General features: G+C 65.6%; 55 protein-coding genes, 1 pseudogene and 1 riboswitch (2 of these 57 cut by a window edge). Of the genes and pseudogenes, 25 read left to right on the top strand and 31 right to left on the bottom strand.

What is annotated here, in order from left to right; genetic code table 11:
* On the top strand, positions 1-201 hold the 3' end of the coding sequence (locus tag BM075_RS10045) for a hydroxyacid dehydrogenase (protein ID WP_093360542.1). It extends 831 nt beyond the left edge of the window; only the last 201 of its 1,032 coding nucleotides appear in the window; its start codon lies off the left edge, out of view; the stop codon is at positions 199-201.
* A 69-nt stretch (positions 202-270) separates the two neighbouring features.
* Here BM075_RS10045 and BM075_RS10040 read toward each other — a convergent pair whose 3' ends face one another.
* The 5 genes from BM075_RS10040 to BM075_RS10020 all read right to left on the bottom strand — a co-directional run bounded on the left by BM075_RS10040 (position 271) and on the right by BM075_RS10020 (position 4,904).
* Positions 271-1,311, bottom strand: coding sequence for an L-idonate 5-dehydrogenase (locus BM075_RS10040; RefSeq protein WP_093360541.1), 1,041 nt, complete (start codon positions 1,309-1,311; stop codon positions 271-273).
* Positions 1,312-1,320: 9 nt separating this feature from the next.
* On the bottom strand, positions 1,321-2,598 hold the full coding sequence (locus BM075_RS10035; protein ID WP_093360540.1) for a TRAP transporter large permease: 1,278 nt from the start codon (positions 2,596-2,598) through the stop codon (positions 1,321-1,323).
* Positions 2,599-2,602: 4 nt separating this feature from the next.
* Positions 2,603-3,109, bottom strand: coding sequence for a TRAP transporter small permease (locus BM075_RS10030; protein ID WP_177208310.1), 507 nt, complete (start codon positions 3,107-3,109; stop codon positions 2,603-2,605).
* 69 nt (positions 3,110-3,178) lie between these two features.
* On the bottom strand, positions 3,179-4,156 hold the full coding sequence (locus BM075_RS10025; RefSeq protein ID WP_093360539.1) for a TRAP transporter substrate-binding protein: 978 nt from the start codon (positions 4,154-4,156) through the stop codon (positions 3,179-3,181).
* 37 nt (positions 4,157-4,193) lie between these two features.
* Entirely contained in the window at positions 4,194-4,904 is a 711-nt protein-coding gene (locus BM075_RS10020) for a GntR family transcriptional regulator (RefSeq protein WP_093360538.1), read from the bottom strand.
* A gap of 113 nt (positions 4,905-5,017) precedes the next feature.
* Between BM075_RS10020 and uxuA the strand changes: the two genes are divergently transcribed.
* Complete coding sequence (gene uxuA, locus BM075_RS10015; RefSeq protein ID WP_093360537.1) at positions 5,018-6,223, top strand: mannonate dehydratase; 1,206 nt, start codon at positions 5,018-5,020, stop codon at positions 6,221-6,223.
* Between the two features lie 44 nt (positions 6,224-6,267).
* Positions 6,268-7,404, top strand: a complete 1,137-nt coding sequence (locus BM075_RS10010; protein WP_093360536.1) for an alpha-hydroxy acid oxidase — start codon at positions 6,268-6,270, stop codon at positions 7,402-7,404.
* Positions 7,405-7,482: 78 nt separating this feature from the next.
* Here BM075_RS10010 and BM075_RS10005 read toward each other — a convergent pair whose 3' ends face one another.
* The 8 genes from BM075_RS10005 to BM075_RS09975 all read right to left on the bottom strand — a co-directional run bounded on the left by BM075_RS10005 (position 7,483) and on the right by BM075_RS09975 (position 13,791).
* Positions 7,483-8,124, bottom strand: coding sequence for a LysE family translocator (locus BM075_RS10005; RefSeq protein ID WP_093360535.1), 642 nt, complete (start codon positions 8,122-8,124; stop codon positions 7,483-7,485).
* Positions 8,125-8,260: 136 nt separating this feature from the next.
* A complete protein-coding gene (locus tag BM075_RS24150; protein ID WP_143089855.1) occupies positions 8,261-8,422 on the bottom strand; it encodes a peptidase M23 in 162 nt (53 codons plus the stop codon).
* Positions 8,419-8,862 (bottom strand): hypothetical protein, encoded by a 444-nt coding sequence (locus BM075_RS10000; protein ID WP_093360534.1) that lies wholly within the window; start codon positions 8,860-8,862, stop codon positions 8,419-8,421. The genes BM075_RS24150 and BM075_RS10000 overlap by 4 nt, the downstream gene beginning before the upstream one ends.
* Positions 8,852-10,108: an agmatinase family protein gene (locus tag BM075_RS09995; RefSeq protein ID WP_093360533.1), complete on the bottom strand. Its 1,257-nt coding sequence runs from the start codon at positions 10,106-10,108 to the stop codon at positions 8,852-8,854. The genes BM075_RS10000 and BM075_RS09995 overlap by 11 nt, the downstream gene beginning before the upstream one ends.
* Positions 10,089-10,856 (bottom strand): ATP-binding cassette domain-containing protein, encoded by a 768-nt coding sequence (locus BM075_RS09990; RefSeq protein WP_093360532.1) that lies wholly within the window; start codon positions 10,854-10,856, stop codon positions 10,089-10,091. The genes BM075_RS09995 and BM075_RS09990 overlap by 20 nt, the downstream gene beginning before the upstream one ends.
* Positions 10,857-11,142: 286 nt before the next feature.
* Entirely contained in the window at positions 11,143-11,955 is an 813-nt protein-coding gene (locus tag BM075_RS09985) for an ABC transporter permease (RefSeq protein WP_093360531.1), read from the bottom strand.
* Positions 11,956-12,001: 46 nt separating this feature from the next.
* Positions 12,002-13,069, bottom strand: coding sequence for a putative urea ABC transporter substrate-binding protein (locus tag BM075_RS09980; RefSeq protein ID WP_093360530.1), 1,068 nt, complete (start codon positions 13,067-13,069; stop codon positions 12,002-12,004).
* A gap of 91 nt (positions 13,070-13,160) precedes the next feature.
* A riboswitch (guanidine-I (ykkC/yxkD leader) is annotated at positions 13,161-13,273 on the bottom strand.
* A gap of 140 nt (positions 13,274-13,413) precedes the next feature.
* Positions 13,414-13,791, bottom strand: coding sequence for a hypothetical protein (locus BM075_RS09975; protein WP_245758808.1), 378 nt, complete (start codon positions 13,789-13,791; stop codon positions 13,414-13,416).
* 396 nt (positions 13,792-14,187) lie between these two features.
* Between BM075_RS09975 and BM075_RS24145 the strand changes: the two genes are divergently transcribed.
* Positions 14,188-14,403: a DUF1127 domain-containing protein gene (locus tag BM075_RS24145; protein WP_143089854.1), complete on the top strand. Its 216-nt coding sequence runs from the start codon at positions 14,188-14,190 to the stop codon at positions 14,401-14,403.
* 154 nt (positions 14,404-14,557) lie between these two features.
* Here BM075_RS24145 and BM075_RS09965 read toward each other — a convergent pair whose 3' ends face one another.
* Positions 14,558-16,336, bottom strand: coding sequence for an SLC13 family permease (locus BM075_RS09965; RefSeq protein ID WP_093360528.1), 1,779 nt, complete (start codon positions 16,334-16,336; stop codon positions 14,558-14,560).
* Positions 16,337-16,588: 252 nt separating this feature from the next.
* Between BM075_RS09965 and BM075_RS09960 the strand changes: the two genes are divergently transcribed.
* Entirely contained in the window at positions 16,589-17,128 is a 540-nt protein-coding gene (locus tag BM075_RS09960) for an adenine phosphoribosyltransferase (protein ID WP_093360527.1), read from the top strand.
* Positions 17,129-17,495: 367 nt separating this feature from the next.
* Positions 17,496-19,736, top strand: coding sequence for a calcium-binding protein (locus tag BM075_RS09955; RefSeq protein WP_177208309.1), 2,241 nt, complete (start codon positions 17,496-17,498; stop codon positions 19,734-19,736).
* Between the two features lie 287 nt (positions 19,737-20,023).
* On the opposite strand, the gene BM075_RS09950 is transcribed toward BM075_RS09955, so the two are convergent.
* Positions 20,024-21,118 carry an aldo/keto reductase gene (locus BM075_RS09950; RefSeq protein ID WP_093360525.1) on the bottom strand — a complete coding sequence of 365 codons (1,095 nt, stop codon included), beginning with the start codon at positions 21,116-21,118 and terminating at the stop codon, positions 20,024-20,026.
* Between the two features lie 91 nt (positions 21,119-21,209).
* Between BM075_RS09950 and BM075_RS09945 the strand changes: the two genes are divergently transcribed.
* Positions 21,210-22,097 carry a LysR family transcriptional regulator gene (locus BM075_RS09945; protein ID WP_093360524.1) on the top strand — a complete coding sequence of 296 codons (888 nt, stop codon included), beginning with the start codon at positions 21,210-21,212 and terminating at the stop codon, positions 22,095-22,097.
* Between the two features lie 205 nt (positions 22,098-22,302).
* Here the strand turns inward: BM075_RS09945 and BM075_RS25165 are convergent.
* Positions 22,303-22,386: pseudogene (locus BM075_RS25165) on the bottom strand (integrase); the annotation flags it as partial.
* Positions 22,387-22,662: 276 nt separating this feature from the next.
* On the opposite strand from BM075_RS25165, the gene BM075_RS09935 reads away from it, so the two are divergent.
* Positions 22,663-23,049: a VOC family protein gene (locus BM075_RS09935; protein WP_093360523.1), complete on the top strand. Its 387-nt coding sequence runs from the start codon at positions 22,663-22,665 to the stop codon at positions 23,047-23,049.
* A gap of 291 nt (positions 23,050-23,340) precedes the next feature.
* Here BM075_RS09935 and BM075_RS09930 read toward each other — a convergent pair whose 3' ends face one another.
* From BM075_RS09930 to coxB, 13 genes are all read right to left on the bottom strand, one after another.
* Entirely contained in the window at positions 23,341-23,865 is a 525-nt protein-coding gene (locus tag BM075_RS09930; protein WP_093360522.1) for a hypothetical protein, read from the bottom strand.
* 598 nt (positions 23,866-24,463) lie between these two features.
* Complete coding sequence (locus BM075_RS09925; protein ID WP_143089853.1) at positions 24,464-24,964, bottom strand: ClbS/DfsB family four-helix bundle protein; 501 nt, start codon at positions 24,962-24,964, stop codon at positions 24,464-24,466.
* A gap of 566 nt (positions 24,965-25,530) precedes the next feature.
* Complete coding sequence (locus tag BM075_RS09915; protein ID WP_093360519.1) at positions 25,531-26,946, bottom strand: FAD-binding oxidoreductase; 1,416 nt, start codon at positions 26,944-26,946, stop codon at positions 25,531-25,533.
* Positions 26,947-27,008: 62 nt separating this feature from the next.
* Positions 27,009-27,848: an MBL fold metallo-hydrolase gene (locus tag BM075_RS09910; RefSeq protein WP_093360518.1), complete on the bottom strand. Its 840-nt coding sequence runs from the start codon at positions 27,846-27,848 to the stop codon at positions 27,009-27,011.
* A 169-nt stretch (positions 27,849-28,017) separates the two neighbouring features.
* Complete coding sequence (locus BM075_RS09905; RefSeq protein WP_093360517.1) at positions 28,018-28,602, bottom strand: GNAT family N-acetyltransferase; 585 nt, start codon at positions 28,600-28,602, stop codon at positions 28,018-28,020.
* Positions 28,602-29,864, bottom strand: a complete 1,263-nt coding sequence (locus tag BM075_RS09900) for a M16 family metallopeptidase (protein ID WP_093360516.1) — start codon at positions 29,862-29,864, stop codon at positions 28,602-28,604. Before BM075_RS09900 ends, BM075_RS09905 begins: the two co-directional genes overlap by 1 nt.
* Complete coding sequence (gene thrC / locus BM075_RS09895; RefSeq protein WP_093360515.1) at positions 29,861-31,249, bottom strand: threonine synthase; 1,389 nt, start codon at positions 31,247-31,249, stop codon at positions 29,861-29,863. The genes BM075_RS09900 and thrC overlap by 4 nt, the downstream gene beginning before the upstream one ends.
* A 125-nt stretch (positions 31,250-31,374) precedes the next feature.
* The gene (locus BM075_RS09890; protein WP_093360514.1) at positions 31,375-32,049 is read right to left on the bottom strand and encodes an SURF1 family protein; all 675 of its coding nucleotides are present in this window, start codon (positions 32,047-32,049) and stop codon (positions 31,375-31,377) included.
* Positions 32,050-32,147: 98 nt separating this feature from the next.
* Positions 32,148-32,954, bottom strand: a complete 807-nt coding sequence (locus BM075_RS09885) for a cytochrome c oxidase subunit 3 (protein ID WP_093360513.1) — start codon at positions 32,952-32,954, stop codon at positions 32,148-32,150.
* A gap of 18 nt (positions 32,955-32,972) precedes the next feature.
* Entirely contained in the window at positions 32,973-33,542 is a 570-nt protein-coding gene (locus BM075_RS09880) for a cytochrome c oxidase assembly protein (RefSeq protein WP_093360512.1), read from the bottom strand.
* Complete coding sequence (locus tag BM075_RS24415) at positions 33,542-33,712, bottom strand: hypothetical protein (protein ID WP_177208308.1); 171 nt, start codon at positions 33,710-33,712, stop codon at positions 33,542-33,544. Before BM075_RS24415 ends, BM075_RS09880 begins: the two co-directional genes overlap by 1 nt.
* On the bottom strand, positions 33,709-34,653 hold the full coding sequence (gene cyoE, locus BM075_RS09875) for a heme o synthase (RefSeq protein WP_093360511.1): 945 nt from the start codon (positions 34,651-34,653) through the stop codon (positions 33,709-33,711). Before cyoE ends, BM075_RS24415 begins: the two co-directional genes overlap by 4 nt.
* 29 nt (positions 34,654-34,682) lie before the next feature.
* Complete coding sequence (coxB, locus tag BM075_RS09870; RefSeq protein WP_093360510.1) at positions 34,683-35,579, bottom strand: cytochrome c oxidase subunit II; 897 nt, start codon at positions 35,577-35,579, stop codon at positions 34,683-34,685.
* 163 nt (positions 35,580-35,742) lie between these two features.
* Here coxB and tldD point away from each other — a divergent pair, with 163 nt between their 5' ends.
* From tldD to topA, 3 genes are all read left to right on the top strand, one after another.
* Complete coding sequence (gene tldD, locus BM075_RS09865) at positions 35,743-37,200, top strand: metalloprotease TldD (RefSeq protein ID WP_093360509.1); 1,458 nt, start codon at positions 35,743-35,745, stop codon at positions 37,198-37,200.
* A 160-nt stretch (positions 37,201-37,360) separates the two neighbouring features.
* Entirely contained in the window at positions 37,361-38,542 is a 1,182-nt protein-coding gene (gene dprA, locus BM075_RS09860) for a DNA-processing protein DprA (RefSeq protein WP_093360508.1), read from the top strand.
* A gap of 124 nt (positions 38,543-38,666) precedes the next feature.
* Positions 38,667-41,435: a type I DNA topoisomerase gene (gene topA, locus BM075_RS09855; RefSeq protein WP_093360507.1), complete on the top strand. Its 2,769-nt coding sequence runs from the start codon at positions 38,667-38,669 to the stop codon at positions 41,433-41,435.
* 45 nt (positions 41,436-41,480) lie between these two features.
* Here the strand turns inward: topA and BM075_RS09850 are convergent, their stop codons facing one another.
* Positions 41,481-41,714, bottom strand: coding sequence for a DUF1127 domain-containing protein (locus BM075_RS09850; protein ID WP_093360506.1), 234 nt, complete (start codon positions 41,712-41,714; stop codon positions 41,481-41,483).
* Between the two features lie 88 nt (positions 41,715-41,802).
* Between BM075_RS09850 and BM075_RS09845 the strand changes: the two genes are divergently transcribed.
* The 6 genes from BM075_RS09845 to BM075_RS09820 all read left to right on the top strand — a co-directional run bounded on the left by BM075_RS09845 (position 41,803) and on the right by BM075_RS09820 (position 47,880).
* Positions 41,803-43,200, top strand: coding sequence for an aminotransferase-like domain-containing protein (locus BM075_RS09845; protein ID WP_281244931.1), 1,398 nt, complete (start codon positions 41,803-41,805; stop codon positions 43,198-43,200).
* 96 nt (positions 43,201-43,296) lie between these two features.
* Positions 43,297-44,001, top strand: a complete 705-nt coding sequence (locus BM075_RS09840; RefSeq protein WP_093360505.1) for a CoA transferase subunit A — start codon at positions 43,297-43,299, stop codon at positions 43,999-44,001.
* Positions 44,001-44,627, top strand: coding sequence for a CoA transferase subunit B (locus tag BM075_RS09835; protein WP_093360504.1), 627 nt, complete (start codon positions 44,001-44,003; stop codon positions 44,625-44,627). The genes BM075_RS09840 and BM075_RS09835 overlap by 1 nt, the downstream gene beginning before the upstream one ends.
* Before the next feature lie 205 nt (positions 44,628-44,832).
* On the top strand, positions 44,833-45,846 hold the full coding sequence (locus BM075_RS09830) for a lysylphosphatidylglycerol synthase transmembrane domain-containing protein (protein WP_093360503.1): 1,014 nt from the start codon (positions 44,833-44,835) through the stop codon (positions 45,844-45,846).
* On the top strand, positions 45,827-47,134 hold the full coding sequence (locus BM075_RS09825; protein ID WP_093360502.1) for an FAD-binding oxidoreductase: 1,308 nt from the start codon (positions 45,827-45,829) through the stop codon (positions 47,132-47,134). The genes BM075_RS09830 and BM075_RS09825 overlap by 20 nt, the downstream gene beginning before the upstream one ends.
* A complete protein-coding gene (locus BM075_RS09820; RefSeq protein ID WP_093360501.1) occupies positions 47,131-47,880 on the top strand; it encodes an SDR family NAD(P)-dependent oxidoreductase in 750 nt (249 codons plus the stop codon). Before BM075_RS09825 ends, BM075_RS09820 begins: the two co-directional genes overlap by 4 nt.
* A gap of 38 nt (positions 47,881-47,918) precedes the next feature.
* Here the strand turns inward: BM075_RS09820 and BM075_RS09815 are convergent, their stop codons facing one another.
* On the bottom strand, positions 47,919-48,833 hold the full coding sequence (locus BM075_RS09815) for a lytic transglycosylase domain-containing protein (RefSeq protein WP_093360500.1): 915 nt from the start codon (positions 48,831-48,833) through the stop codon (positions 47,919-47,921).
* A gap of 334 nt (positions 48,834-49,167) precedes the next feature.
* Between BM075_RS09815 and BM075_RS09810 the strand changes: the two genes are divergently transcribed.
* The 8 genes from BM075_RS09810 to BM075_RS09775 form a co-directional block, all read left to right on the top strand.
* Positions 49,168-49,362 (top strand): Flp family type IVb pilin, encoded by a 195-nt coding sequence (locus tag BM075_RS09810; protein WP_093360499.1) that lies wholly within the window; start codon positions 49,168-49,170, stop codon positions 49,360-49,362.
* A gap of 235 nt (positions 49,363-49,597) precedes the next feature.
* On the top strand, positions 49,598-49,780 hold the full coding sequence (locus BM075_RS09805; protein ID WP_093360498.1) for a hypothetical protein: 183 nt from the start codon (positions 49,598-49,600) through the stop codon (positions 49,778-49,780).
* A gap of 192 nt (positions 49,781-49,972) precedes the next feature.
* Complete coding sequence (gene cpaB, locus BM075_RS09800) at positions 49,973-50,857, top strand: Flp pilus assembly protein CpaB (RefSeq protein ID WP_093360497.1); 885 nt, start codon at positions 49,973-49,975, stop codon at positions 50,855-50,857.
* A gap of 204 nt (positions 50,858-51,061) precedes the next feature.
* Positions 51,062-52,465 (top strand): type II and III secretion system protein family protein, encoded by a 1,404-nt coding sequence (locus BM075_RS09795; RefSeq protein ID WP_093360496.1) that lies wholly within the window; start codon positions 51,062-51,064, stop codon positions 52,463-52,465.
* A gap of 5 nt (positions 52,466-52,470) precedes the next feature.
* Positions 52,471-52,785: a hypothetical protein gene (locus tag BM075_RS09790; RefSeq protein WP_093360495.1), complete on the top strand. Its 315-nt coding sequence runs from the start codon at positions 52,471-52,473 to the stop codon at positions 52,783-52,785.
* A 310-nt stretch (positions 52,786-53,095) separates the two neighbouring features.
* The gene (locus BM075_RS09785; protein ID WP_093360494.1) at positions 53,096-54,343 is read left to right on the top strand and encodes a CpaE/TadZ family protein; all 1,248 of its coding nucleotides are present in this window, start codon (positions 53,096-53,098) and stop codon (positions 54,341-54,343) included.
* A gap of 30 nt (positions 54,344-54,373) precedes the next feature.
* Entirely contained in the window at positions 54,374-55,825 is a 1,452-nt protein-coding gene (locus BM075_RS09780) for a TadA family conjugal transfer-associated ATPase (protein ID WP_093360493.1), read from the top strand.
* Positions 55,826-55,831: 6 nt separating this feature from the next.
* Positions 55,832-56,006, top strand: partial view of a type II secretion system F family protein gene (locus BM075_RS09775; RefSeq protein WP_093360492.1) — the start only. 794 nt of this gene lie beyond the right edge of the window; only the first 175 of its 969 coding nucleotides appear in the window; it begins with the start codon at positions 55,832-55,834; the stop codon falls past the right edge of the window.

Raw genomic sequence — 56,006 nt, 5'->3', positions numbered from 1 at the left:
GATCACCGGGTGCGCAGGCTCGACGGCTTCATCCGTTCCGCCCATCGCGCGGGTGCGATGGACGTGGCGTTCAAGCAGATGGGCGACATGGTTCTGGAAGACATGGACCTGATGGACCGTGGCCTGCCGCCTATGCGGTGCAAGCGCGCGGAGCGGGAGACGGCCAGCCGGATGCGCTCCCGGCCCGTGACCACCAACTGATCCCCCCGCGACCGGGGGCGGGGTGGCACGCCCCGCCCTGCCCCCGCGAGCGAGGATGTGCGGCGCGGGTCAGGCGAAGGAGAGCTGCACCTTGACGGCGGCCGACCGGTCGCCCGCGATGCCGAACGCCGCCTGCGCATCCGCCATATCGAAGCTCTGGGTCACGATCGGGCGGACATCGATGGACCGGCGGTTGATCTTGTCGACCGCCATGGCGAATTCCTCGTGGAAGCGGTGGGTGCCGCGCAGGGTGATCTCCTTGGCGACCAGCATGTTGATGGAGACGGGCACCTCGCCGGCCACGCCCACCTGAACGAGCGTGCCCTGCGGGCGGAGGCATTCGATGGCCGACCGGATCGCGGGGGCGGCGGCAGTGCATTCCAGACAGACGTCGAAATGGCCCTTGTCTGCGGCGAAGCGGTCCAGCGCGGCCGGATCGGTCGCGACATTGATGGTCTCGGTCGCGCCCATCTTGGCGGCCACGGAAAGCGGGAAGTCCTGCAGGTCGGTCACGACGATCTCCGCCGCGCCGGCCTCCGCCGCCAGCGCCGCGCAGAGCGCGCCGATGGGCCCCGCGCCGGTCACCAGCACGGCGCGCCCCGCCAGATCGCCGGCGCGCGATACCGCGTGGACGCAGACGGCCAGCGGCTCCGAACAGGCGGCCTCGGCCAGCGTCACATCAGGGGCGACCTTCACGCATTGGCTGGCGAGGTACGGCAGGCGGTCCCGGAACAGGCCCTGTTCGTGGGGCATCCGCATGGCGGAGCCTTTGAACCGCATGTTCAGGCAGTGAACGAACAGGCCCTCCTTGCAGTATTTGCACGTGCCGCAGGGGTGGCTCGGGTTCAGCGCCACCTTGTCGCCCACGGCCAGGCCCTCGAGGCCCTCGCCCAGCTCCAGAACCGTTCCCGCCGCCTCGTGGCCCAGGATGATCGGCTCCCGCACGCGGATAGTGCCGATGCCGCCGTCCTGAAAATAGTGGATGTCCGACCCGCAGATGCCGCCGGCGCCGACGCCGATCACCACCTCGCCCGGCCCCGGGGCGGCGAGCGGGATGGTTTCGATGTGGATGTCTCCTTGGCTGTGGAGGCGGCAGACACGGGTTTCCATGGCAGGGTCCTATGGCATGAGGATCGACGGCAGCCAGGTGGCCAGCGGCGACCAGAAGGAGACCGCGAGCAGCACGAGGATGTTCGTCAGAAGGAAGGGGAAGATGGCGCGCACCACCGGCGTCAGCGGCAGCTTCGCGATGCCCGCGCAGACGAAGAGGCACACGCCCACGGGCGGCGTGGTCAGTCCGATCATCAGGTTCAGCACGGCGAAGGTGGCGAAGTGGAGCGGCTCGATCCCGACGGCCTGCGCCAGCGACAGCAGTGGCACGAACAGGATGATGAGCGCGGCGATGGTCTCCATGAACATGCCGACGAAGAGGAGCAGCAGGTTGATGATGAGGATCACCATGATCCGGTTGTCGGTGAGCGCCAGCACCGCGTTGGCGATGGCCTGCGGGATGCGCTCGGACACGAGGATCCAGCCAAAGACGTTCGCGAAGCCGACGAGCGACAGGATCGCGGCGGAGGAGATGGCGCTCTCCACCAACACCCGCGGCACCTCCCGCACGGGAAGTTCGCGATAGACGAAGGCCCCGACGATGAACGCATAGACGGAGGCGACGACGGCCGTTTCCGTCGGCGTCGCCAGCCCGCTCAGCAGGCCGTAGATGATCAGCCCCGTCATCGCCAGCGCCCAGAAGGCGTCGCCAAGCGCGCGGAGAACTTCGCCGAAGCCCTGCCAGCTCTGGCGGGGGAAATTCTTGCGCACGGAGATGACGTAGCACGTCACCATCATCGCCAGCCCCATCAGGATGCCCGGCACCGCGCCGGCCATGAACATCTTGCCGACCGAGATCCCCGACAGGGCGCCGACGATGATCATCGGCACGGAGGGCGGGATGATGGGGCCGACGGTGGAGGACGCGGCCGTAACAGCGGCCGAGAAATCAGTGGGATAGCCGGCTTTCTTCATGCCCGGGATCATCACGCCGCCAATGGAGGCCGCATCGGCCACCGCGGTTCCCGTGATCCCGCCGAAGAGCATGGAGGCGGCGATGTTGGTCAGCCCCAGCCCGCCGCGAATCCATCCCACCAGCGCATTGGCGAAGCGGATGATGCGGTTGGTGATCCCGCCCCGGTTCATCAGGTTGCCGGCAAGGATGAAGCCGGGGATCGACAGCAGGACGAAGACGTCCATCCCGGCATAGATCTTTTGCGGCATGACGACGAGCGGGATGCCGGAGAGCAGCAGGTAGACCAGCGAGGACAGCGCCAGCGTCACCGCAACCGGAACCCCGATGATGAGCCCGCCGATGAAGACGGCGAAGAGGACGAAGACTTCCATCGCGTCACGCTTCCTCTTGAGATTTGAGCGGCAGCCCGTCCGACCGGCCGGAAAGCATGTTGACCACCCGCAGCGCCGCGAAGACGAACAGCAGCGCCAGCAGCAGCGTGACCGTGAAATGGACCGCGTCCATCCTGAGGCCCAATGCCGGGGAGGTCTGCATCTTGCCGATGGAGGTGAATTTCCACGCGTGGGGGATGAGCACCAGCGCCACGGCGGCGGTCAGGAGAGCGGAGATCAGGCGGAGCACCCAAGGCGCGCGCCCTGGCAGGCTCTCGCAGATGACGTCCACGTTGACGAGGTCCCCGCTGCGAAAGGACAGCCCGACGCCGAAGGCGGCGAGGTAGAGCAGCGAAAAGCGCGTCAGTTCTTCCGTCCAGACGGGCGAGGAGCCGGCGGTGCGGCCGACAACCTGTATCAGGACGACGACGATGAGGATCGCGAAGGACAGGCCGACACCGACCTTGCAGATCGCCGAAATGATATTGGTCAGCCGTTCCAGCGTTTTCATGGGGGAGTCTCCGGGGGGTGGCCGGCGCCGCACCATGGCGCCGCCGGCCTGTTTCAGGAGTGGTGGTGGTTATTCGCTGAACAGGTTCTCGACGTAGGGCTTGATCTCGTCGCTGACGTTGGCGAGCACCGCGTCCTTCGCCTGGGCGGCAAAGGCGGGGCCGTCGACCTCGACGAAGGTCATGCCGTTCTCTTCCAGATAGGCACGGTCCGCTGCCAGGCTTTCCTCGAACAGCCCGCGCTCGTAGTCCTGCGCGGTCGCGGCCGCTTCCATGACTGCCGCCTGATCCTCTTCCGAGAGCTTGTTCCAGGTCTGCTCGGCGATGGTCAGGTAGATCCAGGAGCGGACGTGCTCGGTCATGTTCACGTGGCTCTGCACCTCGTTGAAGTTGGCCGAGCGGATGAGGGCAAGCGGGTTCTCCTGCGCGTCGATGGTGCCGTTCTGCAGCGAGGTGAAGACCTCGGAGAAGGCCATGGGCGTCGGCTGGGCGCCGAGCGCCTTCCAGACATCGACGAAGAGCGGCACGTTCGGCACGCGCATCTTCAGGCCGTCGAGATCGTCCGGGCTCTCGATCGGGCGGTTCGAGGTCAGGTCGCGCGGCCCGCGGGCGAAATAGGCGATGGGCCGGATCTGGACCTTTTCGATGATCTGCGCCTCGATCTCGTCGCCGATCTCGCCGCTGGCGGTCTCGTCCATGTGCTCCAGCGACTTGTAGGCATAGGGAACCGCCAGAAGCGCGGCCATGGGCGCCCAGTTCTGCAGGCTCTCGCCGGTGATCGTCATGTCCACGGTGCCAAGCTGCATGCCGTTGATCAGGTCGATCTCCTTGCCGAGCGACTCGTTGGGATAGACCTCGACCTCGATCCGTCCGTCGGTGAGCCGGGAGAGTTCCTCCCCGAACTTGACCGAGGCGAGATGCCAGGGGTTTTCCTCGTTGGCGAGGTGGCCGAGCTTCAACGTCATGTCGGCGGCGAAGGCCGCGCTCGACAGGGCCGTGGTGGCTAGGCCGGCCGCGACCAGCGCGGCAAAGGTTTTCTTGAGTGTCATCTGGTCCTCCTCTGTGATGACTGGTGTCAGCGTAACATCAATCCGGCGGCGGCGTGGTGAATGCATCCGGATGGGCGCGCATGATGTCGGGCAGGTCGCTCAGGACCTCCCGCAAGTGACGCCGGATCGCCTGTTCGGCGGCGGCGGTGTCGCCGGCCTCGATGGCATCGACGATTTTGGCGTGTTGTTCGATCAGCCTGTCGTGCGGAAACATCTCGAAGCTGAGGTAACGGACCCGATCCATCTGGGACTTCAGCCCGCTGATGAGATACCAGACGGACTTCTTCCCTGCCCCGTCGGCCAGCGCTTCGTGGAACGCCTCGTCGGCGGCGATGAACTGGCTCGGACTGCGCACCGCGATTGCCCGCTGGTAGCCGATGAGTTCCCGGAGCCGCGCGACCAGGCCCGTATCGGGCGCGGTGGCGAGCAGGCGGACGATATCGGCCTCGATCGCCTCCCGCACGAAACGGATGTCCAGCACGGCGGCACAGTCGATCTTGCGCACCACGGTGCTGCGCTGCGGGCGGATCTCGATCAGGCGTTCTTCGGCAAGCTTGATGAAGGCTTCGCGCACCGGCTGGCGGCTGATTGCGTAGGACTTCGCCACCTCGGCCTCGGAGATGTGGGCGCCGGGCTTCAGGTCGTTCCGGACGATGCGGGCGCGCAGGATTCCGTGCAACTGCGGGCCGATCGGCGCGGACTGATCCAGTTGCATGTCGCCCCACCCTGCTGCGCTCTTCCCCTGCATCGATCTATCCACCATACTTCCATACTAGTCAAGCATTTGCCCCGGTGCTATGACACGAAGAACCACGGTGCGGGCGTGCCTGCGCCGGGATTCGCTTCAAGGGGGGATGCAAGATGCGGCAGACGTGGCGGTGGTTCGGACCCAAGGACCTGGTATCGATCGACGATGTCCGTCAGGCAGGGGCCGAGGGGATCGTTTCCGCGCTCCACCACATTCCCACCGGCGCCATCTGGTCCCCAGAGGAGATCGAGGCCCGCAAGGCGCAGATCGGGACCCTGTCCAGCGGCGCGCCCTCCACCCTGACGTGGGACGTGGTCGAAAGCCTCCCCGTCTCCGAGGACATCAAGAAGCAGACGAACGACTGGCGGGAGCATCTCGACAACTACCGCACCAGCATGCGCAACCTTGCCGCCGCCGGCGTCGAGGTGATCTGCTACAACTTCATGCCGGTGCTGGACTGGACGCGGACGGACCTCGCCTACCGGCTGCCCACGGGCGCGACCTGCATGCGGTTCGATCTGGCGGACTTCGCGGCCTTCGACCTGCACGTGCTGGAGCGCAAGGGCGCGGAGGACGACTTCCCGGAGGACGTCCGCGCCGAGGCCGCCGAGCGGTTCGCCCGGATGGACGACGACCAGCGCGCCGCGCTTGCCCGCAACGTCGTGTTCGGCCTGCCGGGGGCGGCGGAGTCCTTCACGCTGGAGGATGTGCGCCACCACCTGCACGAATACAGCGTCATCGGCGAGGACCGTCTGCGCAGCCATCTTGTCGATTTTCTCTCGGAAGTGGCACCGCTGGCGCAGGAGCTTGGGCTGCGTCTCTGCTGCCACCCCGACGACCCGCCGTTCCCGCTGCTCGGCCTGCCCCGGATCATGTCCACCGAGGCGGATTACACATGGCTGGTGGAGTCGGTGGACCTGCCCGCCAACGGCATCACGCTCTGCTCCGGCTCCCTCGGCGCCCGCCCGGACAACGATCTGCCGGGGATGATGGAACGGCTGGGCGACCGGGTGCACTTCCTGCACCTGCGCAACGTCACCCGCGAAACCGACGGCATCCCCTGCTCCTTCCACGAGGCGGAGCACCTTGGCGGCGGCACCGACATGGTCGCGCTGGTCAAGGCCGCGCTGGCCGAAGAGGCGCGCCGCAAGGCCGCGGGCCGGGCCGACTCGTCCATCCCCTTCCGCCCAGACCACGGGCAGGACATTCTTGACGACCAGAAGCGGCAGGCACAGCCGGGCTATCCTGCCATTGGGCGGCTCAAGGGCCTCGCGGAACTCCGCGGGATCGTTGCCGCCGTCTCCCACACCGCCGCCTGACGACGGCCGGCCCCGCCTGAGCCGGGGCCGGAGCGAGGTGCGCCATGTCGCTCGAAGACCGTTACCCCTCGATCCCCTACCTCGCCGCGAAGGCGCGCCAGCGGGCACCGTTCTTTGCGTGGGAGTATTTGGCGAGCGGCACCGGGCACGAGACGCTGGTCCAGCGAAACCGTGACGCGCTGAATGCCGTCGAGCTGGTCCCGCGCGTCCTGCGCGGCCGCTTCACGCCCGACCTGACCACCGAGATCTTCGGGCGGACCTATTCCGTCCCCTTCGGCGCGGGGCCGGTGGGCCTCTCCGGCCTGATGTGGCCGAAGACGGAGATTTTCCTGGCCGAGACCGCGGCGCGCAAGGCCATGCCCTACGCGCTGAGCACCACCGCCAACGAGGCGCCCGAGGTCATCGGCCCGCTGGCCGGCGGCAACGGCTGGTTCCAGCTTTATACGCCGATCGACCCCGAGATCCGCGCCGACATGCTGAAACGTGCCGCCGACAGCGGGTTTTCCGTGCTGGTCGTCACGGTGGACGTCCCCGTCGGCAGCCGCCGGGAGCGGCAGCTCGTGGCTGGCGTCTCCGTGCCGCCGAAGTTCACGCCCAAAACCCTCTTTCGCGCCGCCATCCGCCCGGCTTGGTCCATCGCAACGCTCCGCCACGGCATTCCGAAGTTCCGCACACTGGAGAAGTACTTCGACAGCACGTCCTTCTCAGGCGCCGCCCGGCTCGTGGGCAAGGTCGTGGACGGGCGGCCGGACTGGGAAATGGTGCGCCAGATGCGGGACGCCTGGGACGGTCCGTTCGTCATTAAAGGGATTCTTTCGCCCGAGGATGCCCGCCGCGCGGTGGAGGTCGGCGCCGACGGCATCGTCGTTTCCAACCACGGCGGCCGGCAGTTCGACGCCGCCCCACCGACGATCCGAGTCCTGCCGGAGATCGCCGCAGCCGTCAGGGGCGAGACAAAGATCCTCTTCGACAGCGGCATCGAAAGCGGCGTCGACATCCTGCGCGCGCTCAGCCTCGGCGCCGATTTCTGCCTGCTGGGGCGGGCGTTCCTCTATGGCACGGCCGCGCTCGGGGCGCGGGGCGGCGATCATGTCTACGACATTCTGCGCGCCGACGTGGAAACAAACATGATCCAGCTCGGCGCCCGCTCCATCGGCGAGCTAGCCCCGACCGCCGATTGAAACCGGCCTAAGGCGTTAGCTGGAGGCCGAAGCTGCCGGTTCTGTCCTGAAAGCGGAGGCCCGGAACGAGCGCCCGCCTCAGGTTCTCCGCGTCATTGCGCGCGCGGCTTCTCCGAGGATGACAACCCCGGCGGCCCCGATGAACCCAGCGGCCCACATGTTGAGGCGGCGGAGGGAGGTGGAGCGCCCAAGGACCGCACGTGCACGGTCCGCCAGGATCGCATAGGGGATCAGGGTCGCGCCGAGCACCGCGACCGTCACGAGGCAGAGGACAGCCCATTGGCTGACGCCAATCGTCTTCAGGTCAACAACCGTTGGCACCAACGCCAGGTAGAAGATGATCGTCTTGGGATTGCTCATGGTGATCGTGTATCCGGCAACCGTCGCGGCCAGCCCGGACGTGCCGTCGGATTTGGTGATGGTCGTAGCCGCCGCGTCGCTCGTCCATATCCGGTAGGCGAGGTAGACGAGATACGCCCCTCCGGCGATCTTGAGCAGGATGAACGCCCCGGCGAAGGTTTGCGCGACAACGGCGAGCCCCGCCACGGCAAAGGTCAGATAGGTCAGATCGCCGAGCGCGAGCCCGATCAGAAAGAAGACCGACGCGCGCATCCCTCCGGCGAGGGATTGCCCGACGAGGGCCGCGACTCCGGGTCCGGGGATAATCGCCGCGATGGCCAGGGCGGCGGCGTAGGCGAGCAAGGGGGCAGTAAATTCCATTGGGAGTATCCTGGGGCAACATCGCCCGCACGGCTGACGCGCAGGCCCGGCACAGCGAACAGCCGGGCGGCATCCACCGCCCGGTCAGAGTCTCTAAGTTTCCGTCGAAACGGGCAGAACGACGTGAGGGCTGCCCTCAGCGGCGCCAGAGATACGTCGCGATCGCTCCCCCCACGAGCGCGGCCGAGAGCACCAGCATGGCCGTTTCGGAGCCGTGCGGGTGCAGGTGCGCGCCCTCATGAGCGGCGGCCGGAAGGGCGGCAAGCAGGGCGGGAACGGCAAAAGCAAGTTTCTTCATTGGTCGATCTCCTTTTTTCGCAACGAGAGGAAGTCGCGGATGTCCAGCACGGACTTCTCGTCCATCGAGACATAGACCAGCGACATGTTTGTGCGCTCCCGGACCATTTCGCCCGGGAACGGCAGGTAACTGAGTTCGCGCGAGCCAAAGCTCGGGCTGGCGGTGCCGACCTGCCAGTCGGTCTTCAGCTCCACGTCCACCAGCTTCAGCGCCTTCGCCCCGCCCTTGCCGGGCCGCTCGAAGGGCACGCCGGCCAGCCGCAGGTAGCTCGCCTTGTCGGCGGCCTGCACGAAGCCGTCGATGAACTGCGCCGTCAGCACCTGAAGGTCGGCGGCTGCGTCGGCGTCGTGGAGGTGGCTGTGCAGGTGGTCGGCGTCGGCATGGTTGTGCCCCATGCCGTGCGCGTGATGATGGTGCCCGTGGGCGTGATCATGTGGCATTGGACCACCTCTTGCCTTCGAACTCTCCGTGCGGGATCGTCACCGGCTTGTCAATGTGGGCACGGTGCTTGCCGAGGGTGCCGTTTGCCACCATCGCCCCCAGCACGTCGACGATCACGCGGGTGCCCATGAGCGCGGTGATCTCCGACGTGTCATAGGGCGGCGCGACCTCGACCAGTTCCATGCCGCATATACCCTCCGCAGCGACCTTGGAGGCCAACGCCAGCGCCTCCCGCGGCAGGAAGCCACCGGGCTCGGGCCAGCCGGTGCCGGGAACGAAGCCGCAGTCGATGCTGTCGATGTCGAAGGACATGTAGACCATATCCACGCCGTCCCACGCCATCTCCAGCGCCATTTCGGCGGTCTTGTCGACGCCCATCCGCTCCATATCCGACATGGTGATGATGTTGGTCTCGCGCTCCCGCGCCACCTTCACCGCCTCCCGCGGGACCTGCCAGCCGCCGATGCCCACCTGCACCAGGTTCTTCGCCGGCACGTTGGGCATGTTGGTGGCGTGGAACCACGGCGTGGTGTGCATGCGCTCGTCGAGGTCCTTCTCCTGGATGTCGGCGTGGCGGTCGAAGTGGACGATGCCGATCTTCTTCGACGTGCATTCGGCGATCCCGCGCACGCAGGGGAAGCCAATGGAGTGATCGCCGCCGATCATGATCGGGAGCGACCCGCTGGAGAATACGTGCGAGACCGCGCGGCTGATCTGGTCGAAGCTCTTTTCCAGGTTGGCAGGGATCGTGAACACGTCGCCCGCGTCGCAGAGCGTCATCTGCTCCCGCAGGTCCACCCCGATCTCGTAGTTGTAGGGCGTGTAGAGCGCGGAGATCTTGCGCACCCCCTGCGGCCCGAACCGCGTGCCCGCGCGATAGGTGGTGCCGCCGTCGAACGGGATGCCCAGCACCGTGGCGTCGTAGTGCTGCACCTCCAGCACGTCCTCCGCATAGGGCGCCTTGAGGAAGGTGTTGATCCCGGCGTAGTGCGGCAGCTCCCCGCGCGCAAAGGTGGGGATGGACTTGTCCTCGATGGACTCCGCCCCCGTCAGCCCCATGCGCAGCGCCCAGCGGCGCTCCTCGTCCCAGCGGCTGCCGGGCAGGTCGGCCTCCTTCTGCATCGCCTTCCAGCCCTGAAGCTGGCTGAGGTCGGGATGGTGGGCGCGTCTCTGCCGCGCCGTATGCGCCGCGCGGGCGTCCGACGGGTGATGCGACCGTGTACGCTCAGGCCGATACCGGAACATGCGTCTTCTCCTTGATAGTCTGAAAGGGGATGCCCTCGTCCCGGGCATCGAAATCATAGGTGATGGTGGCGCCGTAGGCGCCGGGGTCGTGCGGGTCCCACCGGGGCTTGTCGAAGACCAGCACCCGGTCCCCAAGCTTGAAGCCCTCCGTCAGGTCATGGGTGACCATGAACACGGTCATCTTCGTGCGCGCCCGCAGTTCGGTGAGGAAATCGTGCATCGCCAGCCGCGTGCCGGGGTCCAGCGCGCCGAACGGCTCGTCCAGAAGCAGGATGCGCGGCTGGGCGGTGAGCGCCTGCCCAATGGCGAGGCGCTGCTGCATCCCGCCCGAGAGCGTGGCGGGGTAATTGTCCGCCACGTGGCTGAGGCCGATCCGGGCGAGAGTCTCGTCCGCCCGCTCCCGCGCCCCGCGCAGCCGTTTCCCGAAGAACCAGCCGGAGCGGGTGCCGAAGCTCTCCGCGGCGACGATGTTGTCGCGCACGGTCATGTGCGGAAAGACCGAGTAGCGCTGGAACACGACGCCGCGCTCCTGGTTCGGCTCCATGGCCCGGTGCCCCTGCTCGATCCGGATCGCTCCGCGCGACGGCAATTCGTCGGCCAGCAGCAGCCGCAGGAAGGTGGACTTGCCGCAGCCCGAGGCCCCGACGATGGAGATGAACTCCCCCTCCTCCACGTCGACATTCACCCGCTCCAGGATCGGGCGGCCGTCATAGCTCTTCCAGACGTCGCGAACGGTGACGAAGCTCATGGGCGTCCTCCGGAATTGGCGGTCGGGCAGTGAAATATCATGCTCGGTGGGGCACCCACGCCCGGGACCGGAACCTGATGTGCCATCGCAGAGCGGAGTGCCGCGACCGACCCTGGGAGGGCGCTGGACCACGCTTGTGGCAGGCGCTTTATTCCAATGCCCCGGACGAGGGCTGTTCGGCATGCGACATCGCCAGTGCGCCCTCCCGAGGGGAGGGTCGGGCGCGGCCCGGATTGGTCACCCGGGCCAGACATCCGGCCAGCGCGCTCTGAAACCCCGCCCCCCGTCACAGCCCCGCCCCCATCCACGGAAACGCCTTGCCGGACAGCCGTTTCAGCGCCCAGTCGATGACGAAGGCCAGAAAGGTGATCCAGAGCACGTAGGTCAGGATCACGTCCATCGCGAGGTAGCGCCGCACCAGGAAGATCCGGTAGCCGAGCCCCACGTCCGCCGCCACCGCCTCCGCCGCGATGAGGAACAGCCAGGCCGAGCCCAGCGCCAGCCGGATGGCCGAGATGAGCCGGGGCAGGATTTGCGGCAACACGACGCGGAGCGCGATCACCAGCGTCGAGGCCCCCAGCGTCTGCGCCTTCACGATCTCCTCGTGCGGGATGTCGAGCACCCGCTGCGACAGGTCCCGCGTCAGGAACGGCGTGATGCCGATCACGATGAGCACCACCTTGGAGACCTCCCCCAGCCCGAAGACGATGAAGAGGATCGGCAGCAGCGCCAGCGGCGGCACCATGGAAATCACCGCGACGAAGCCCGAGAGCAAGCGCCGGGCATAGGGCAAAAGGCCGATCAGCACCCCGAGCGACAGCGAAATCGCCGCCGCGATCCCCACCCCGAGCGCCAGCCGACGCAGGCTGGCGCCGGTGTCGGCCCAGAGCAGGATCCTGCCGGACCGCTTGTCGGGCTCGGTGAAGAGCCGCACGGCCGTGTCCCAGATGGTCGACGGGGCGGGCAGCAGCTTGTCCTGCGGGTTGGCGGCCAGCCGCAGGTCCGAACCGATCATGTAAGCGATCACGATCAGCACGAATGGCAGGGCCGCAAGCAGCACGGCCACCGGCCGCGACGGGCGTCGGTTGATGAGGCGCATCTCGGCTCCTTTCGAGCCGCCCGGCAGCGAGGCCGGGCAGTCGGGGTCAGAGGCTGCCGTCCGCGGCCATCTTCATGTAGGTGGTGTCGTAGCGGAACTGCACGTTGGCCTCGTCGCCGCTGGTCGAACCGTCCGGATAGGCGACGCCGACGAAATCGGCACTCGGCGCGTTGACGCCCAGAATGCCCTTGTCGAACAGGAACTCCGCAACATTGGTCATCGTGGCGGGCAGGTCCGCGCTCTCCGCCTGCGCCACGGCCTCGGCGGGGTCATAGAACATCGCGGTCTTGTCGAGCTGCGCCTTGTAGCCTTCCAGGTCGGTCCCCGCCGCCGAGGCCATGGCGCCCAGCGCCTCCGCGTCGCCCGCCGCCATCAGGCCCATGACCTCGTACCACGCGCCCACCATCGCCTTGCCGAAGTCGGGATTGTCGGCCAGCGTCTGGGTGTTGACGACCATCAGGTCCAGGATCTCGCCGGGGATCTTCGAGCTGTCGAATACGCTCGTCGCATCCGGGTTGGACGACAGGATCTCCGACACCAGTGGGTTCCAGGTGACCACCGCCTCGACCTCTGGCGCTGCGAAGGCCGCGATCATGTCCGCGTCGGAGGTGTTGACCACGCCGCCCAGATCCGCCTCGGCCAGGCCCACGCTGTCGAGCGCCCGCGCCAGCAGGTAGTGGGAGACCGACAGTTCCACCAGGTTCACCGGCTTGCCCGCCAGATCCTCGACCGTGCCCTCGCCCTTCAGGATCACCGCGTCGTTGCCGTTGGAATAGTCGCCGATGATCAGTGCGGTGGTATCCACCCCGCCGCCAGAGGGGATCGACAGCGTGTCCATGTTGGTCGCCGACACGCCGTCGAACTCACCCGCCGTGTACTGGTTGATCGACTCGACGTAGTCGTTGATCTGCACGATCTCGACCGTGATGCCGTATTTCTCGGCCCATTTGTCCATGATGCCGGAGTCCGACAGGTACCCCCACGGCATCCAGCCGGCATAGATCGACCAGGCGACCTTGAAATCGGTTTTCTCCTCGGCGGCTGCCGGGCCCAGCGTGGCGGCGATCAGGCCCAGCGACAGGGCCGTGGCGGACAGAAGCTTCGGTCTGGTCATTGTCTTCCCCGTTGTGGCGTTCCGCAAATCTGGTTGAGGTCAGCCCGCTGGCGGAACAAGAGATGAAGGCGCGGGCGTGACCTGCGCAGTAATCTCCCGGGATTTTGGCCCGCCGTGTGCCCCTGCGGAATTTGCCCCAGGGGTGGCACTTCTCGGACCTGGCCTGCCGGATCGCCCGGCAGCGGAACCCTAAGCACCCTGCCCCTTGACTGGAGACAAAGGCCGCCGCCCGCGTCAACGGCAAACGGGTCCGTGACGCACCGTAAACGTCAACTGCCCGCAATCCAGACGGCATCGCCCAACATGCGGGCAGGAAATCAACGCCCTCGCAGACAGACGGGTGCTCAGACGTGGGACTTCACCTCGCGGATCGCGGACCCGGCGGCCCGGTTGAGCCGGTCCTTCAGGGCATAGCGGCGGTCGTTCTGGCGATAGATGCTCTGGGCCAGCGCGACGAAGCGCTCGCCGAAGTCCTCGCCGGCCTCGCACGCCCGGATACGCTCCTCGGCCTCCCAGAGCGTCTCGTTCACCGCGCGAAGCTCGCGCTTGATCTCGTCGAAACCGTCAGGACGCGGAAGGCCATCCAGCACCTCCCGCAGCAGGGACAACTCGGCAAGCGCCAGTGCGCTCTTTTGCGGGTCCCCGATCTGGTCGCACTTGATCTCCAGGATGGTGATCTTGTCCACCAGTTCACCGAAGGAAACGGGAATACTGACGCGCACGGGACCTCCCTGTCGTGCTTCACATGTCGGCAGCCGCCGCGACCGCGTCCGTCCGCCATCCAGGCCATATCCCTGCCACCGCATCCGGCACGACGCAAGGTCGGGGGCCGCCCCTCTGCCCCGTGCGTCCGCACGGGCGGCCTGTGCGGTCCCACTGCCGCTCGGCCTCAACGTGCGCGACGGCGGTGATGGCGTTTGTCGGGAGGGAGACATCGTCGAAAGGCGACCACCCGCGCGTAAGGAATGCCCGCAGATACATCAACCCTTCTGACCTATGCGATTTCGGAATGCTGGCATTTCATTCCTCAAAGTTGTCGCTCCCCGGGGAATGACCCATGTTGGGGGCACGGGAGGTTAGCGCTAACGCGCAACACTTTGAAGAATGAGGTTACGATCATGGCTATGAACGACGTTGCACTCGGCACTCTCCCCGGCGTCTCCCCCCTGCGCACCCTTCGCGCGAATTTTGCCGACTGGCGCCGCCGTCGCGCAATCTTCTGGCAGACCTATCGCGAGCTGGACTCGATGAGCGACCGCGAACTTGCCGACCTGAGAATGTGCCGCGCGGACTTCTATTACCTTGCCAAGTGCAAGGCCGAAGCCGCCGTCTGATCGCCCAGGGCGATCCGGCCCACCCCGGCAGAGACGGCGCAACCTGCGCCCCTGCCCCAAGGTTTCCAACAGAAGCCCGGCCAACCGCCGGGCTTCTGTCATTTCGGAAGGAGAGAAACGCACCGGACTTGCCCGGAATTGCCTGCGCGCGGGATCAAAGCGGCCAGATGAACGGAATGAGCAACGACGCAACGATCCCGATGGACAGGTTCAGCGGAATCCCGACCCGCAGGAAATCCGAGAACCGATACCCGCCCGGTCCGTAGACCATCATGTTCGTCTGATACCCGATGGGCGTTGCGAAACTCGCCGAGGCGGAGATCATGACCGCCACCACAAACGGGCGCGGGTCGTACCCCAGCGCATGCGCCAGGCCGATGGCGATCGGCGTCATCACAACCGCCACGGCGTTGTTCGACACCATCTCCGTCAACACCGACGTCAGCAGGTAGATCGCCCAGACGACGAGGACCGGCGGCAGCACCATCAGCCAGGGCGACACCGAATTCACGATCAGCTTGACCGCCCCGGAGGACTCCAGCGCCGCGCCCACCGCCAGCATGGAAAAGATCAGGGCGAGCAGCCGACCCTCGACGAACGAAAACGCCTCGTCGGCGTCGATACACCGCGTCATGAGCACCACCGCCACGGCGAGGAACGCCAGCAGCAGGATCGGCGCCACCCCGAAGGCCGCCAGCACCACGATGCCGAACAGTGCCCCGATGGCCACCGGCGCCCGGTCCCGGCGGAAGGCCCGCGCGGAAGGGCGGGCAATGTCCACCAGCCCCATGTCGGCCGCCAGCCGCCGAATATCCTCCGGCGCCCCTTCCAGCAGAAGCGTGTCGCCCACCCGCACCACGAGGTCGTCAAGCTGCCGCCCGATGTTCTGGTTCCGCCGGTGCACCGCCAGTGGATAGACCCCGTAGCGCCGCCGCAGGCGCAACTGCCCCAACGTCCGGCCCACCATTCGCGCGCCGGGGGAGATCAGCACCTCCACCGTTTCCGTCCGGATCGAACTCAGCTTGTCCACCGTGCGCAGGTTCTTGTTCTCCTGCAGGCTCAGCAGCTCGCTCATCTGCGTGCGCAGCACCACGCGGTCGCCGGGCTCCAGCACCACGCTCGTCAGGTCGCGCCGGAGCGAGGCATCCCCCCGCAGCACGTCGATCACCCGCACCCCTTCGCGCTTGAACAGGTCCACATCGACCGCCCTCTGGCCGATCAACCGGCTGTCCTCCGGCACGGCCAGCTCGGTGAAGAACCGCATCTTCGCCTTGTCCGACAGAAGGTCCGCCATGCTGTCCCGCGCCGGCAGCAGCCGCGGCGCGATGTAGCGCAGGTAGATCATCCCCCATATCACTACGACGATGGCGAGCGGCGTCACCTCGACGATGCCGAACGGCTCCATCCCGTTGGCCCGCGCAACGCCGTCCACCAGCAGGTTGGTCGAGGTGCCGATCAGCGTCAGCGTCCCCCCCATGATCGCGGCGTAAGAAAGCGGGATCAGCATCTTGGAGGCCGGCTGGCCGATGGTCCGGGCGATCTGCACCACCACCGGAATCATCACCACCACCACCGGCGTATTCGAAACGATGGCGGAGGCCAGAACGACGAACCCGATCAGCGTGCCCACCGACAGCCGCGGCTTGATCTCCGCCTGCCTCTGCGCGATCTGGGTAAACCAGTCCAGCGCGCCCGTCCGCACCAGCGCCCCCATGATCAGGAACATCATCGCGATCGTCCAGGGGGCCGGGTTGGACAGCACATCCAGCGCGGTGCTGTAGGGCAAGATGCCCGTCACAAGCATCACCGCCGCCCCCATGATCGCCACGACTTCCGCCGGGAACACCTCACGCGCGAACAGCGCGAACATCACCAGGACGACAAGCAACGCCAGATACGGCTGCGCCGTGGCCCCGAGCGTGAAAAGATCCATGGAATGCCCTGCGTTTGCCTCGCGGCACCTTATCGCGCAGCACCGGCGGTGCAAGATGTCATTCGGATCGCCGCCTGCCCGGGCGGCGTTTGCCCGGCAAACGAGCGATGCGGCCCGGCCCTGCTCCCCGCGCGGCGGCAAGATGGCACAGACCGGGACATTCCGCACGATCCGCCCTTGCCCCTCCCCCCGCGTGCGGGTTCATTTGACGCGCCGTGCAGGTTTCGGCACCACGCGACAGGGAGGGGGCAAATGGCGAACCACAAAACGGTGAAAGACTACATCCGCACCATTGCGGATTTCCCCCACGAAGGGATCATGTTCCGCGACGTGACGACGCTCTTCGCCGATCCCCGCGGTCTGCGCATCGCCGTCGACCAGCTCCTGCACCCCTACACCGGCACGCCCATAGATTGCGTCGTGGGGCTGGAGGCGCGCGGCTTCATTCTCGGCGGCGCGGTGGCGCATCAGCTCTCCGTCGGTTTCGTGCCCATCCGCAAGAAGGGCAAACTGCCCGGCCCGGTGATCTCGGAGGCCTACACGCTCGAATACGGCGAGGCCGTGGTGGAGATCCACGACGACGCCATCGCCAAGGGCGCCCGCGTCCTCATCGTCGACGACCTGCTCGCCACCGGAGGCACCGCCGAAGCCGGCATCAAACTCGTCCAACGCCTCGGCGGCGAAGTCGTCGGCTGCGCCTTCGTCATCGACCTGCCCGACCTCGGCGGCCGCAAACGGCTGGAAGCGATGGGAATGGACGTCCACACCCTCTGCGAATTCGAAGGGGACTGACGGGGGCACCTCAGCATCCCGGGATTTCGCGGCGACAGAGAGCCGACATTTCGGGTCCGAACGGCTCTGACAAGGCAGGGGCGGCCCCGGCCCGCCCTCCCGCTGACCCGATGCGCTCACGGCGGTCGCCTTGCGAGACCCCATGTTTCCCCACTATGGACACGGTTTCGCCGCCCCGCGTTAACACTTTGAAGCAACAATATATTTTTCCGCAACATCGTCAGATTTCTGACGCAGGACATGCATGTTGCGATCATGATCGACCCGTAGCCGGAGTCCCGAGGCGGGTTCGGAGTGGAAAAGGTTCCATGGCCGAGAACCACGCCGAACAATGTCGTTCAGCAGCCCACAGTTCGGGAGAAGCAAGGTGTCAAACCCCTACATCAAGTCCGGTTCGGAATTTCTCGTCAACAGCGAAACATATTACTATCAGTGGGAACCAACCGTCGCCGGTCTGGACGGCGGCAACTACGTGATCGCATGGACGACAGGGGATTCCAGCCAGGATGGGTCCAAAAGTGCGATCAAGGCGCAGATCTTTGGCGCGGACGGCGCGACCATCGGAAGCGAATTCCTCGTCAACAGCGAAGCGATGGATGGCCAATACTCGCCCGCAACCACTGGCCTTGCCGGTGGCGGCTTCGTCGTCACATGGCAGTCGGAAGTCAGGTTCCAGGATCAAGCCTTTATGGCGATCAAAGCGCAGATCTTTGACGCTGAAGGTGTCAAGCAGGGCACCGAGTTCCTCGTTAACAACGAAGCTGAATACAACCAAACGCGGCCCAAGGTCACCGGCCTCGACGACGGACGATTCGTCGTCACATGGGAGGCGCCGGATCCGATCAATGACGGCTCCGGTCACGCGATCAAGGCACAGATCTTTGATGCAGACGGAACCAAGTCGGGCAGCGAGTTTCTCGTCAATACTCAGGTCACGAATGACCAGATGTCTCCCTCGATCACCGCGCTTGCCAGTGGTGGCTTTGTGGCGACCTGGCAAACAGGCAACTTTACCCAGAATGGCTCCGAAAACGCCCCAGAGCCCGAAGACGCCATAAAGGCACAAATGTTCGATTCCGAGGGAACGAAGCAGGGTGGAGAGTTCCAGGTCAACACCGAGACGGCGGAGATGCAGATGGACGCCACGACCACCGGTCTTGCGAACGGGGGTTTTGTGGTCACTTGGTGCACAGGGGACCCCAGCCAAGACGGCTCGGGAACGGCGGTGAAGGCGCAAGTTTTCGACGCCGACGGCTCCAAAACAGGTGGCGAAATCCTCGTCAATACAGAAGCGGAGGGGAGCCAGATGCGCCCCACAATCACCAGCCTTGCCGACGGCGGCTTCGTGATCACGTGGGACACAAGCGACGCCGCCCAAGATGGCTCCGCCTATGCGATCAAGGCACAGGTCTTCGATGCCGACGGCACCAAGCTGGGCAGCGAATTTCTCGTCAACACCGAGGCTGCGAGTTCTCAAGTTACTCCGACTGTGGCCTCTCTCCCGGATGGGGGCTTCGCGATTGCGTGGCAGACATACGACGCCGCCCAGGATGGTTCCGGCGATGCCATCAAGGCTCAGGTCTTCACCGTGAACACCAACAGTACAACCGACGACGACAGTCCGACCGGCACCATGGAAGACGACATCCTGACTGGCACCAAGGGTGACGACACGATCCGCGCCTTGGCCGGAAATGACCTCGTGAGTGGCCTGCGCGGCGACGATCTCCTGAATGGCGGCGCGGGCAACGATATCCTCGACGGCGGAGCGGGCAACGACCGGCTTCAAGGTGGCGGCGGCGATGACGTCCTCATTGGGCGCAGCGGCAACGATGTGCTCACGGGCGGCGCAGGCGCCGATACGTTCCGCTTTACCAACAGCTCCGAAGGTGCCGACACGATCACGGACTTTACCCAAGGCAAAGACGTGATCGACCTGCTTCAGGCCGGCGTTACCGGGCTCGACGCGATGGACATCGACACGCAGACTTCCCCCGGTGACACCGTCCTTACCTTCGGGACGACCCAGATCACCCTGGAGGGCATCTCCGGAGGCCTCAAGGACGCCGATTTCGTCTTCCTCGCTTCAGGCACCGGAAGCGACGACGTGCTCTATGGCAACCGTCACGGGAACACGCTTGCCGGACATGCCGGGAATGACCAGATCTTCGGTCGGCGCGGGGCGGATCACCTCGACGGCGGAGCCGGCAGGGATCGCCTCGTCGGCGGCAAAGGAAACGATGTCCTGCTCGGCGGCAAGGACAAAGACGTTCTCTTGGGCGGACAAGGCGACGACGTCCTCAAGGGCGGAGGTGGCCGTGACGTGCTGGTTGGAGCCAATGGCAGCGACATTCTGACCGGCGGTTTCGGCGCGGATGTGTTCAAGATGAAGGGCCACGTCGGGGATGATGTCATCACCGATTTTGAGGTGGGGATCGACACACTGAACCTTCAGCGAATGGGTGTCGTCGATTTCGACGTCGACGTGACGCAGAGCGACGTAAAGGGTGACAGGCTGTTGAGCTGGGGCGATGACGATCACGCCCATCAGATCCTGCTGGAAGGGCTCGCGGGCGTCGAGATCACCACGGACGACGTCCTGTTCTGACGGCCCTGCCCACTCACACGCGCGACGCGTACGAGTGATACCGTTGCGGGGTGGCGCGGACCAGGCACACTGTGCCTGCCGCGCCACCCACCAACCGACGGCGATCAAAAGCCGATATTTGAAGCAATTGCCGTGTAGTTTCCGAATACCGGATCAGGCGCCCCTCGTCAGTCCGCCGGCGGTCTGCATCTTCCGGCATTTAGCATCGGAACCTGGGATCAGGCCCTACGGCCCGCGCCCTGCAAGCAAGCGATCCCGCCAGTCACGCTCGCTGCATCCGCCCTGAATCACGCGGGCCGGGCCACCTGCATGCCGCCATGGAGCATTTCGCTCGGCAGGCTGAAGATGAAATACGGATTGAGCGATGGCAGTGCGCTCACGGCGTCGAGGCGCGCTCGCTGATCGTCCGTCATCTCCAGCGACAGTGCGGCGAGATTGCCCTTCAGTTGCTCCGGTCGGCTCGCTCCGAGAAGAAGCGAAGTCATCCCGGGCTGGCGCAGCACCCAAGCCAAAGCAACCTGCACCATCGGCACCTCAAGCTCGGCGGCGACATCCCGGACGGTATCCACGATGTCGAAGTTCCGCTCGGTGAACAGCATTCCGCCGTAGGGATTTGACCCGTTCAAACGGTCGCGCGGCTGATCTTCGGCGGTGTCCGCGGCATTGGGCACCGTGGCACCTTCCGATGCGGCGGCGAGCTTCTCGCGGCCGTATTTCCCGGTCAGCAGCCCTCCGCCCAACGGGCTCCACGGCATCATGCCAAGGCCGAATTCGCGGGCCATGGGCATCAGGTCCAACTCGACCCCACGGTCCACCAGCGACCAGGCATATTGCAGGCCGACGGGCCCCGGCAGACCGTGCGATGCGGCCAGTGTCGCAATCTTGGCCACATACCAGGAAGGCGCGTTCGAGAAGCCGAAATAGAGGATCTCGCCCCGCGCGACGGCATCGGCGAGCGTCCGAAGCACCTCTTCGGCGGGCGTCAGTTGGTCCCACACATGGACCCAGAAGAGGTCGATGCGGTCCACGCCCAGCCGTTTGAGGGACCCTTCTATGCCGAGACGGATGTTGTAGGCCCCATTGCCCGCATGCATCGGCGTCCCCTCGGACCGCGAAAAGCCCGCCTTGGTCGATATGACCAGCCGGTCGCGCAGGCCGCTGTCCTTCAGGAAACGGCCCAGCATTCTTTCGCTTTCTCCACCGCTGTAGACATCGGCGGTGTCGATCAGGTTGCCGCCGGCTTCTACATAGGCGTCGAAGATGGCGCGGGCGGTCTGCTCGTCCGTGCCCCAGCGGCCTGCGCCGAAGGTCATCGTACCAAGCGCCAGCGGACTGACGATGAGGCCGGAACGGCCGAAGGGACGGTAGTCGGTCATCTGCATGGTGGTCTCCTTTGTCCCGGCAAAGATAGGAGGCTGTACCGTCGCGGATTAGCTGCTACGTGTGCCATGACCCTGTGAGGAAAATTCATCAATGGCGCGAATGCCGCTCAATGATCTGGCCGCCTTCGCCGCGGTGGCGCGCACGCGCAGCTTCACTGCCGCGGCAGCGGAGCTGCGCGTATCTCCCTCCGCCCTCAGCCATGCGATGCGGGGCCTGGAGGAACGTCTCGGCGTCCGTCTTCTGGCGCGCTCGACCCGTTCCGTGGCCCCGACGGAGGCGGGCATGTCCCTCCTGGATCGCCTCGGCCCGGCGCTCGCAGAGATCGACACCGGCCTGGCGGAGCTTGCCGCCTTTCGTGACGAGCCCGAGGGCATCGTCCGGATCACCACCTTTCACTGGATCGCGCAGACCTTTCTGGCCCGGCGATTGCCTGCGTTTCTGGCGGCACATCCCGGCATCACCGTGCAGGTCACGGTGGACGACAAGTTGCAAGACATCGTCGCGAATGGCTTCGACGCGGGGCTGCGCTTTGGCGAGGATGTCGAAAAGGACATGATCGCCGTACGCGTCGGCCCGCCGCTGCGCCACCTCGTCGTAGCCACGCCGGACTATTGGGCGCGTCATGGCCGGCCAACCCAGCCACGCGACCTGCGCGAGCACCCTTGCGTTGCCTACCACCAGCTAAGCAGCGGCGGCATCGCGCCCTGGGACTTCGAGAAGGATGGACGCGAGTTGCGGCAAAGGGTGGAGGGGCCGCTTATCTGCAATTCCTCGGATCTTGCGCTGGCGCTGGTTCGGCAAGGTGGCTGCGTCAGTCTCCACATGGAGGAAGACGTGGCCGCGGACCTTCGCACTGGCCGTCTGGAGGCAGTGCTGGAGGATTGGACGCCGCCCTTCGACGGCGTTCATCTCTACCACCCCAGCCGCCGACAAAGCCCGCCCGCACTGCGCGCATTGATTGATTTCCTGAAAGAGTAGCGACTCAGGCCCGCTGCGGAATCTGCGCGGATCACAGCACGCAATCGAATAGGTTGAAGTCCGCATTGTCCGCAAAAATTGCGTCCGCTCCGGCCTCGGCTTCGCAACTGCGGCGAATGCTCAATCTTGCGAGCCTGCGCCGCAGCGGGTGAGGGTAAGCCGGACGTCGGTTCAGGGCCGTCAGTGAAGACAGCCCTATGCATCGGATTTCAATGGCTTCCGCGATGGCGGGTGCATCTTCGAGTTCGACTCCCAAGTATCTGACGGTGCTGTCGATCTTGGTATGCCCCCAGACGTGCTTGGGTTTCAGTGGGCGCTTCTGTCCCACGATCCGCCCCCTATTCCAAGCGGAACGACGCGCGCGAATGGCGAGTAAGTTGGGTGTTTGCATGACTGATCCTCCGATCCGCCACGCCCCCCCACGACGACAACCCGACGTTGACTAGGCTAGTATATCCCAGGATGCGGCACCGCATCTGAGGTCTGAAATGAGCCCCTTGGCAGGCATTTTCTCATGTCACAACAATTGGGGCAGACACGGGAACCTGAGGGGCAGGCAAACCGAATGCTGGGAATTTCACATTTGGACCATCTTGTTCTGACAGTCGCCGACTTGGACAAGACCTGCGAGTTTTATGAAAAGGTTCTTGGCTTCGAGATCATCACCTTCGGTCAAGGAAGGAGGGCGATGGCGTTTGGCAAACAGAAGTTCAACCTGCACCAGGCAGGTCAAGAGTTTGAACCAAAGGCACTACGCCCCACACCAGGGTCGATGGATCTGTGTCTGATAACGTCGCTCGCCCTGGATGTGGTTCTGGCAGGGCTCAAGGATGCAGCCGTGCCGATAGAGGCTGGGCCGATACCACGCAGAGGTGCCCAAGGGCCCATACTGTCGGTCTATATACGCGACCCCGACCGTAATCTGATCGAGATTTCTACTTACGACGCGTGACAGCTTCGTCCGCACTGCCGTCACGCGCTTCTCGAAAATGCTGTGCGATGGATCAATGTATGGTCCGGTGAAGCTGCGGTGCGGTTTCAGACGAAAGCGTTAAAGTCCGGTCTGGGCCGTCAGCGCCTGCAGGCATTGCGCGCCAGGGCGAGGGGCCTGCCGCACTGCCGCAGGTCTGCTTCGAGCCCATACTATTGGGCGCTGCTCTGTGCGCCAATGTCAACTCTTCGGCGTGCGGCCAAGAACGGGACAAAATCAATGGCGGGTTTGCCATGAGTGTGCGGCGCCTTCTTAGAAAAGCGCTTCGCATTCCTCGTTTAGCGTGGCCGTTCCTGTGAAAAAGGCGAATGCGCGTTCCGGGGTGAGGTCGAATTTGAAAATTCTCTCCAACGCGCCAAAACTGGCGATCGCCTGATCCGGAGCCCCGGGAATATCGGCCTTCAAGGCACCCCCTTCGACAGGGGTTTCAGCCTCTCCCAACCCCTCCACCAGGAAGAAATGCTCCGAATGCGGGCCACCGACCCGAAAGCGCGGCGGCCCGGCCAGCTCTGGCGGCACCGGGACGTCAGTCAGCTTGATGGCCTCACCCGCCCGGATCATGATGGGCAGGTTGACAAAGACCGACGTCAGAAGAGGCCGCGAGAGGATTGCTGAAACGTCCTCGGGCACTTCCTCCGCGACCCCGCGGAAGAGGCGCATCAACTGTCCCAGCCGTGGCCCGATGCCGCCGGTCTCCTCGTGGGTGCATAGGCCAAATGCTAAATGCGTCCCGAAGTGAAAGACATATACCCCACCGACCAGCGATTTGCGCGCCATCTCGTCACCTCTCCGGTTTCCGCCGCCCCGGAACAGGTAGACATATGTCGGGACAGATCGGCTAGACAATATCCAGACCGAACGCCCGGAAGGGACTGCTACATGCGACGAACTTTGAGCCAAGTAGGCTATGTGGCGAGCGCGTGAGGTGACGATCAAAATCGCGCTCCAACCAATGAGAATATTAGAACGTAACCGTTATCGTGATCGACGCCGGCCAGCGTGTTTCACTGCGACATATCCGAAAACGGAGCATGGCAAACCTGCAGTGAAGAGTATTGCTGCCCGCCATGCAGGCCTTGGCCAATCAGATTTCGCTGCGCGATGGCGCGAACGGCCGGTTCGGGGAAGCTGCGCCGCAGCAGGGCCGAATCTGGCGAATGACGGCAATGGGCCGTCAGCGGCGGCCGCCACTTCCTGATAGCAGCCCAAGTCGCTGCGCCGCCGCAGGTCGGCTTCGAGCCCAAACTACCGAATGCTGCGGCTTATAGGATTGGCAGCTTTGCTGTACTGAGTTCATCAGAGTCATTCTGGCCACGAACTGCAGTTCTCGTTTTCTTGAACTTGAAGGCCAGACCTACGGACAGCTCAGACGGCTTCATTTTGCGTTTCGCAACGCCTTTCGGATGTAGGTGTTTGCCGATCGGAAATGCGATGGACCTGACGCCTCTGCGAACCGTCCAAGCGTCCACTTGCCGGTCCACGCGTGCGCGCCACTGGTGTAGAGCGATTCATTATCTTGTGATGCAATAAACCGGCGCAACTTGTCACAAGCAGCCTCAAAGCCGGAAAGCAAATCTGCCCACGGCGTCTCGTTACCTTTCTCGTAGAGCGGGGCGTTGTATTCCTTGAGCTGGTTCCATTTGTAGCCCTTGGCGGGGACATGGACCTCGCGGCCCTCAACACCGTCTTCGTACCAACCGTGGAACATGCCCATCCAGTGAGTGCGGTGTGCAATCACACCCTTGATCGTAGTGTCGTCATCGGGGATCGACAAAGAGGCTTTTGCTTCGTCGACGCCATCAAGCGTTTTGCGGAGCTTGGCCAGGTCTTTATCGAAAACGGTGAGTAGATCGATTTTGTTGGTTGCTGCTGGCATGCTGAACACTAAGCGACTGAATAAATTAGATCATTGACGTATATCAAGACGCCAGAGTTGTCTCAAGCGCGATAGCCGACCATGGTAAGACGGCAGCGAAAGCCCGGTTTGTCCGCTCGACAGACCTTGGCCGTCGGAAAATGCTGCGCGACGCGCGAACGACCGCTTCGGTGAAGCTGCGCCGCGGCGTTGTCACGCAGTCCCAAGGTCGGCAATGGGCCGTTCACTACAGCGGTAAATATGCAGCGTCCGCGAAGCCATCTGCACACGCGATGGTGTGCTCTGCGCAGATAGCGGCCTCGGGAAGATATGAGACGGCGGCAGCGCCGTCTGCCAAAACGACCTCGCCGAGAATTCTCGTGGCGCGCGTCGCCCCCATCGCGCCCAACGCCGAACACCTGGCGGCCGGTGCACCTACCCCCGAGGCCATCGCCAACGGCCGGACCTCGTGGCTCACACGGCCCAGCCCCGATCAAGGTCTTGACGAATGATGAACGCGATCCCGTAACTCATTGGAAAGGCTGATCTGACACCCCGTCCCACCCGTGGGACGTCCGGCCCGCCGCTCACCCCTGCCGCAGCACCGCGCCGGGGTTCATGATGCCCGCCGGGTCCAGCGCCGCCTTGATCGCCCGCATCGCCGCCAGCTTGGCCGGGTCGCCGTACCGTTCCAGGTCCCCCACCTTCAGCCGCCCGATCCCATGCTCCGCGCTCACCGACCCGTCGAAGCTCGCCACCAGGTCGTGCACCGCCCGCTTGATCTCGCCGCGCAGATCCTCGTACTCCGCCGCCCGCCGGCCCGGAGCCGGGAACACGTTGTAGTGGAGGTTCCCATCGCCCAAGTGGCCGAAGCAGTTGATCCGGACGTCCCCGAACGCCCCCACGACCTCCGCCCCCTTCACGATGAAGTCCGGCACGGCCGAGATCGGCACCGAAATGTCGTGGGAGGAGATCGCCCCGATCCGCCGGTTCGCCTCCGGAATGCTCTCCCGCACGTGCCAGAACTCCAGCCGCTGCGCCTCGCTCTGCGCCACGACCCCGTCCTCCACGAGCCCCGCCTCCACCGCCTCCGCAAAGAGGCCCTCCAGCTCCGGCTCCGGCGACGGCGTCCCCGACAGCCCGACACCGATCAGCACGAGCCAGTCCGGCGCCTCCCGGAAGGGCTGGCGCACGTCCGGCATCTTTTCCCGCAGGAAGTCCAGCCCCATCCGGTGGATCAGCTCGAAGGCGGAGACAGAGTCCCCGATGCGCCGCAGCGCCATGTTCAGCAGCTCCAGCGCCGCCGCCGGGTTCTTGACTGTCATGAAGGCCGCCCCCTTCACCTCCGGGCGCGGATAGAGCCGCAGGGAGGCCGCCGTGATGACACCCAGCGTCCCCTCCGCCCCGATCAGCAGGTTGCGCAGGTCATAGCCCGTGTTGTCCTTTCTCAGCCGTTTCAGGCCGTGCAGCACCGATCCATCCGGCAGTACCGCCTCGATCCCGAGGCACAGATCCCGCGCGTTCCCGTAGCGCAGAACGTTGACCCCGCCCGCATTGGACGCCAGCAGCCCGCCGATTTGCGCCGACCCCTCCGAGGCCAGCGACAGCGGGAACATCCGTTCCACATCCCGCGCCGCCTGCTGGACGTTGGCCAGGATCATCCCCGCCTCCGCGACCAGAACGTTCTCCGCCGGGTAGGTGCCGCGCAACCGGGTCATCCGTTCCAGGGACAACAGGATCGGCCGCTCCAGCGTCTCGCTCACCTGCCCGCCGACCAACCCGGTTCCGCCGCCGTAAGGCACGACGCCCACCCGGTGCTCCGCCGCAAGCCGAACCGTCTGCGCCACATCTTCGGTGGTGGCCGGGGCTACCAGCAGGGCGTCTTGCGCACGAAACCGGCCGCGCGGTTCCTCCAGGTACCGCGGCTCCAGCGAGCGAAACGCCCGGGCGGGCAAGGCCGCGCGCAACGCGTCTTCGATCTGCGGCGTGACCGGATTGAGCATTCTGGTACCTCCTGCGCCGATCAAGCACGCGGCGCAGGGGGGTGCAAGATGCTGAGCGGGGGTTACTGGCCGTCGTCGTTGAACCCGAGGAAGCGCGGTTGAAGCACAATGACAGTCGGTTCGCTGGGAAGGGTTCGTAAGGAGACTTCGAAAGACCGCTCCTGTCGCCGGTCGATGCGGAAATCCTCCGCCATGCCGTCGAGAAAGATTCCCAGCGAATTCCCCGAGAACCAGTGCATCGGCAGCACGATCGAGGCGCGGAATTGCTGCAGCACCCGGATCATCACCGGCAGCGGCAGGGTCATGCCGCCGTCGATGGGCGCCATCACCACGTCGAGCCGTCCGATGGCCGCGTATTGCTCGGGCGTCGGTTCGTGGTGCAGGTGGCCAAGGTGGCCGATGCACAGCCCCGTCGTCTCGAAGATGAAGATGGAATTTCCGTCGGGCTCCACCCCGCCCCCGAAGCGGCCGCGAATGTCGGTGGTCACGTTGCGGATCAGCATTTCGCCCAGGTCCAGGTGGTGCGCCGCCGGCCCGCCCAGGTCGTCCCACCCCTGCAGCACATGTGGAATGGCGGGATCAGGAGCGCTGGTCCAGTGGGTGCTGTGCGAATGGTTCATGGTCACCACGTCGGGCAGCAAATCGGATGGCCCCAGGAAGCCGTTGTAATCTGTGACCACATCGAGCCCGCCCTCGGTCTGGATGAGGTACATCGAATGATCGACATAGCTCAGCCTGACACTATCCTCCGGCACGGGATCGCGATACCCGGCCCGCCAGATCACCTCCAGCCCCGGCGTCCCCTCCACGAGGGCGATGCAATGGGACGGGCGCCGGTCTTGCTGGGCGCTGGCGGCGGTCGTGAGGACGAAAATGGCGGCTAGGCAGGTCAAAAAGCGCATCGGTGTCTCCTGTGGGCGACATCTCTGGCCGATCCTGCCACGGTTTTCCGAAGGCGTGCCATGAACTCTTTGTCATGTCCCGCGCGCCGAAGGCGCGCTTGGCCCAACGGGCGGGGGCGCATCTTCGATGCGATCCCGGCCGGCGGGAGCGCCCCGGCCTTCGTTCTTTTCAACCGACGAGCGTGCGCCCGCGCCGGTCCGCCCGCAGGTTTGAGTAGAGCACGTGATTGCGCCAGCGCCCCGCGATCTGCAGGTAGCTCTGCGCCACGCCTTCGTACTTGAAGCCGCATTTTTCCAGGCATCCGCGGGAGGCGGCGTTTTCCGGCAGGCAGGCGGCCTCGATGCGGCTCAGGTCCAGCGCGGTGAAGGCATGGTGGGTGAGCGCGACGATGGCCTCCCGCATGTAGCCCTGCCGGGCAAAGGGCTCGCCGATCCAGTAGCCAAACGTGCCCGCCTGAGCCGGCCCGCGGCGAATGTTGTCCAGCGTGATCGCCCCGAGCAGCGCCTCGTCCTCGCTGCGGACCAGGAACAGCGGCAGCGCCGTTCCGGCAGTGAGCGAGCGCTGCGCCCAGTAGACCCGGTTGGTGAAGGCCTTGCGGCTCAGGTGATCGGGCGCCCAGACCGGCTCCCATTTCTGGAGAAAGCCACGCGAATCCCGCCTCAGCGACGTCCAGGCCCGGAAGTCGCCGTGGACCGGCGCCCGCAGGAGCATCCGATCCGTGACGATCCGCACCTTTTTCCGGCCAAGCCGCATCAGGCCGCGAGCCTCTCCTGCAGTTGCTGGAGCGTGGGCGCGCGGTCCGCCGGCCCGTAGAGAGCGAGCGCAGCCGTGCCCTTCCCGGCGAGGGAGGCGGCAAAATCCGCAAGGCCGGCACGGTCCACGGCCTCGATCTGTTCGACGGTCTCCGCGATCGGCGGCACCCTGTCCCAGATCGCCACCAACCGGGCGAGGCGTTCGGCGCGGGCCGACGGGCTCTCCAGGCCCATAAGCAGCCCCGCTTTCATCTGGGCACGGGCCCGGGCCACCTCGGCCTCCGACACATCGTCGGCCACACGCCGCAGTTCATCGATGGTGAGGTCGGCAAGGCGCGAAATGTCGGCGCCCGAGGTGCCGGCATAGACGGTCATCATCCCCGTGTCTGCATAGGCGCCCGCCTGCGCGAAGATGGAGTAGCACAGGCCCCGCTTCTCGCGGATTTCCTGAAACAGCCGCGAAGACATGCCCCCGCCCAGAAGCGTGGCATAGACCTGCGCGGTGTACACATCCGGGTCCGAGTAGCATGGACCCTCGAGAGCGAAGGCAAAATGGACCTGTTCGAGCGCCCGCAACTCCCGCCGCTCCCCGCCATGGAACACGGCGACGTCGTGGGTGCTGAGCTGCGCCCTTGGGAGGTCGCCGAACAGCCGCTCCGCCTGCCGCATGATCTGATCGTGGTCGATCGCACCGGCGGCGGACAGGACCATCTGCCCGGGCCCGTAGTGCTCGCCCACGAAGCCAGACAGGTCGTCGCGGGAAAACCGGCTGACCCGCTCCGTTGGGCCAAGGATCGTCCGCCCGAGCGCCTGATTGGGATAGGATGCCTCCTGCAGCCAGTCGAAGATCACGTCATCGGGCGTGTCCAGCGCCTGGCCGATCTCCTGCAGGATCACGCCGCGCTCCACCTCGATCTCGTTTTGCTCGAAGATCGGGTTGAGAACGATGTCGGCCACCACGTCCAGCGCAAGCGGCACGTCCGCCTTCAGAACGCGGGCGTAATAGGCGGTCGTTTCGCGCGAGGTGTAGGCGTTGATGTAGCCGCCCACATCCTCGATCTCCTCGGCGATCTGCAACGCGCTGCGCCGGGTGGTGCCCTTGAAGGCCATGTGCTCCAGGAAATGGGCGATCCCGTTCTGTTCGACCCGTTCGTGCCGACCGCCCGCGTTCACCCAGAGCCCCACGGCAGCGCTCTCCAGTCCCGGCATCGTTTCGGTGACGATGCGCAGCCCGTTCGACAGTCTGTCCAGTCTCACGCTCAAGCGGCGCGCCCTTTTCGTATCAGGTCCTCGATGGCGGTGAGGTCGTTGGCGACCCGGCTGACCCGCTCCGGACGCTCATACAGGTCCGCCATCCGATTGGGAAGAGGCGGGCGGACGCCGGTGGCGGCCTCCACGGCATCGGGGAACTTCGCCGGGTGGGCGGTGGCCAGCGTGATCATCGGCGCGCCGGCGAGATGCTCCTCGGCGACCTTCACACCGACGGCCGTATGCGGGCAGACGATCTGCCCGGTTTCGGCAAAGACCCGCGCGATGGTGGCCGATGTCTCCTCCTCCGACGCACGGCCGGAGGCGAACGTCTCCCGGAGCACCTCCAGCGCCCCCTGGCTCACCTTGAAGCCCCCCTGCCCCTTCAGTTCGTCCATAAGCTGCGCGACCGCCGCGCCCTCTTGGTCATAGGCATAGAACAGTGCGCGCTCGAAGTTGGAACTGACCTGGATGTCCATCGACGGGCTGATCGACGGCGTCACGCCCGACGTAACGTAGCCGCCAGTGGAGAGCGTCCGGTGCAGGATGTCGTTCTGATTTGTTGCGATCACCAGGTGCTCGATCGGCAGTCCCATGGACCGGGCGATGTAGCCGGCGAAGATGTCGCCGAAATTGCCCGTCGGCACAGTGAAGGACACCGGCCGATGCGGCGCGCCGAGCGCGGTGGCGGCGGTGAAATAGTAGACGACCTGCGCCAGTACCCGCGCCCAGTTGATCGAGTTCACCCCGGCGAGCCCCACGGAATCGCGGAAGCCGAAATCGTTGAACATGTCCTTTACACGAGCTTGGCAGTCGTCGAAATGACCGTCAAGCGCGAGGGCATGCACGTTGGCCTCCGAGGGCGTCGTCATCTGCCGGCGCTGCACTTCGGAGACGCGGCCGTGCGGAAAGAGGATGAACACGTCCACAGCATCCAGCCCGCGGAACGCCTCGATGGCCGCAGAGCCCGTGTCGCCGCTGGTGGCGCCGACGATCGTCACCCGCTCGCCGCGCCGCGTGAGCGCCATCTCGAAAAGCTGGCCGATCAGCTGCATGGCGAAGTCCTTGAAGGCCAGCGTCGGCCCGTGGAACAGCTCCAGCAGGAAATGGTTCGGCCCGAGCTGGGCCAGCGGTGCGCGGGCGACGTGTCCGAAGCCCTCGTACGCACGCCCGATGGCGCCCCGAAGGTCGGCCTCCGAAAAGCTCTCCCCCACGAACGGATACATGACCCGGAAGGCAACCTCCTCATAGGGCAAACCGCCAAGGGCCGCGATCTCCGCCCCGTTGCAGGTGGGAATGGTCTCCGGCACGTAGAGACCGCCATCGCGGGCCAGCCCGGTGAGCATGGCCTCCTCGAAGGACAGAACAGGGGCCTGACCGCGGGTCGAGATGTATTTCATGGCGCCTTTCTCGTGACTTTCGGAGCATTGCCGCCCGGCGGTGCACAGATTGCGCCTGCGGGAGCCTCCGGCGGGGATATTTTTTGGACACAAGAAGCCGGGACGGCTCTCTTCGTGCCTGAGGTTCAGAGTGTCCGGCGTGAGATACGCCAGAGTTGCAGCCCTGTCATCCCCAACCAGACAGCCGCGAGTCCGAACCACGTCACGGCGTAGCCGAGATGGTCGTTGGGGATGCCGGAGGTGTCGAGCGGCAGCGGGGAAACGGAGGTATCATCTCCGGTCGTCCCCCGAGCGATGACGAGAACGGGCTCCGTCCCGAAGACGTCGGCCATGACATCGACGTCGCGCGCAAACCAGTAGTTTGCTGCCCGGTCGTCGTCCGGCGTGAAGCGGTCGCGCTCGTCCGGCCAGTACAGGTTCCCGGTGACCTCGAGCCGTGTCGGCGGCCGCGGGGCCTCCTTTTCGTCGATCGGCACGAAGCCTCGGTCGAGAAGGATCCGCCGCCCACCGTCCGTCTGGAAGGGGACAATGATCCGGAAGCCCGCGCCGCGCGCCCGCGTGGAGACCAGAACGTGCAACTCCCGCGCGCCGGTACGGCCAGCGACACGCACTGGCAGGTAGCGATCTGCCTCGGGGTCGGGCACCGGGGGCAGGTCGACCGGAGCGGCCGAGATTCGGCTGTCGATCTCGGCGAGAATCGCCGTTTTCCATTCCAATCTGTGTACTTGCCACACCCCCAGCCAGATCAGGACAGCCGCACCGCCCAGCCCGATCAGCAGCGGCGCCAGATAGCGTCTCATCCCTCGCTCTCCCGTAAATGGCCACGGGGCGCAGCCTGCGCCGCGCCCCGCTTCTTGTTGGATCAAATACCCCCGCCGGAGGCAAGAAAGCTCTTTGCTCAGCTTCCCCAGATGTAAATGGACGTGAAGAGGAAGAGCCAGACCACGTCCACGAAGTGCCAGTACCAGGCGGCCGCCTCGAAGCCGATGTGGCTGTCTGGCGTGAAGTGGCCCGCACGCACCCGCAGGTAGCACACGAAGAGGAAGATCGTTCCGATGATGACGTGGGCGCCGTGGAAGCCGGTCGCCATGAAGAAGTTGGCGCCGTAGATGTTGCCTGCGAAGCCGAAGGCGGCGTGGCTGTACTCGTAGGCCTGGAAGAAGGTGAAGAGCAGGCCGAGCACGCAGGCCAGCAGCAGGCCGTGGGCCATGTCCTTGCGGTTGTTCTCGTGCACCAGCGCGTGGTGGGCCCAGGTCGCGGCGGCACCGGAGCACAGCAGGATCAGCGTGTTGATGAGCGGCAGGTGCCAGGGATCGAACGTCTGGATTCCCTCCGGAGGCCAGACGCCCTGCACGCGCGGGCTCAGGCCGTCGGGGTCCATCGGGTACATCGCGTGCTTGAAGAAGGACCAGAACCATGCCGCGAAGAACATCACCTCGGACATGATGAAAAGGATGAAGCCGTAGCGCAGGCCGATGCGGACGACCGGGGTGTGGTCGCCCTCCTTTTCCTCGACGATGGTCTCGGACCACCAGGCGTACATCGTGTAGAGCACGACCACGAAGCCGATCCAGAAAATGAACGGCGTGATCTCGTGCATCCACATGACTGCGCCGAACAGCATCACGAAGGCGCCCACCGCCCCCATGAAGGGCCAGATCGAGGGCTGGAGGATGTGGTAGTCGTGGTTCTTTTCGTGAGCCATGCAGGTGTCCCTCGCGCGTTAGTCGTCGGCGATCATGAGCGCCGCCTGCTCTTCGGGCAGGTCAATCTCGTGGAAGGTGTAGGAAAGGGTGATGCGGTGAATGAAATTCGCGTCCCGGTCCTCTAGGATTTCGGGGTCGACGTAGAAGCTGACCGGCATCTGCACCGTCTCGCCGGGCTGCAGCACCTGTTCGGTGAAGCAGAAGCAGTCGATCTTGGTGAAGTAGCTCCCGGCGTCGAATGGCGCGACGTTGTAGCTTGCCTGCCCTGCAACGGGCCGATCAGTCGGATTGTGCGCCTCGTAGAAGGCCAGACCCGTTTCGCCCAGGCGGATTTCCATCTCGCGTTGAAGGGGCTTGAACTCCCACGGCATGTCGCGGTCGAGGGAGCCGTCGAAGCGGACCTTGATGGTCTGATCGAGGATGACGTCGGAGCCTGCATCGGCCGTGTTCGTCGTGCCGCCGTAGCCGGTGACCCGGCAGAACATGTCGTAGAGCGGCACCGAGGCCCAGGCAAGCGAGCCCATCAGCACGACGACCCCAACGGTCAGCGCGAGCGTGCGCTTCGGGCCCTGGAGACGGGGAAACATCACTGCGCGGCCTCCTGCGAGACCATGCCGGTACCCAGCACGTCCTCGCCGTTGCCCATCTTGACGATGGTCATGCCGAAGACGATGCCGACGAAGACGAACAGGATCAGCCCGAGTCCGAAATTACGGCCCTTGCGCCGCTCGTGCAGTTCATGCGTCGCCCGGATCATGCCGCACCTCCGAAGAGGCCGATAGCGCGCAGGAAGGCGTCCGCCAGAAGCGCGGTGAAGTGCAGGAAAAGGTACCACAGCGAGAGTTTGAAGAAGCGCTTCTCGACGCCGTAGGCATCGGCGGTCGCCGCCTCCGTCGTACGGCGGTAGACGCGCCAGGCCCCGTGCAGGAAACGCGCGTTCAGAACAAGCGCCGTGACCAGGTACACCGGTCCGCCGATCGGCGTGAACGCGAGCGCAAGGGACGCGGCCGCGAGCAGCACCGTGTAGGCCAGGATGTGCGTCCGGGTCGCGTCGTTTCCGTGGGTCACGGTCAACATGGGCACGCCGGCGTCGTCGTAATCACTGTTCATGAAAAGCGCGAGCGACCAGAAATGCGGCGGCGTCCAGATGAAGATCAGCATGAACATGAGCAGCGATTCGACGGAGACGCCCCCCGTTGCCACCGCCCAGCCGATCATCGGCGGGAACGCCCCGGCGGCGCCGCCGATGACGATGTTCTGCGGTGTCCACCGCTTCAGAAGCATCGAGTAGATCACGACGTAGAAGAAGATGGTGAAGGCCAGCAGGCCGGCTGCGACGAGGTTCGCCGACAGCGCCAGCATCATCACCGACAGCCCGGAAAGCGCGATGCCGAGCCCGAGCGCCTCGCCCTCGCTAACCCGTCCAGCCGGGATGGGGCGCTTTCGGGTGCGCCGCATGATCCGGTCGATGTCCGCGTCCCACCACATGTTCAGCGCTCCCGATGCGCCGCCACCGATGGCGATAAAGAGCACCGAGGTGAAGATGAGGAACGGGTGGACAGGGATGGGCGCAACGAGCAGCCCGACAAGCGCCGTGAAGACGACGAGCGACATAACCCGCGGTTTGAGCAGGGCGAAGTAGTCCCTCAACTCCGGCTCGGTGGTCCCGGGAATGCTATGAACGCTGGTGTCGGACATCTGTTACCTGCGGCTGACGAAACGCGCGATCACTCGGCCGAAGCGACGTCGAGGGTGCGCGGTTTGCCGGCGTATTCCTCGATCGCGCCGTCAAGCCAGGCATCGTAGGCCTCCTGGCTCACCACCTTCACCGTGATCGGCATGTAGGCGTGGGAGATCCCGCAGAGTTCCGAGCATTGGCCGAAGTAGATCCCTTCCTTCTCCGGCTTGAACCACAGCTCCGCCAGGCGGCCCGGCACGGCATCCTGCTTCACCCCGAAGGCCGGGATCGTCCAGGAGTGGATCACATCCGCCGCGGTAACCTGAACCACGATGGTCTTGTTCACGGGAACGACCATGGCGGTATCTGTCGCCAGCAGGAAATGCTCTTTCTTGTAGCCGGCTTCCTGCAACTGCGCTTCCACTTCCGGCGTCAGCTTGTTGTCCGAGGCCGAGCCAATCATGTAGCTGTCGAAGGTGAACTCGTGGTCGGGGTATTCGTAGCTCCAGTACCACTGGTTGCCGATCGCCTTGATGGTGACGTCGCCCTCCGGGATGATCTGCTGCTTGAACAGCACCGGCAGCGAGAACGAGCCGATGAAGATCAGGATCACGATGGGCACGATCGTCCAGGCGATCTCGAGCGGCGAATTGTGGGTGAAGCGCGCGGGTTCGGGATTTCGGCCGCGGTTGAACCGGACAAAGGCGAGCAGCACGAGCGCGAGCACGAACAGGCAGATCGCGGTGATGATGTAGAGGAGCATCCCGTCGAGCCAGTGGATGTCCCGGGAAAGCTCCGTCACGGCCGGCTGGAAGCCGATGCCGCCCCGAGTCGGTGCTCCGATGACCTCGAGCCCGTCCGTCGACTCCTGTGCAAGGGCGCCGCCAGCCAAGGTCAGACCGGCAAAGGCAGCCGAAAGGCCGCTTTTTAGCGTCGAAATTCGCATCAATATCATGTCCCGTTCGCTACTCGGCCGAAGCCGAGACGGGTCCCCTCCCTGGCGGCCGAAGCCTCCGGGCGAAAAGAGCCCGTTGTGTCCTCCGGTCTAGAGACCATATTACCAAAATCTGCACAAGCCGGTGATTTGGGTCAACAAGTCATCTGTGAATATGTCGATCTGCGGGAGACGCGCCTTGACCTCGACCGAAAATGCACCTTTCCGCCCGTTCGAGACGCTTCTCGATAAGGACTCAGCGCTCGCCATCCTGCGCGATGCCACCCACGGGGCCGACGACGGCGAGATCTTCCTGGAGCGGCGGCGGTCGGAGGCGCTGGTCTTCGACGACGGGCGGCTGAAGACGGCGAGCTACGACGCGTCCGAAGGCTTCGGGCTGCGCGCCGTGCGCGGCGAGACGGCCGGGTACGCCCATTCCACCGAGATCAGCGAAGCGGCACTGAAGCGGGCCGCCAAGACCGCGCGCCTGGCCGTCGGCGACGGCGGCGGCACCCTGGCGGACGGGCCGGTGCCGACGAACCGGCGCCTCTACTCGGACGAAAATCCCATCGGCGACGCGACCTTCCCCGTGAAGATCGAGACCCTCCGCGAGATCGACGCCTTCGCCCGGGATCTCGACCCGCGCGTCATTCAGGTCTCGGCGACTGTCGCCGCGTCCCTGCAGGAGGTGACGATCCTGCGCCCGGACGGGTCGATCGTCGCGGACAGCCGCCCGATGACCCGCCTGAACGTGAGCGTGATCGTGGAGCAGGACGGGCGGCGCGAACAGGGCGGGATGGGCGGCGGCGGGCGTGCAGGCCTCGATGGGCTGCTCGACCGCGCCCACTGGGAGGGCGTCACCCGCGAGGCACTGCGGATCGCCCTGGTCAACCTGGAGGCTCAGCCCGCGCCCGCCGGGGTGATGGACGTCGTGCTTGGCCCGGGCTGGCCTGGCATCCTGCTGCACGAGGCCATCGGTCACGGGCTGGAGGGCGACGCCAATCGCAAGGGAAGCTCCGCCTTCGCAGGCCTCATGGGCCAGCGCATCGCCGCCCCCGGCGTGACCGTTCTGGACGACGGCACCATTCCGGACCGCCGCGGCTCGATCACCGTGGACGACGAGGGCACGCCCTCGCGCCGCAACGTCCTGATCGAGGACGGTGTGCTCGTGGGCTTCATGCAGGACCGGCAGAACGCCCGGCTGTCCGGCGTGTCCGCAACCGGAAACGGCCGGCGCGAGAGTTATGCCCACGCCCCGATGCCGCGAATGACCAACACCTACATGCTGGGCGGCGACGCAAACCCCGCCGAGATCCTCGCGGATCTGAAGGACGGCCTCTACGCCGTCGGCTTCGGTGGCGGGCAGGTCGATATCACGAATGGCAAATTCGTCTTTTCCTGCACGGAGGCCTACCGCGTGAAGGACGGAAAGGTCGGCGCGCCGGTCAAGGGTGCGACGCTGATCGGGGACGGCCCCACGGCGCTGCAGCGAATCACCGCCATCGGCAACGACATGGCGCTCGATCCCGGCATCGGCAACTGCGGCAAGGCGGGCCAGTGGGTTCCGGTGTGCGTGGGCCAGCCCACCCTGCGGATCGGCGGGCTGACCGTCGGAGGCGCCGCGACCGGCTGACACCGCGGCGCATCCGCCGCTCTGGCGGGTGGTACTGCGCCTCAGCGCCCGCCTGCCCTCCACTGTAAAGTGTCGCCCACCGGGCGGCATTTACGGCCGCTTAACCGTTTCGCCCTAGCGATGATGCAGCAAGAGACGAAACGGCGACGGTCTGGACCTGATGTCTTCCCCACCCTCCCTCGCACCACCCACCACGGACGGCGCCCGACTGACCTGGCTTCGTCTCTTGCGCTCCCACCGCGTGGGTCCCTCCACCTTCTACCGCCTGATGGCCGAACACGCGGGCGATGCCGACGCCGCTCTCGCGGCCCTGCCCCAGATCGCCGCCGCCGCGGGCGTTGCGCGTTACGCCCCCTGCCCCATTGACGTGGTCGAACGGGAATTGGCGGCCGGACGCCGCGCCGGCGCCACGCCGCTCTTCATCGGCCATCCCGCCTATCCCCCCGCCCTGTCGGAGCTTCCCGATGCGCCACCGATGCTCTGGGCACGGGGAGAGGTCGCGCTGACCTCACGGGCAACGGTGGCCCTCGTGGGCGCCCGTAACGCCTCAAGCATCGGGCGCCGCATGGCCCGGGTCCTCGCGGCCGGTCTCGGGGAGGCCGGGCTGGTCATCGCCTCCGGCCTCGCACGTGGCATCGACGCGGAGGTGCACACGGCCGCCCTGCCAACCGGCACCGTTGCCGTCGTCGCCGGGGGTGTGGATGTGATCTACCCGCGTGAGAACACGGACCTGACGCATCAGATCGCGGAGCGCGGCCTGATCCTGTCGGAAATGCCGCCCGGCATGCGGCCGCAGGCGCGCCACTTTCCGCGCCGCAACCGGATCATCTCCGGGATCTCCCGCGCTGTCGTCGTGGTCGAAGCCGCCGCGAAGTCCGGCAGCCTGATCACCGCCCGCGACGCCCTCGATCAGGGCCGGGACGTGCTGGCGGTGCCCGGCCATCCGTTCGACGCCCGCGCCTCCGGCTGCAACCTGCTGATCCGCGACGGAGCGCCGCTGGTGCGGAGCGCGGGCGACGTCCTTGAAGCGCTCGGGACCATCGAACAGCCGCGCGCTGCCACCGGAGGACAAACCCCCGCGCGTCAGATCCGTCGCCCCTCCGCACCCCAGCCGCCCCTGTTCCTGTCGCCGCCGCCCGCCGCGACACCCTCCAAGCATGGGCGCACTGAAGCCGTCCGCGCGCGGATCCTGTCCCTCCTCGGCCCGACGCCCCTCGCGGAGGACCAGCTCCTGCGCGACCTCTCCCTTCCTGGGCCCGCGGTCGCCGAGCACCTGCTGTCGTTGGAAATGGACGGGGCCGTCGTCCGGCAGCCCGGTGGCCTGCTGACGCGCGCCGTTTGAGGGGCGCCGTCCACGGCCGAAGGGCGCTCGGTCAGAACGCCGCTGCACCGGTGCATTGACAAGCCCTCGTCGCGACCACATGTTCCCGCGCCAGTCGAACGCACCTATTCCGAAAGTTTTCCGAATGCCCGTCGTCGTCGTCGAATCGCCTGCCAAGGCCAAGACAATCAACAAATATCTGGGCGACGATTACGTTGTTCTGGCCTCCTACGGCCACGTCCGCGACTTGCCGCCCAAGGACGGATCGGTCGATACGGATCACGAATTCGAAATGACCTGGGAGGTCGCGAACGACTCTCGCAAGCATGTGAAGGCCATTGCCGACGCCCTGAAAGACGACAACGCCCTGATCCTCGCAACCGACCCCGACCGCGAGGGAGAGGCCATCAGCTGGCACCTTGAAGAGACGCTCCGCAAACGCCGCGCCATCAGGAAAGACACGGACGTCCGGCGCGTCGTCTTCAACGCGATCACCAAGAGCGCCGTCACCGAGGCGATGAAATCACCGCGCCAGGTCGACCAGCCGCTGGTGGAGGCCTACCTCGCCCGCCGGGCGCTGGACTACCTCGTCGGCTTCAACCTCTCCCCAGTTCTCTGGCGCAAGCTGCCGGGCTCGAAGTCCGCCGGGCGGGTCCAGTCGGTCTGCCTGCGCCTGATCGTCGAGCGCGAGATGGAGATCGAGGCGTTCAAGCCGCAGGAATACTGGTCGGTCAAGGCGCTGCTCGAAACTCCGCGTGGCCAGCGCTTCGAGGCACGCCTGACGACGCTCGCGGGCAAGAAACTCGACAAGTTCGACCTCGCCAACGAGACGGCGGCCGAACTGGCGGTGCAGGCGATCACCTCCCGCGCGCTCTCCGTCACCGGGGTGGAGGCCAAGCCCGCCACCCGGAACCCCTCCGCGCCCTTCATGACCTCCACCCTGCAACAAGAGGCAAGCCGCAAGTTCGGCATGGGCGCGCGCCAGACGATGAACGCCGCGCAGCGTCTCTACGAGGCGGGGCTCATCACCTACATGCGGACCGACGGCATCGACATGGCGCCGGAGGCCGTGATGGCCGCCCGCGACGCGATCAAGGCGCGCTACGGGGAGAAATACGTTCCCAACAGCCCGCGCATGTACAAAAACAAGGCCAAGAACGCGCAGGAAGCGCACGAATGTATCCGCCCCACGGACATGACCCGCGACGCCGGCAGCCTGCGCATTTCGGAGGCCGACCAGCGCAAGCTCTACGACCTGATCTGGAAACGGACACTGGCAAGCCAGATGGCCGCCGCCCGGCTGGAGCGGACCACGGTGGAGATCGCCAGCGACGACGGTCAGGTGGGCCTGCGCGCCACTGGACAGGTCGTGCTGTTCGACGGGTTCCTGAAGGTCTACGAGGAAGGCCGCGACGACGTCGGCGGGGATGATGACGACCGCCGGCTGCCCTCGATCATGCAGGGCGAACCCGCGAAACCCGCGGCCGACGGCTTGCAGGAGGAGTTCGCCAAGGCAGGTGCGAAGACCGATGGCGACGACGTGGTCGAGAGCGCCCCTTCGTCCAAAGGGGACATCCAGTCCAACGGCGCGGCCCTGCTTTCGTCGGACGGCGCCGTGCTCGGCCTACAGCATTTCACCCAGCCGCCGCCGCGCTACACCGAGGCGACGCTGGTGAAACGGATGGAGGAACTCGGCATCGGCCGGCCCTCCACCTATGCCTCGATCGTGACGACCATCCAGGACCGCGGCTACGTGCGGAAGGACAAGAACCGCCTGATCCCCGAGGACAAGGGGCGGCTCGTGATCGCCTTCCTCATGAACTACTTCCGCAAATACGTGGGATACGATTTCACCGCCGGGCTGGAGGAAGAGCTCGACCACGTGTCCGCGGGAGAGGCGGACTACAAGGACGTTCTGGCGCGTTTCTGGCGCGATTTCTCCGCCGCTATCGCCGAGACGTCGGAGCTCCGCATCACCGACGTGCTGGAGAAGATCAACGAGGTGCTGGAGCCGCACCTCTTCCCCCCCACCGCCGACGGCAGCGACCCGCGGGCCTGCCCGGTCTGCGGCAACGGTCGGCTGTCGATGCGGACGGCGCGTTCGGGCGGCGCCTTCATCGGGTGCTCGAACTACCCCGAATGCCGCTACACCCGCCCCTTCGGACCGCCGGGTACGGAGGACTCGGGCATCGGCCCCGACGGCAAGCTGCTGGGCTATGACGGCGACGACAAGATCACCCTGCGGGACGGCCGTTTCGGGCCCTATGTCCAACGCGGAGATGCCACCGAGGAAACCCCCAAGCCGCCGCGCGCGAGCCTGCCCAAGACGTGGTCGGCCGACGCGATGGACCTCGAAAAGGCGCTGACGCTTCTGAGCCTGCCCCGCCAGATCGGCCCGCACCCCGAGGATGGCGAGATGATCGAGGCAGCCATCGGGCGCTTCGGCCCCTACGTCCGGCATGGCAAGGTCTATGCGAACTTGCCGAACGTGGACGAGGTGTTCGAGATCGGCATGAACCGCGCGGTCGAGGTGCTGGCGCAGAAGGCCGCCCGCGGCGGTCGTGGCGCGGCGGCGAAACCGTTGAAGGAACTCGGCGAGCACCCGGACGGCGGACCGATCAACATCATGGAAGGCCGCTATGGGCCTTACGTGAAATGGGAAAAGATCAACGCGACCCTGCCCAAGGACACGGAGCCGCAATCGGTCACGATGGAACAGGCGTTGGAGTTGATCGCTGAGAAGGCGGCCAAGAAGGGCAAGGGCCGCAAATCCACGGCGAAGAAGACGCCGGCCAAGAAGACCGCGGCCAACAAGCCGGCCGCGAAGAAGTCCACCGCCAAGAAGACCTCGGGGAAAAAGGCACCGGCCAAGAAGGCCGCCGCGAAGGCCGAAGGCGACGACGCGGGCAAATGATCCAAGAGACGACTGCGCCGGGCAAATCGCCCGGCGCTTTCGTATTCAGGGGATCCAGAAGGGCTTTCTGACCTCGTGATCCGCCATGTCCGGCGTGATCCCGATATCCTTCAGGTGCTCCGGCGAAAGCCGCGCCAACGCGCGGCGCGATCGCTGTCGACAATCCCATTTGACCACGGCTGTCGCCACCCAGAGCGCGAGATCGGCCAGAAGCGGCAGCGATGGACGGGCACTCAGGCTTTCCAGCCTGGGGTCGGAGGGGGGCGAGAACTGTGCCATGGGAGTCTCCTATTGTATTGACACAATTTTAAATTATGCGATACAAAAATGGATACATTCGGAATGTACCCCGGTCTAGGAGAGTATTGTGTCGGATACAAAATGGGCGGAGGGCGTTCAGCTCGACGGCCGGGCCAAGTACAAGGCGCTGGCGGATCACCTGACCGCCGAGATGGACAAGGGCACCCTGCCCGTCGGCCACCAGCTTCCCCCGGTCCGGCAGCTCGCCTGGGCGCTCGGCGTGACCCCAGGCACGGTCGCGCGCGCCTATTCGATCCTGACTGACGCCGGCCGGCTGGAGGCCGTCGTGGGGCGCGGCACCTTCGTTGCGCCGAAGTTTCGAAACGTCGCCGACGATGTCTGGACCCGGAAGCTTCCGAAGGACTCAGGCAACATCAACCTTTACAGCCCGACATTGCCGGACATGGGCCAGGTCGCCGCTATCCGGCACGCGTTGCGCGCCGTGGCGGAGGGGCCACAGGAGGATCTGGTCGAATACCCCAACCGCGAAGGGTTCCGGCCCGCCCGCGAGGCGGTGATCGACTGGCTCTCGGATGTCTCCCTGGGCCCGGTCGGGCATAAGGACGTCGTGCTCAGCCATGGCGGGCAGAGCGCTATTTCGCTGGTCCTGCAAGCCGCCGTCAGCGGGGCGCAGCCGGTGATACTGGTCGAGGAGCTTTCCTATGCCGGCTTCCGGCGCGCCGCAGAGGTGCTGCGGATTGAAGTCGCCGGCGTGCCCTCCGACGAGCGGGGACTGATCCCGGAAGAGCTCGAACGGATCGCCCGGCGGACCGGCGCGCAGATGCTCTGCACCTCGGCCGAAGTCCACAATCCAACCGGCCTCCACACGCCGCTGGAGCGACGGGAGGAGATCGTTGCGGCCTGCAAGCGCGCCGGTGGCGTGCAGATCCTGGAGGATGATTGCTACCGCATCGGCCCTGCGCGCGCGCCCAGCTACCGCGCGCTCTGGCCGGGAGGCGCCTGGTATGTCTCCTCCATTTCCAAGACGATCACGCCGGCGCTACGCATCGGCTTCGCGGTTGCCGCGGAGGGGCGGTATGCCGACCTGCGCCGCGCCGCCGAATACGGGTTCTTCGGCCTCGCCCGCCCCCTGGCCGAAATGGCGCGCCTCATCCTCGGCAACCCGGAGACCCGGCGGATCGCCGGGCAGGTCCGCGACCGGGTGGGCGACTACATTCGGACCGCAGTGAATGCCCTGGGCAGGCATGAAATTACCTGGCGCGAGGACGTGCCGTTCCTCTGGCTCCCCCTCCCCCGCGGCTGGCGGGCCGCCGAATTCGTGCTCGCCGCGGAACGCCATGGGATCCAGATCAGGTCCGCCGAGGAATTTACCCTCCGCGAGGACCGCGCGCCGCATTGCATCCGCATCGCGGTCAACGGGCAGATCCCGATGGAGCGCTTCGAGGCCGCCATGACCACCCTGCGCGAACTCCTGGACAATCCGCCCGAGGCGATCTCGGCCTGACTCAGGCGATAGTGGCGCCGCGTTGCAGCATTCGTTTGACACGCGTGCCGCCTGTCGGCACAACTTCCGACTTGAAGGGATTACGGGAGGTTCTTGATGGACAAAGTATATGACAGCGCCACCGAGGCGCTGGACGGGCTCTTGCACGACGGGATGCTGATCGCTGCGGGCGGCTTCGGCCTCTGCGGCATACCGGAACTGCTGATCGACGCGATCGTGGAAAGCGGCGTCAAGGATCTGACCGTGGCGTCGAACAACTGCGGCGTCGACGGCTTCGGCCTTGGCAAGCTGCTCGATACCCGGCAGATCAAGAAGATGTTGTCGTCCTACGTCGGCGAAAACGCGGAGTTCATGCGCCAATACCTCTCGGGAGAGCTGGAGCTTGAATTCAACCCGCAAGGCACGCTGGCAGAACGCATGCGCGCGGCGGGCTGCGGCATTCCGGGGTTCTACACCCGCACCGGCGTCGGCACCGTCGTGGCCGAAGGCAAGGAGCACAAGGACTTCAACGGCGAGACCTACATCCTCGAAGAGGGCATCTTCGCCGACATTTCCATCGTGAAAGCGTGGAAAGCGGACCCGACCGGCAACCTCATCTTCCGCAAGACCGCCCGCAACTTCAATCCGCCGGCGGCCATGTGCGGCAAGGTCTGCATCGTGGAAGTCGAGGAAATCGTGCCGACCGGCTCGCTCGACCCGGACAATATTCACCTGCCTGGCATCTTCGTCCACCGCCTGATTCAGGGCGAGCACGAAAAGCGCATCGAACAGCGCACCACCCGCAAGAAGGAAGACGCATAATGCCCTGGGACCGTAACCAGATGGCCGCGCGGGCGGCGCAGGAACTCGAAGACGGCATGTACGTCAACCTCGGCATCGGCATCCCGACGCTCGTGGCCAACTACATCCCCGAGGGCGTCGAGGTGACGCTTCAGTCCGAAAACGGCATGCTCGGCATGGGACCCTTCCCCTATGAGGGCGAGGAGGACCCGGACCTCATCAACGCCGGCAAGCAGACGATCACCGAACTGCCCAAGACCGCCTATTTCGACAGCGCGACCAGCTTCGGCATGATTCGCGGCGGCAAGATCGCCATGGCAATCCTCGGCGCGATGGAAGTGGCGGAGAACGGCGACCTGGCGAACTGGATGATCCCCGGCAAGCTGGTGAAGGGCATGGGCGGCGCGATGGACCTCGTCGCGGGCGTCGGCCGCGTGGTCGTCGTGATGGACCACACCAACAAGAAGGGCGAGAGCAAGGTACTCCACCGCTGCACCCTGCCGCTCACCGGCAAGGGCGTGGTCGACCGGATCATCACCAACCTCGGCGTGCTGGACGTGACGCACCGTGGCCTGCACGTTCAGGAACTCGCCCCCGGCGTAACGCGCGAGGAAATCGTTGCCGCGACGGAGGCCACCGTCGTCTGACGAGGCCGCGTTTCCGGTGGCGGCTCGTCCACACACAGGAACGCTCCCATGATCTCCCGTGCCGCCAGTGCACTGGCGGTACGGGCCCAGCGGGTGAAGCGATCAGACCGCCCCCGGCCAGCGGGTTTCACACCGCGCCGCCGCACCCGGTTCCATTGGAAACAATTCCATATTGCCGCCCCAATCGGTTGCTACACGGGCGCCAATGACACAGGCAACGAGCACGACACCCCCCGCAGCTACAGCCGCTCCACCGAGCCGGCTGCGCGACGGCGTGATCGCGGCGGGGCTTCTGGGCCTGTTCCTGCTTGGCCTCGGCACCCTCGCCGCGGCGACGGGATGGCACGAAAGCCTTGCACAGCTCGCCGTTCTGACAGTGGCGCAGGTCGGCCTCCTGCTGATGTTGTCGCTCGTCAATTACCTGTTGCGCGCTGTCCGCTGGCACCTCTTCACCCGCACGCTCGGCCTGCGCACGACCATGTCTCAGAGCCTGCGCCACTTCGTCGGCGGGTTTGCCATGACCGTTACGCCGGGCCGGGTCGGCGAACTGATCCGTCTGCGCTGGATTCGGCGGGAGACCGGCTGGGAGCCGGAGCGCACCGCGCCACTCGTCCTGATGGACCGCGCCGCCGACCTCGCGGCCATGGCGATCCTGCTCGGCATCGCCGTCACCTTTTCCACCATCGGTCTCACCGGGGCACTCCCCGTCCTCCTGCTGGCCCTGGCGGCGGCATACGTCGCCACGCACCCCCGCCTGCTCGCGTGGTGCGTGACGCGCGCCTACCGGACCCTCGGGCGGTGGCCCCGCACCTTCGGCCGGCTCCGCCAATCCGCCCGCGCACTGCGCGCCTTCTCCAGCCCCGGCGCCCTGACCGCCGCGCTGACACTGGGCGCGGCCGGTTGGCTGGCGGAGGGTGTCGCGTTCTTCCTCCTCCTCAGCTGGATGGGCGCGGATGTGGGCCTTTGGACCGCCATCGGCATCTTCGTCTTCTCCACCCTGGCCGGCGGACTGACCGGCGCCCCCGGCGGCATGGGCGGGGCGGAGGCAGCCATGATCGCGCTCCTGCAGTTGCAGGGCGTCCCACTGGAAATTTCCGTCCCCACGACCGCCGTGATCCGGTTGACAACCCTCTGGTTCGCGATCCTCTTGGGGCTCCTGCTGTTCCCCGTGGCGGAACGGCAGTCGAAAAGGGCTGCGCATGACCTGGAAAACCACTGACGCCTGGGGATGGGGCCGGGTCTACCGGACCCGTGGCGAATTTGCCCGGCCGGAGCGGGCCTCCGCGCTGGACCGGATCGCCGCCGACTCCCCCTGCCCCGCCATCGGCCAGCGCCGGTCCTATGCCGACGCCTGCCTCAACAGCCACGGCCGCACTGTGCTGACCGATCGGCTGGACCGCATTCTGAGCTTCGATCCGGACACCGGCGTGCTCGATGCCGAAGCCGGCTGCCAGTTGAGCGAGATCGTCCGCCTGTTCGCCCCGCGCGGCTGGCTCCCCACCGTCCTTCCCGGCACAGGCTTTGCCACCGTGGGCGGCGCGATCGGAATGGACGTCCACGGCAAGAACCACCACCACGCGGGCAGTTTCGGCCAGCATGTCGCCTCCCTCACCCTGCACCAGCCGGACGGCCGCAGCGAGGTGCACCCCGGGGAGCCGCTCTTCGAAGCGACGGTCGGCGGCATTGGGCAGACCGGCCCCATCGGGTCCGCGCGCCTGCAAATGCAGCGGATCAAGGGCCCGGTGATGATGGTCACCGAACGGCGCGTGCCGGATCTGGACACCTATCTCTCCCTGCTGGACGTCTCGGAGGCGCCCTACACCGTCGGATGGATTGACGCGACGGCGTCGGGAGCAAGCCTTGGGCGCGGCATCCTGGAAGAGGCGGAAAACGGCGCCGGCCTTGTCCCGCCGGCAAAACGGGGGCGGACCGTGCCTTTCGACGCGCCACCCTTTGCTCTGGCCGGAACCGTCGTGCGCGGGTTCAACGCGGCCTATTACCGGCGAATTCCCGAGCGCGGCCGCACGGTGGTCAAGCCGATGGAGGATTTCTTCTTCCCCCTCGACAAGATTTACGACTGGAACCGCCTTTACGGCAAACGCGGCTTCCACCAGTTCCAGTGCGTGGTGCCGCTCGCAGAGCGCGACGTCCTGCGCGACATGCTGGCGGCGGTGGCGGCCTCCGGCCTCGCCTCGCCTCTCGCAGTGCTCAAGCGCATGGGTCCCGGCCGGGCCGGCATGATGTCCTTCCCGGCAGAGGGCTATACGCTCGCCATCGATTTTCCGGCCCGCGAGGAAGCCCCCGGCATGATCCGCCGCCTGATCGCGATGGCCGACGAGGCCGGTGGCCGTGTCTACCTCGCCAAGGACGCCTTTGCGCAGCCGGAGCAGATGGACCGCATGTATCCCGACCGCGTGGCCTGGGCGGAACTTGTCAACGCGCGAGACCCGGAAGGTGCGTACGAGACCGACCTCGTTCGGCGGCTGGCGTTGAGGACGATTCAATGACCGAGACACGACAGGAATGCTGGTTGATCCTGGGGGCGACCTCGTCCATGGCCCGTGCGCTCTCGCGCAAACTGGCGGCGCGAGGGGCGGCCCTGCTGCTCGCCGGCCGCGACATGGACGACCTGGAGGCCACCGCCGCCGACTGCCGGCATCGGGGCGCGGCCTGGGCGGAGCCGATACGGTTCGACGCCCGCGATTCGGCCACGTTCGAGCCCATTCTCTCCCGTATGGCCGCCGCCGAGGGCACGCTCAACGCCGCCGTCTTCGTCGGCTCCATGCCGGAGCAGGCCCTGATCGATTCGGACCCGTCCCTCATCGACAGCGTCGTGACCGACAGCTTCACCGGCCCCGCCCGCCTCATTCATGCTCTGGCGCCGATGCTGGAGGAGCGGGGCAGCGGCACCATCGTCGGGGTCGGCTCCGTCGCGGGTGATAGGGGGCGTGTGGGAAACTACGTCTACGGCGCCGCCAAGGCCGGGTTTCACACCTATATGTCGGGCTTGCGCAACCGCCTCACCCGGTCCGGCGCGCACGCGGTTACAGTGAAACCGGGCTTCGTCGACACGGCGATGACCTGGGGGCTGGACGGAATGTTCCTCGTCGCCCCGCCCGAGGCCGTGGCGGACGCCATTCTGAAGGCCGAGCGGAAGCGCAAGAACATTATCTATACGCCGTTCTTCTGGCGCTACATCATGACCATCATCCGGGCCATTCCCGAACCGATCTTCAAGAAGATGTCGATCTGACCCGCGCCCGGTGCAAGACGCGCTTCGGGGCGGCCCCTTCAGTCCACCACGCGCGCAGCCGTCTGCTGGCTGGTGCGGAAGACGCAACCGTCGGAGACGAGCTGCGGCGGCGACAGGCACAGCCCCTTGGCCACGTTCCACGCCGCCAGAACCTTCGGCACGTAGTCGCGCGTCTCCGCGTAGGGCGGGATGCCGTGGTGCTTGCGCACCGCGTTCTCGCCGGCGTTGTAGCCGGCCAGCGCCAGGAGCGGATCGCGTTGGAAGTGCTTCAACAGCCAGTCGAGATAGGCCACGCCCCCCTCGATGTTCTGAGTCGGGTCAGCGCGGTCTGCCACGCCGAATCGGTCGGCGGTGGCCGGCATGAGCTGCATCAGTCCGCTTGCCCCGGCCGAACTGACGGCATCCGCCCGCCCCGCGCTTTCCACGCCGATCACCGCCAGTGCGAGCGCAGGCGAGACCTTCGTGTTGACGGTGGCCTTCAGGATGGCGGCCCCGTGCTCGTCGGCGATGGCCTGCAACGCGGCCAGCCGCGGTGCGCGCACCGCTGTTCCGTTCGGCCCGTTCCGCAGCGCCGCCAGCGCGGTCTCCATGCGTCCCGAGGAGCCATCCGCCAGGTTGGGCGAAATCAGGTCCCAATACCAGTCGTAGGAGGACGCGACCGTTGCTGGCGCGCCATCTGCCTCCGCACCGGGCGCCCCCTCAGCGCCGGGCTCCGTCGGCCAAGGCACGTCGGGCTTCGGCGGAATGGCGGGGTTGAGTTCGAGCAGGCGCGCCTGTTCCTGCGGGTCGATCTGCACGAGAATACGCCGCCCCACGGCCGTCGGCGCGCCGACCTTGACCCGTTTGAAGGTGAAATCCTTCTCCGGAGGAATGCCCTCGGCCGCCGCGGGCGCGCAGACCGCCACCGCCGCAATGATCGCCGCCCATCCGCCGGCACGGGAAATGAAAGCCATGGATGTGTCCTGCTCGGTATGATTGTTTTTTGCAGAATCGCAGATGAACGGCCGCGACTCCAGCGCAAGCCCTGATTCTGTGCAGCATTTTTTAAGAGTTGCGCGTACCGGCCACAGCGATAGGACCCGACTTGCAGGCCAATTGAATCATTGCGGCATCCGTCGTTCACGAAAACCCGGCAATGTACCAACAAGGAACGATAGGCGCCAAAGTCTCGCCCCAATCCACAGGCTTATTGTACCCATGCCAACCGGAGAGCGAGCCATAAGAGAGGCTGGCTCACAGCGATCCGAACGGCGAGAACTGAGCGAAACCACCTTTCGGAGTGTACCGATGAAACTCTTCAATCTGATCAAGACCTTCCGCAACGACGAAGACGGCGCCGTGACCGTTGACTGGGTCGTGCTGACCGCCGCCATCGTTGGCCTCGGCATCGCCGTGCTGGCAGCCGTTTCCGGTGGCGTGGAAAACGTCTCCAAAAAGATCGACACCAGCCTCAGCGCCCAGACGATCAAGACGACCTTCTGATAGTCCGAACACCCGGACAGTTCGGATCGAGAGTCGCGTCCATTTGGTGGGCGCGACTTTCGCGTTTTCACAAGCATTTTTAAAAAAGCCAGCGACCCGGGGCACATTTTTCAAAAGTCAGGTCTTCGTCCTGCTCTCGCCCCCGATTTCGTCACATTGCTGCGCGACACGTAAGACGCCCCGGCCGCGAGGGGCCCACCGCCGTCAGCCACCACCAAGGAACAGGAGCTCAGTAATGGTCCGATCGACCGAAGATCTGCCCGGCGAGAACACTGGATCGGTGACACTGGACTGGATCGTGCTCACGGCCGGTGCCGTTGCCCTGGCCCTGGGGGCCACCAGCATGTTTCTCGGCGGCGATGGCCACCAGGCAAGCCAAGTGCCGCCGGTGGTGTCGGACTCGCAGATTTCCGAGTGACCGGTCCCGAACCGCTCCCCCTGAGCCACAGTCGAACCCCCTGGCCCCGATCAACACCGGGAGCGTCGACAGTTTCACGACCGCTCCATCCAGCGGCCACGCTTCTGCCTCATTGCTGAACGAAGGTCGAAACAGCCTTGGCGCAGGAGCATTTTGTAGACCTGCCAGAAAGAATACGGGAAAGGGCACGACATGCGGATCATCTTTGCAATCGTCCTTGTCGTCGGCATCGCGCTTGCCGGTTTCGCTGTCTATACGGCGCAAAACTTCATGTCGAACATGAGCGCGGAACGGGATGCCTTGCTGGCCGCGCAGAGAGATGCGCCGCCCATGGTGGACGTCGTCGTGATGTTGTCGGACAAGGAGTATGGCCAGGAACTCACGAAGGAAGATGTAAAGTGGGTGCGCTGGCAGAAGGACAGCGTGCCCGCCGGCGCCTTCGTGCGCGACGTGTCCGAGTTCGAGGATACCGACGTGCGGGACGCCAACCTGCTGTTTCCCACCGGCATGCCGGATCGCTTCGTGATCGATTCGATGAAAACCTTCGAGCCGCTGCTGGCCTCCAAGGTGACGGAGCCGGGCGAGGATGCCGGGATCACGTCGCGGCTCAGCAAGGGCATGCGGGCCTTCGCGATCCGCGTCGACGTGACCTCCGGCGTGTCCGGCTTCCTGCGGCCGGGCGACCGGGTGGACGTCTACTGGACGGGCAATGCCTCGACCAACTCGCAGAATTACGGCGACATCACCAAGCTGATCGAGACCAACGTCAAGCTGATCGCGGTGGACCAGATTTCGGACACGGCACGTGTGTCTCCCGTCATCGCGCGCACCGTGACGATCGAAGCGTCGCCGCAGCAGGTCGCGGCCCTGGCGCAGGCGCAGTCCACTGGCCGGCTGACCCTGTCGCTCGTCGGCGCGAAGGACGATACCGTGGCGCAAGTGAGCCAGGTGGATCAGAAAGCACTGCTGGGCCTGGTGGACAAGGCGCCCGAGGTGATCCTGCAAAAGCAGGTCTGCACGACCAAGATCCGCCGCGGTGCCGAGGTGATCGAACAGGAAATCCCCTGCGTCAACTGACGGCCCGGGCGCCGGAACAGCGCGCCGCACCCCTCTGCCCTGCTTATGTGAGCCCGCGACAGTCTGAAAACTGTTGCGGGTTCACTACATAAGATTCCCTCCACAACGCCCTGATTCTTGCAATAAATTGCAATCGAATGCACTGTGGCCCGAGATGCGGGCGGAAGACCCGCTTAATTGACGTGATCGAGAGGCAGGGTCACCATGACAGTCAAGACGCTTGTGCGAGCGGGTCTTCTCGGCCTTGCATTTGCCAGTGCAGCCTATGTTCCCCCGGCAATGGCCGAGACCCTGCGGGTCTCTGGCGGCACGGTCCAACGTGCCCTGAAGGTCCCCATGAACAGGGCCGTAGTGGTCGAAAGCGACATCGCTTTCGCCGAACTTTCCATCGCAAACCCCGGCATTGCTGACATCTCGACGCTCTCGGAGCAGTCGATCTATGTCCTCGGCAAGGCGCCGGGCCGGACGACGCTGACGCTTCTCGCGCCGGACGGATCGCTGATTACCAACGTCGAGGTCCAGGTGACCGCCGATGTCGGCGAATTGAAGGAGCGGCTCCGGGAGGTTCTGCCCGGAGAGGCCATCGAGGTCCGGCCCGCCAACGACGGCATTGTGCTGTCGGGGACCGTCACCAGCGCCCAGGCCATCGACCGGGCGATCGACCTTGCGAATCGCTATGCCCCGGATCGGGTGTCCAACCTGATGATGGTCGGCGGCACGCAACAGGTGATGATGAAGGTCCGGTTCGCCGAGATGAGCCGGTCCGTTCGCAAATCGCTCGGCTTCTCCACCTCGCTCAAGGGCACCGCCGACAACGGCAGCATCGGCTACCAAGGCGGCACCGGCGCCTACCTCGGCGACACGTCCGATGGCGTGATCCTCGACGCCGACACCTCGGGTGCGCTACAAGTCGGCTTCGGCTACGGCGACGTCGAATTCGCAGTTCTCATCGAAGCCCTTGAATCCAAAGGCTTCGTCAGGACCCTTGCGGAACCGAACCTCACCGCGCTCTCCGGCCAGGCGGCCAGCTTCCTGGCGGGCGGCGAGTACCCGGTGCCCTCGCGGGACGACGACGGGAATGTTACCGTCTTCTACAAACCCTTCGGTATCGTGCTGAACATGACGCCGCGGGTCATCGGAGAGAACATCAACCTGAACCTGAAGGCCGAGGTCAGCCAGATCGACACGTCGATCGGCATCACCGACGCGGGCTTCTCGATTTCCGGTTTCTCCACCCGCAACGCCCAGAGCACCGTGGAACTGCGTGACGGCGAAAGCTTCGCCATCGCCGGCCTGCTGCAGGACGACTTCGCCGACCTCTCGACCCAGGTTCCGTGGCTCGGCGATGTGCCGGTGCTCGGCGCGCTGTTCCGCAGCGCGGACTACCAGCGCGAGCAGTCCGAACTGGTCATCATCGTCACGGCGCACCTCGTGACGCCGACACGGGGCGATGCCCTCGCACTGCCGACCGACCGTGTCCGCCCTCCCTCCGAGAACCAGCTGTTCATGCGGGGCATCACGGCGGTGACCAGTCGGCCCATCACCGGCGGTGCCGGCGAGGTAGCCCGGCAGGACTTCACCGGTTCCTACGGCTACGTGATGGAGTGAGAGAGATGAAAACCCCCCTCACCCTTGCCGCCCTCGGCACCGCGCTCGTCCTGTCCGGTTGCGTCTCGTACTGGAACGAGGAAGCCGGCGCTTTCCTCGACCAGGGCGAATTCGGCAACGCGACGATGAACAATCAGCTCGCCATGACCTGCCGGAAGGTCACCCCGGTGACCATCGAGAAATACGGCCAGCCGCTTTCCGCGGCTTGCCCGGGTCGCCGGCAGGACGGCAAGTACGCTCTCTTCGCCTACCGGGAGGCCGTGGACAGTGCGACGGAAACTCCGCCAGCCATCATCCGGTCGGCGCGGATCAGCAATTAGAACCACCACCACCAACCTACCTACGGTCACGGCGTCGTCTGAAAAGGCGGCGCCGTCGGCGTTTTGGCGCCCCGTCCCGCACTTGTTCGCGCTCAGAAACAGAAGCTCCGTTCCCCGACCACAGGGGGTCATATTCGCACAAATTCGACAATGTGGCCTCACTTTCGCCCGGTTTTCCTAACAAACAGACGCTCAGGAGTAGTGCGTGCGGTACGCAGGCACGAGCGACGCTGCCGGGGCCTTTTCGCGAACCAAACGGCCTTTGCGAGAGCCGGACCGGGCGCGTTTTCTGATGAAGGGCGAGAGACGTATGACAAGTAGTGTGGCATTGCAAACTGAGCCCGCCCCCGTGGTCGCCTGCACTGTCAGCCGCGACGTCCAGGACTTCGATCTGCTGATTGAGGATATGGAAACGGAGCTTGGCGAGGGCTGGGGGGACCTTTCCTTCGACGATGCCATCGCCTTTCTCGAACAACCCGATGCGGACGCGCTGGAGTTTCTCGCCATCGCGATGAACGCCCAGGACGAGGGGAACCTGGTCCGGATCGGCGAACTGATCACCATGGCCGGCAATCGCGGGGTCAAGGTCATCGTGATCGCCGAAGACGTGAGCCCCTCCGTTCTCCACCGCCTTCTGCGATCCGGCGCGACGGACTTCCTGCCCTATCCCCTGCCCGAAGGCGCGTTGCGCGAGGCCATCGCCCGCCTGCGCGTGCCCGATCCACGCCCCATGATGCCACCCGGCGATCCGGCATCCTTCGCACACGGCACCCAGACCGGCCGCGAAGGTGCTATTTTCGCGGTGCACGGGCTTGCGGGCGGCGTCGGCGCGACCACCTTCGCGGTTAACCTGGCCTGGGAACTGGCCATCAAGGACAAGAAGAACGGGCCCAGCGTCTGCCTGCTCGATCTCGATTTCCAGACCGGCTCAACCTCGACCTACCTCGACCTGCCGCGCCGCGACCTCGTCTACGAGCTGCTGTCCGACATCCCGACGATGGACACGGAGAGCTTCCTGCAGGCGATGCAGGTGTTCGGCGAGCGGCTCCACGTGCTCACCGCCCCCGCGGACATGCTGCCCTTGGATCTGGTCGGCCCGGACGATATTGCCGCCCTGCTCGACATGGCCCGCGCCAATTTCGACGTGGTCGTGATCGACATGCCCAAGACCCTCGTGTCCTGGACGGAAACGGTCCTGGGTCACGCGAACGTCTATTTCGCAGTGATGGAACTCGACATGCGGTCGGCCCAGAACGCGTTGCGGTTCGTGCGCCTGCTGAAAAGCGAGGATCTGCCCTACGAGAAGATGCGGTTCGCCCTGAACCGCTCGCCGCGTTACACGGACCTGCAAGGCAAGGCCCGCGTGAAGCGCATGGCCGAGAGCCTCGATATCGACATCGAACTGATGCTCCCCGACGGGCAGAAACAGATTTCCCAGGCCTGCGACCACGGCCTGCCCCTGTCCGAAAACGCGGGAAAGAACCCGCTCCGCAAGGAAATCGCCAAGGTCGCCGCTTCGCTGCACGAACTTATCGCGAGCGAGGTCGAGGCAGGCTGACGACATTCCCCTACTGAGGCCAGAGTCAGAATGTTTTCCAGATACAAAAAACCTTCCCAATCTTCCAACGCGCCGCCTCCCACCGCCGCCGCAGCGGCCGCAACGGCGGCTGCCGCGCAAAAGCCGGTGGAACGGGTCGCCCGCAAGACCACGCCCCCTGCCAAGGCAAAGGTCGCGGCCCAGCCCGCGCCCGTCGACAAGGAGGCGAAACGCAAGGAGCGCCTCTCCGAGATCAAGGTCGAGCTGCACAAGCTGCTGCTGGACAACCTGAACCTCGCCGCGCTGGAAACGGCGTCGGATCAGGACCTCAAGCAAGAGATCGCCGCCATTGCCTCCGAAGGGCTGGAGGAGATGGCCGTCGTCCTGAACAAGGACGAGCGCGCCAAGCTCAACCAGGAACTCTATGACGAGGTGAAGGGCCTCGGCCCTCTCGAACCGCTGCTGCAGGACGACACCGTCAACGATATTCTCGTCAACGGCCCCAAGCAGATCTTCATCGAACGGTCCGGCAAGCTGGAATTGTCCAGCATCACCTTCAAGGACGAAAAGCACCTCCTGCGGATCATCGACAAGATCGTCTCCGCCGTCGGCCGGCGCGTGGACGAATCGAACCCCTACGTCGACGCCCGCCTTGCGGACGGATCGCGCTTCAACGCGATGGTGCCGCCGATCGCGGTCGACGGGTCGCTGGTCTCGATCCGGAAGTTCAAGAAGGACAAGCTCGGCGTCGACGATCTGGTCCGCTTCGGCGCCTTTACCGAGGAGATGGCCGCCTATCTCCAGGCCGCCGTCGCCACGCGCCTTAACGTGATCGTGTCGGGCGGGACCGGCTCTGGTAAGACCACAACGCTCAACGCGCTGTCGTCCTTCATCGACAACTCCGAACGAATCCTGACCATCGAGGACACCGCGGAACTCCAGCTCCAGCAGACCCACGTGGGCCGAATGGAAAGCCGGCCGGCCAACGTCGAGGGCAAGGGCCGTGTCAGCCAGCGCGACTGTTTGCGGAACGCGCTCCGGATGCGCCCGGACCGCATCATCGTCGGCGAGACGCGCGGCGAGGAAGTGATCGACATGCTGCAGGCCATGAACACCGGCCACGACGGCTCGATGACCACGATCCACGCCAACTCCGCCCGTGACGCGGTCAGCCGTCTGGAAAACATGATCGCCATGGCGGGCATCGAGATGCCGCTGAAGGCGGTGCGCAGCCAGATCGCGTCGGCCGTCAACCTCATCGTGCAGGCCAGCCGCCTGCAGGACGGCTCCCGCCGTATGGTGTCGATCACTGAAATCACCGGCATGGAAGGCGAAGTGATCTCCATGCAGGAGGTCTTTCGCTACGAACGCCTCGGGCTCCAGTCCGACGGCAAGATCCTCGGACGCTTCAACGCCACCGGCGTCCGCTCCTATTATTCGGAACGGTTCAAGCAGTGGGGCTACGACCTGCCCGCCGCTATCTACGAACCGATCGTGGGGTAAACGCACATGCAGATCTCGGCCGAGCCGCTTATCTACGGACTCATCTTCGTTGCCGTCCTGGTCCTGGTCGAGGGGCTCTACCTCACCGCGTTCGGCAAATCGATCAGCCTGAACAACAAGGTCAACCGCCGGCTCGAACTCCTGGAAAAGGGCGGCGGGCGCGAAGAAGTGCTCGAACAGC

This window comes from Tropicimonas isoalkanivorans (assembly GCF_900112335.1).
In the GTDB taxonomy this organism is placed as follows: domain Bacteria; phylum Pseudomonadota; class Alphaproteobacteria; order Rhodobacterales; family Rhodobacteraceae; genus Tropicimonas; species Tropicimonas isoalkanivorans.
This window is presented reverse-complemented; position numbering and strand designations above follow the sequence as displayed.

Bases quoted from the DNA above. Each gene is read 5' to 3' on its own strand.
- BM075_RS10040 (WP_093360541.1), bottom strand. From the start codon at position 1,311: ATGGAAACCCGTGTCTGCCGCCTCCACAGCCAAGGAGACATCCACATC.
- BM075_RS10035 (WP_093360540.1), bottom strand. From the start codon at position 2,598: ATGGAAGTCTTCGTCCTCTTCGCCGTCTTCATCGGCGGGCTCATCATC.
- BM075_RS10030 (WP_177208310.1), bottom strand. From the start codon at position 3,109: ATGAAAACGCTGGAACGGCTGACCAATATCATTTCGGCGATCTGCAAG.
- BM075_RS10025 (WP_093360539.1), bottom strand. From the start codon at position 4,156: ATGACACTCAAGAAAACCTTTGCCGCGCTGGTCGCGGCCGGCCTAGCC.
- BM075_RS10020 (WP_093360538.1), bottom strand. From the start codon at position 4,904: ATGCAGGGGAAGAGCGCAGCAGGGTGGGGCGACATGCAACTGGATCAG.
- uxuA (WP_093360537.1), top strand. From the start codon at position 5,018: ATGCGGCAGACGTGGCGGTGGTTCGGACCCAAGGACCTGGTATCGATC.
- BM075_RS10010 (WP_093360536.1), top strand. From the start codon at position 6,268: ATGTCGCTCGAAGACCGTTACCCCTCGATCCCCTACCTCGCCGCGAAG.
- BM075_RS10005 (WP_093360535.1), bottom strand. From the start codon at position 8,124: ATGGAATTTACTGCCCCCTTGCTCGCCTACGCCGCCGCCCTGGCCATC.
- BM075_RS24150 (WP_143089855.1), bottom strand. From the start codon at position 8,422: ATGAAGAAACTTGCTTTTGCCGTTCCCGCCCTGCTTGCCGCCCTTCCG.
- BM075_RS10000 (WP_093360534.1), bottom strand. From the start codon at position 8,862: ATGCCACATGATCACGCCCACGGGCACCATCATCACGCGCACGGCATG.
- BM075_RS09995 (WP_093360533.1), bottom strand. From the start codon at position 10,108: ATGTTCCGGTATCGGCCTGAGCGTACACGGTCGCATCACCCGTCGGAC.
- BM075_RS09990 (WP_093360532.1), bottom strand. From the start codon at position 10,856: ATGAGCTTCGTCACCGTTCGCGACGTCTGGAAGAGCTATGACGGCCGC.
- BM075_RS09985 (WP_093360531.1), bottom strand. From the start codon at position 11,955: ATGCGCCTCATCAACCGACGCCCGTCGCGGCCGGTGGCCGTGCTGCTT.
- BM075_RS09980 (WP_093360530.1), bottom strand. From the start codon at position 13,069: ATGACCAGACCGAAGCTTCTGTCCGCCACGGCCCTGTCGCTGGGCCTG.
- BM075_RS24145 (WP_143089854.1), top strand. From the start codon at position 14,188: ATGGCTATGAACGACGTTGCACTCGGCACTCTCCCCGGCGTCTCCCCC.
- BM075_RS09965 (WP_093360528.1), bottom strand. From the start codon at position 16,336: ATGGATCTTTTCACGCTCGGGGCCACGGCGCAGCCGTATCTGGCGTTG.
- BM075_RS09960 (WP_093360527.1), top strand. From the start codon at position 16,589: ATGGCGAACCACAAAACGGTGAAAGACTACATCCGCACCATTGCGGAT.
- BM075_RS09950 (WP_093360525.1), bottom strand. From the start codon at position 21,118: ATGCAGATGACCGACTACCGTCCCTTCGGCCGTTCCGGCCTCATCGTC.
- BM075_RS09945 (WP_093360524.1), top strand. From the start codon at position 21,210: ATGGCGCGAATGCCGCTCAATGATCTGGCCGCCTTCGCCGCGGTGGCG.
- BM075_RS09935 (WP_093360523.1), top strand. From the start codon at position 22,663: ATGCTGGGAATTTCACATTTGGACCATCTTGTTCTGACAGTCGCCGAC.
- BM075_RS09930 (WP_093360522.1), bottom strand. From the start codon at position 23,865: ATGGCGCGCAAATCGCTGGTCGGTGGGGTATATGTCTTTCACTTCGGG.
- BM075_RS09925 (WP_143089853.1), bottom strand. From the start codon at position 24,964: ATGCCAGCAGCAACCAACAAAATCGATCTACTCACCGTTTTCGATAAA.
- BM075_RS09915 (WP_093360519.1), bottom strand. From the start codon at position 26,946: ATGCTCAATCCGGTCACGCCGCAGATCGAAGACGCGTTGCGCGCGGCC.
- BM075_RS09910 (WP_093360518.1), bottom strand. From the start codon at position 27,848: ATGCGCTTTTTGACCTGCCTAGCCGCCATTTTCGTCCTCACGACCGCC.
- BM075_RS09905 (WP_093360517.1), bottom strand. From the start codon at position 28,602: ATGCGGCTTGGCCGGAAAAAGGTGCGGATCGTCACGGATCGGATGCTC.
- thrC (WP_093360515.1), bottom strand. From the start codon at position 31,249: ATGAAATACATCTCGACCCGCGGTCAGGCCCCTGTTCTGTCCTTCGAG.
- BM075_RS09890 (WP_093360514.1), bottom strand. From the start codon at position 32,049: ATGAGACGCTATCTGGCGCCGCTGCTGATCGGGCTGGGCGGTGCGGCT.
- BM075_RS09885 (WP_093360513.1), bottom strand. From the start codon at position 32,954: ATGGCTCACGAAAAGAACCACGACTACCACATCCTCCAGCCCTCGATC.
- BM075_RS09880 (WP_093360512.1), bottom strand. From the start codon at position 33,542: ATGTTTCCCCGTCTCCAGGGCCCGAAGCGCACGCTCGCGCTGACCGTT.
- BM075_RS24415 (WP_177208308.1), bottom strand. From the start codon at position 33,712: ATGATCCGGGCGACGCATGAACTGCACGAGCGGCGCAAGGGCCGTAAT.
- cyoE (WP_093360511.1), bottom strand. From the start codon at position 34,653: ATGTCCGACACCAGCGTTCATAGCATTCCCGGGACCACCGAGCCGGAG.
- coxB (WP_093360510.1), bottom strand. From the start codon at position 35,579: ATGCGAATTTCGACGCTAAAAAGCGGCCTTTCGGCTGCCTTTGCCGGT.
- tldD (WP_093360509.1), top strand. From the start codon at position 35,743: ATGTCGATCTGCGGGAGACGCGCCTTGACCTCGACCGAAAATGCACCT.
- dprA (WP_093360508.1), top strand. From the start codon at position 37,361: ATGTCTTCCCCACCCTCCCTCGCACCACCCACCACGGACGGCGCCCGA.
- topA (WP_093360507.1), top strand. From the start codon at position 38,667: ATGCCCGTCGTCGTCGTCGAATCGCCTGCCAAGGCCAAGACAATCAAC.
- BM075_RS09850 (WP_093360506.1), bottom strand. From the start codon at position 41,714: ATGGCACAGTTCTCGCCCCCCTCCGACCCCAGGCTGGAAAGCCTGAGT.
- BM075_RS09840 (WP_093360505.1), top strand. From the start codon at position 43,297: ATGGACAAAGTATATGACAGCGCCACCGAGGCGCTGGACGGGCTCTTG.
- BM075_RS09835 (WP_093360504.1), top strand. From the start codon at position 44,001: ATGCCCTGGGACCGTAACCAGATGGCCGCGCGGGCGGCGCAGGAACTC.
- BM075_RS09830 (WP_093360503.1), top strand. From the start codon at position 44,833: ATGACACAGGCAACGAGCACGACACCCCCCGCAGCTACAGCCGCTCCA.
- BM075_RS09825 (WP_093360502.1), top strand. From the start codon at position 45,827: ATGACCTGGAAAACCACTGACGCCTGGGGATGGGGCCGGGTCTACCGG.
- BM075_RS09820 (WP_093360501.1), top strand. From the start codon at position 47,131: ATGACCGAGACACGACAGGAATGCTGGTTGATCCTGGGGGCGACCTCG.
- BM075_RS09815 (WP_093360500.1), bottom strand. From the start codon at position 48,833: ATGGCTTTCATTTCCCGTGCCGGCGGATGGGCGGCGATCATTGCGGCG.
- BM075_RS09810 (WP_093360499.1), top strand. From the start codon at position 49,168: ATGAAACTCTTCAATCTGATCAAGACCTTCCGCAACGACGAAGACGGC.
- BM075_RS09805 (WP_093360498.1), top strand. From the start codon at position 49,598: ATGGTCCGATCGACCGAAGATCTGCCCGGCGAGAACACTGGATCGGTG.
- cpaB (WP_093360497.1), top strand. From the start codon at position 49,973: ATGCGGATCATCTTTGCAATCGTCCTTGTCGTCGGCATCGCGCTTGCC.
- BM075_RS09795 (WP_093360496.1), top strand. From the start codon at position 51,062: ATGACAGTCAAGACGCTTGTGCGAGCGGGTCTTCTCGGCCTTGCATTT.
- BM075_RS09790 (WP_093360495.1), top strand. From the start codon at position 52,471: ATGAAAACCCCCCTCACCCTTGCCGCCCTCGGCACCGCGCTCGTCCTG.
- BM075_RS09785 (WP_093360494.1), top strand. From the start codon at position 53,096: ATGACAAGTAGTGTGGCATTGCAAACTGAGCCCGCCCCCGTGGTCGCC.
- BM075_RS09780 (WP_093360493.1), top strand. From the start codon at position 54,374: ATGTTTTCCAGATACAAAAAACCTTCCCAATCTTCCAACGCGCCGCCT.